This is a genomic window from Thalassotalea sp. PP2-459 (genome assembly GCF_001913705.1).
Lineage (GTDB): Bacteria > Pseudomonadota > Gammaproteobacteria > Enterobacterales > Alteromonadaceae > Thalassotalea_C > Thalassotalea_C hakodatensis.
On record NZ_MKQD01000011.1, the window covers coordinates 1 to 57,671 of the forward strand.

General features: G+C 38.5%; 51 protein-coding genes (1 of these 51 running past the window's edge). 36 read left to right on the plus strand and 15 right to left on the minus strand.

Features of this window, described 5'->3' with window-relative positions; all coding sequences use genetic code 11:
• The coding region (locus tag BI291_RS00635; RefSeq protein WP_139302521.1) for a response regulator at nt 1-1,670 on the plus strand (1,670 nt) is incomplete at its 5' end.
• Between the two features lie 52 nt (nt 1,671-1,722).
• Here the strand turns inward: BI291_RS00635 and BI291_RS00640 are convergent.
• The 5 genes from BI291_RS00640 to BI291_RS00660 all read right to left on the minus strand — a co-directional run bounded on the left by BI291_RS00640 (nt 1,723) and on the right by BI291_RS00660 (nt 8,514).
• Entirely contained in the window at nt 1,723-2,451 is a 729-nt protein-coding gene (locus BI291_RS00640) for a FadR/GntR family transcriptional regulator (protein ID WP_074495415.1), read from the minus strand.
• Between the two features lie 412 nt (nt 2,452-2,863).
• The gene (locus tag BI291_RS00645) at nt 2,864-3,907 is read right to left on the minus strand and encodes a polysaccharide lyase family 7 protein (protein ID WP_074495416.1); all 1,044 of its coding nucleotides are present in this window, start codon (nt 3,905-3,907) and stop codon (nt 2,864-2,866) included.
• Nucleotides 3,908-4,118: 211 nt separating this feature from the next.
• Nucleotides 4,119-6,368, minus strand: coding sequence for a VCBS domain-containing protein (locus BI291_RS00650; protein ID WP_074495417.1), 2,250 nt, complete (start codon nt 6,366-6,368; stop codon nt 4,119-4,121).
• A 204-nt stretch (nt 6,369-6,572) separates the two neighbouring features.
• Complete coding sequence (locus BI291_RS00655; RefSeq protein ID WP_074495419.1) at nt 6,573-7,103, minus strand: hypothetical protein; 531 nt, start codon at nt 7,101-7,103, stop codon at nt 6,573-6,575.
• Between the two features lie 16 nt (nt 7,104-7,119).
• On the minus strand, nt 7,120-8,514 hold the full coding sequence (locus BI291_RS00660) for a polysaccharide lyase family 7 protein (RefSeq protein WP_074495421.1): 1,395 nt from the start codon (nt 8,512-8,514) through the stop codon (nt 7,120-7,122).
• A gap of 446 nt (nt 8,515-8,960) precedes the next feature.
• Here BI291_RS00660 and BI291_RS00665 point away from each other — a divergent pair, with 446 nt between their 5' ends.
• The 10 genes from BI291_RS00665 to BI291_RS00710 all read left to right on the plus strand — a co-directional run bounded on the left by BI291_RS00665 (nt 8,961) and on the right by BI291_RS00710 (nt 22,933).
• The gene (locus BI291_RS00665) at nt 8,961-12,059 is read left to right on the plus strand and encodes a TonB-dependent receptor (protein WP_074495423.1); all 3,099 of its coding nucleotides are present in this window, start codon (nt 8,961-8,963) and stop codon (nt 12,057-12,059) included.
• Between the two features lie 187 nt (nt 12,060-12,246).
• Nucleotides 12,247-13,125 carry an NAD(P)-dependent oxidoreductase gene (locus BI291_RS00670; RefSeq protein WP_074495425.1) on the plus strand — a complete coding sequence of 293 codons (879 nt, stop codon included), beginning with the start codon at nt 12,247-12,249 and terminating at the stop codon, nt 13,123-13,125.
• A 162-nt stretch (nt 13,126-13,287) separates the two neighbouring features.
• A complete protein-coding gene (locus tag BI291_RS00675; protein ID WP_074495426.1) occupies nt 13,288-15,510 on the plus strand; it encodes a polysaccharide lyase 6 family protein in 2,223 nt (740 codons plus the stop codon).
• Between the two features lie 10 nt (nt 15,511-15,520).
• The gene (locus BI291_RS00680) at nt 15,521-17,722 is read left to right on the plus strand and encodes a heparinase II/III family protein (protein ID WP_074495427.1); all 2,202 of its coding nucleotides are present in this window, start codon (nt 15,521-15,523) and stop codon (nt 17,720-17,722) included.
• Between the two features lie 10 nt (nt 17,723-17,732).
• Nucleotides 17,733-18,080 (plus strand): cupin domain-containing protein, encoded by a 348-nt coding sequence (locus BI291_RS00685; RefSeq protein ID WP_139302523.1) that lies wholly within the window; start codon nt 17,733-17,735, stop codon nt 18,078-18,080.
• On the plus strand, nt 18,080-19,387 hold the full coding sequence (locus BI291_RS00690; protein WP_074495429.1) for an MFS transporter: 1,308 nt from the start codon (nt 18,080-18,082) through the stop codon (nt 19,385-19,387). The genes BI291_RS00685 and BI291_RS00690 overlap by 1 nt, the downstream gene beginning before the upstream one ends.
• A 3-nt stretch (nt 19,388-19,390) precedes the next feature.
• Complete coding sequence (locus BI291_RS00695; RefSeq protein WP_074495431.1) at nt 19,391-20,320, plus strand: sugar kinase; 930 nt, start codon at nt 19,391-19,393, stop codon at nt 20,318-20,320.
• Between the two features lie 10 nt (nt 20,321-20,330).
• Nucleotides 20,331-20,948, plus strand: a complete 618-nt coding sequence (gene eda, locus BI291_RS00700) for a bifunctional 4-hydroxy-2-oxoglutarate aldolase/2-dehydro-3-deoxy-phosphogluconate aldolase (protein WP_074495433.1) — start codon at nt 20,331-20,333, stop codon at nt 20,946-20,948.
• Nucleotides 20,949-20,951: 3 nt separating this feature from the next.
• A complete protein-coding gene (fbaA, locus tag BI291_RS00705) occupies nt 20,952-22,022 on the plus strand; it encodes a class II fructose-bisphosphate aldolase (RefSeq protein ID WP_074495436.1) in 1,071 nt (356 codons plus the stop codon).
• An 80-nt stretch (nt 22,023-22,102) separates the two neighbouring features.
• Entirely contained in the window at nt 22,103-22,933 is an 831-nt protein-coding gene (locus tag BI291_RS00710; protein ID WP_074495439.1) for a hypothetical protein, read from the plus strand.
• Between the two features lie 43 nt (nt 22,934-22,976).
• On the opposite strand, the gene BI291_RS00715 is transcribed toward BI291_RS00710, so the two are convergent.
• The 5 genes from BI291_RS00715 to BI291_RS00735 form a co-directional block, all read right to left on the minus strand.
• Nucleotides 22,977-23,723, minus strand: a complete 747-nt coding sequence (locus tag BI291_RS00715) for an SDR family NAD(P)-dependent oxidoreductase (RefSeq protein WP_074495442.1) — start codon at nt 23,721-23,723, stop codon at nt 22,977-22,979.
• Nucleotides 23,724-24,092: 369 nt separating this feature from the next.
• Entirely contained in the window at nt 24,093-27,002 is a 2,910-nt protein-coding gene (locus tag BI291_RS00720) for a TonB-dependent receptor (RefSeq protein ID WP_254849496.1), read from the minus strand.
• A gap of 523 nt (nt 27,003-27,525) precedes the next feature.
• On the minus strand, nt 27,526-27,936 hold the full coding sequence (locus BI291_RS00725) for a phosphate ABC transporter substrate-binding protein (protein WP_074495447.1): 411 nt from the start codon (nt 27,934-27,936) through the stop codon (nt 27,526-27,528).
• Nucleotides 27,937-27,946: 10 nt separating this feature from the next.
• Nucleotides 27,947-29,086, minus strand: a complete 1,140-nt coding sequence (locus BI291_RS00730) for a porin (protein ID WP_074495449.1) — start codon at nt 29,084-29,086, stop codon at nt 27,947-27,949.
• Nucleotides 29,087-29,110: 24 nt separating this feature from the next.
• Nucleotides 29,111-30,730, minus strand: coding sequence for a methyl-accepting chemotaxis protein (locus BI291_RS00735; RefSeq protein ID WP_074495451.1), 1,620 nt, complete (start codon nt 30,728-30,730; stop codon nt 29,111-29,113).
• Between the two features lie 135 nt (nt 30,731-30,865).
• Here BI291_RS00735 and BI291_RS00740 point away from each other — a divergent pair, with 135 nt between their 5' ends.
• The 8 genes from BI291_RS00740 to BI291_RS00775 all read left to right on the plus strand — a co-directional run bounded on the left by BI291_RS00740 (nt 30,866) and on the right by BI291_RS00775 (nt 36,839).
• Nucleotides 30,866-31,117 carry a hypothetical protein gene (locus BI291_RS00740; RefSeq protein ID WP_074495453.1) on the plus strand — a complete coding sequence of 84 codons (252 nt, stop codon included), beginning with the start codon at nt 30,866-30,868 and terminating at the stop codon, nt 31,115-31,117.
• Between the two features lie 109 nt (nt 31,118-31,226).
• A complete protein-coding gene (locus BI291_RS00745; RefSeq protein ID WP_074495455.1) occupies nt 31,227-31,973 on the plus strand; it encodes a dienelactone hydrolase family protein in 747 nt (248 codons plus the stop codon).
• A 74-nt stretch (nt 31,974-32,047) separates the two neighbouring features.
• Nucleotides 32,048-33,274, plus strand: coding sequence for a lipoprotein-releasing ABC transporter permease subunit (locus BI291_RS00750; protein WP_074495457.1), 1,227 nt, complete (start codon nt 32,048-32,050; stop codon nt 33,272-33,274).
• On the plus strand, nt 33,267-33,962 hold the full coding sequence (lolD, locus tag BI291_RS00755) for a lipoprotein-releasing ABC transporter ATP-binding protein LolD (protein ID WP_074495459.1): 696 nt from the start codon (nt 33,267-33,269) through the stop codon (nt 33,960-33,962). Before BI291_RS00750 ends, lolD begins: the two co-directional genes overlap by 8 nt.
• The gene (gene lolE / locus BI291_RS00760; RefSeq protein ID WP_074495461.1) at nt 33,955-35,211 is read left to right on the plus strand and encodes a lipoprotein-releasing ABC transporter permease subunit LolE; all 1,257 of its coding nucleotides are present in this window, start codon (nt 33,955-33,957) and stop codon (nt 35,209-35,211) included. Before lolD ends, lolE begins: the two co-directional genes overlap by 8 nt.
• An 84-nt stretch (nt 35,212-35,295) precedes the next feature.
• A complete protein-coding gene (locus BI291_RS00765) occupies nt 35,296-35,793 on the plus strand; it encodes a DUF2878 domain-containing protein (protein ID WP_074495462.1) in 498 nt (165 codons plus the stop codon).
• Complete coding sequence (locus BI291_RS00770) at nt 35,783-36,304, plus strand: chalcone isomerase family protein (RefSeq protein ID WP_083601798.1); 522 nt, start codon at nt 35,783-35,785, stop codon at nt 36,302-36,304. The genes BI291_RS00765 and BI291_RS00770 overlap by 11 nt, the downstream gene beginning before the upstream one ends.
• Nucleotides 36,297-36,839: a DUF3833 domain-containing protein gene (locus tag BI291_RS00775; protein ID WP_074495466.1), complete on the plus strand. Its 543-nt coding sequence runs from the start codon at nt 36,297-36,299 to the stop codon at nt 36,837-36,839. Before BI291_RS00770 ends, BI291_RS00775 begins: the two co-directional genes overlap by 8 nt.
• Here BI291_RS00775 and BI291_RS00780 read toward each other — a convergent pair.
• Nucleotides 36,829-37,731: a TIGR01777 family oxidoreductase gene (locus tag BI291_RS00780; RefSeq protein ID WP_074495467.1), complete on the minus strand. Its 903-nt coding sequence runs from the start codon at nt 37,729-37,731 to the stop codon at nt 36,829-36,831. The genes BI291_RS00775 and BI291_RS00780 overlap by 11 nt on opposite strands.
• Nucleotides 37,732-38,015: 284 nt before the next feature.
• On the opposite strand from BI291_RS00780, the gene BI291_RS00785 reads away from it, so the two are divergent.
• From BI291_RS00785 to BI291_RS00830, 10 genes are all read left to right on the plus strand, one after another.
• Entirely contained in the window at nt 38,016-38,576 is a 561-nt protein-coding gene (locus tag BI291_RS00785; RefSeq protein ID WP_074495468.1) for an LON peptidase substrate-binding domain-containing protein, read from the plus strand.
• A 72-nt stretch (nt 38,577-38,648) separates the two neighbouring features.
• Nucleotides 38,649-39,275 (plus strand): sigma-70 family RNA polymerase sigma factor, encoded by a 627-nt coding sequence (locus tag BI291_RS00790; protein WP_074495470.1) that lies wholly within the window; start codon nt 38,649-38,651, stop codon nt 39,273-39,275.
• Entirely contained in the window at nt 39,268-39,948 is a 681-nt protein-coding gene (locus BI291_RS00795) for a ChrR family anti-sigma-E factor (protein WP_074495472.1), read from the plus strand. The genes BI291_RS00790 and BI291_RS00795 overlap by 8 nt, the downstream gene beginning before the upstream one ends.
• Nucleotides 39,949-39,959: 11 nt before the next feature.
• On the plus strand, nt 39,960-40,919 hold the full coding sequence (locus BI291_RS00800; protein WP_074495475.1) for a DUF523 and DUF1722 domain-containing protein: 960 nt from the start codon (nt 39,960-39,962) through the stop codon (nt 40,917-40,919).
• Between the two features lie 83 nt (nt 40,920-41,002).
• On the plus strand, nt 41,003-42,403 hold the full coding sequence (gene phrB / locus BI291_RS00805; protein WP_074495478.1) for a deoxyribodipyrimidine photo-lyase: 1,401 nt from the start codon (nt 41,003-41,005) through the stop codon (nt 42,401-42,403).
• Between the two features lie 34 nt (nt 42,404-42,437).
• Nucleotides 42,438-42,914, plus strand: a complete 477-nt coding sequence (locus BI291_RS00810) for a nuclear transport factor 2 family protein (RefSeq protein WP_254849495.1) — start codon at nt 42,438-42,440, stop codon at nt 42,912-42,914.
• A complete protein-coding gene (locus BI291_RS00815) occupies nt 42,911-43,627 on the plus strand; it encodes an SDR family NAD(P)-dependent oxidoreductase (protein WP_074495480.1) in 717 nt (238 codons plus the stop codon). Before BI291_RS00810 ends, BI291_RS00815 begins: the two co-directional genes overlap by 4 nt.
• Before the next feature lie 14 nt (nt 43,628-43,641).
• Nucleotides 43,642-44,910: an NAD(P)/FAD-dependent oxidoreductase gene (locus BI291_RS00820; RefSeq protein WP_074495482.1), complete on the plus strand. Its 1,269-nt coding sequence runs from the start codon at nt 43,642-43,644 to the stop codon at nt 44,908-44,910.
• The gene (locus BI291_RS00825) at nt 44,907-45,683 is read left to right on the plus strand and encodes a DUF1365 domain-containing protein (protein WP_074495485.1); all 777 of its coding nucleotides are present in this window, start codon (nt 44,907-44,909) and stop codon (nt 45,681-45,683) included. Before BI291_RS00820 ends, BI291_RS00825 begins: the two co-directional genes overlap by 4 nt.
• A 15-nt stretch (nt 45,684-45,698) precedes the next feature.
• Nucleotides 45,699-46,931: a cyclopropane-fatty-acyl-phospholipid synthase family protein gene (locus tag BI291_RS00830; protein ID WP_074495488.1), complete on the plus strand. Its 1,233-nt coding sequence runs from the start codon at nt 45,699-45,701 to the stop codon at nt 46,929-46,931.
• Nucleotides 46,932-46,972: 41 nt separating this feature from the next.
• Here the strand turns inward: BI291_RS00830 and BI291_RS00835 are convergent, their stop codons facing one another.
• Complete coding sequence (locus BI291_RS00835; protein WP_074495489.1) at nt 46,973-47,482, minus strand: DUF2062 domain-containing protein; 510 nt, start codon at nt 47,480-47,482, stop codon at nt 46,973-46,975.
• Between the two features lie 37 nt (nt 47,483-47,519).
• Here BI291_RS00835 and BI291_RS00840 point away from each other — a divergent pair, with 37 nt between their 5' ends.
• The 5 genes from BI291_RS00840 to kdsB all read left to right on the plus strand — a co-directional run bounded on the left by BI291_RS00840 (nt 47,520) and on the right by kdsB (nt 53,776).
• Nucleotides 47,520-49,856, plus strand: coding sequence for a DNA internalization-related competence protein ComEC/Rec2 (locus BI291_RS00840; protein ID WP_074495490.1), 2,337 nt, complete (start codon nt 47,520-47,522; stop codon nt 49,854-49,856).
• Nucleotides 49,857-50,057: 201 nt separating this feature from the next.
• Entirely contained in the window at nt 50,058-51,752 is a 1,695-nt protein-coding gene (msbA, locus tag BI291_RS00845; RefSeq protein ID WP_074495601.1) for a lipid A export permease/ATP-binding protein MsbA, read from the plus strand.
• Between the two features lie 9 nt (nt 51,753-51,761).
• Nucleotides 51,762-52,802: a tetraacyldisaccharide 4'-kinase gene (gene lpxK / locus BI291_RS00850; protein ID WP_074495491.1), complete on the plus strand. Its 1,041-nt coding sequence runs from the start codon at nt 51,762-51,764 to the stop codon at nt 52,800-52,802.
• A gap of 4 nt (nt 52,803-52,806) precedes the next feature.
• A complete protein-coding gene (locus BI291_RS00855; protein ID WP_074495494.1) occupies nt 52,807-52,992 on the plus strand; it encodes a Trm112 family protein in 186 nt (61 codons plus the stop codon).
• Nucleotides 52,993-53,005: 13 nt separating this feature from the next.
• Entirely contained in the window at nt 53,006-53,776 is a 771-nt protein-coding gene (gene kdsB, locus BI291_RS00860; protein ID WP_074495506.1) for a 3-deoxy-manno-octulosonate cytidylyltransferase, read from the plus strand.
• Between the two features lie 28 nt (nt 53,777-53,804).
• Here kdsB and BI291_RS00865 read toward each other — a convergent pair whose 3' ends face one another.
• Nucleotides 53,805-54,575, minus strand: coding sequence for a ribonuclease H family protein (locus BI291_RS00865; protein ID WP_074495508.1), 771 nt, complete (start codon nt 54,573-54,575; stop codon nt 53,805-53,807).
• A gap of 5 nt (nt 54,576-54,580) precedes the next feature.
• A complete protein-coding gene (gene lgt, locus BI291_RS00870) occupies nt 54,581-55,375 on the minus strand; it encodes a prolipoprotein diacylglyceryl transferase (RefSeq protein ID WP_074495509.1) in 795 nt (264 codons plus the stop codon).
• Between the two features lie 165 nt (nt 55,376-55,540).
• Between lgt and BI291_RS00875 the strand changes: the two genes are divergently transcribed.
• Nucleotides 55,541-56,455: an aldo/keto reductase family oxidoreductase gene (locus BI291_RS00875; RefSeq protein WP_074495513.1), complete on the plus strand. Its 915-nt coding sequence runs from the start codon at nt 55,541-55,543 to the stop codon at nt 56,453-56,455.
• 9 nt (nt 56,456-56,464) lie between these two features.
• The gene (locus BI291_RS00880) at nt 56,465-57,046 is read left to right on the plus strand and encodes a MarR family winged helix-turn-helix transcriptional regulator (protein WP_074495514.1); all 582 of its coding nucleotides are present in this window, start codon (nt 56,465-56,467) and stop codon (nt 57,044-57,046) included.
• A gap of 32 nt (nt 57,047-57,078) precedes the next feature.
• On the opposite strand, the gene BI291_RS00885 is transcribed toward BI291_RS00880, so the two are convergent.
• Nucleotides 57,079-57,671 carry the 3' portion of a LysR family transcriptional regulator gene (locus BI291_RS00885; RefSeq protein ID WP_074495515.1) on the minus strand. Its footprint extends 283 nt past the window's final position, so only the last 593 of its 876 coding nucleotides appear in the window; its start codon lies off the right edge, out of view — the gene reads right to left on this strand; the stop codon is at nt 57,079-57,081.

Genomic DNA, 57,671 nt, shown 5'->3' on the forward strand with positions numbered 1-57,671 from the left:
TAGTCCCTAACTTCGATAGCAATAAAGAAGTCAAAGGCTTTACGTCCATCCGTACGGACATCACACAACAAAAAGAAAATATAGATAATCTTGCCACAGCCAAGGAACAAGCGGAGGCAGCGACAGAGGCTAAAACGCAGTTTTTGGCGACTATGAGCCATGAAATTCGAACACCAATTAATGGCGTAATAGGCATGACGAACCTGCTACTTGATACATCGTTAAATAAAGAGCAGTACAGTTTTGCCAAATCTGTTAAATATAGTGCGGAATCCTTGTTGACCATCATAAATGATATTCTTGATTTTTCTAAAGTTGAAGCAGGAAAGTTAGAGCTTGAGCTTCTTGAATTTGATCTAGAGTTATTTTTACATGACATTGGTAGCAGCATTGCTTTTCAAGCCAATAATAAAAACCTTGAATTGATATGTCCTGCTAATCTTATTCTGAATCAGTCATTTATTGCTGATTCAGGACGTCTTCGGCAAATACTCAATAACTTAATTGGTAATGCAATTAAGTTCACCGAAAAAGGAGAGGTATCAGTATATTGCAATACACAAGAGCTTACAGAGCAATATACAAAACTTCTGTTCGAAATTAAAGATACTGGAATTGGCATCTCATCTGAGCAACAAAACAAACTTTTTGAACGTTTTAGTCAAGCTGATGGCTCTACTACCCGTAAGTACGGAGGCACTGGGTTAGGACTTTCTATCTGCAAACAGTTAGTTGGATTGATGAATGGTGAAATTGGCATGAGCAGTGTTGAAGGTAAAGGATCAATATTTTGGTTTACAGTAATCGTGACTAATAGTAATTCTTTGACAGCTAATAAAACGTTTGATGGCTTAAAAAACCAAAAAATACTTGTCGTAGATGATAATGTTACTAACAGAGAGTTGTTAGGGGAGATATTAACCCGGTGGCAAGTTGAGCATACTTTAGTCGATAGTGGGCAAAAAGCGCTAGAAAAGTTAACCGAAGAATACTCAAAAGGGGAACCATACAACATTGCTATTCTAGATATGCACATGCCTCAAATCGATGGTTTTACTTTAGGTACTAAAATAAAAAACGATTGTAAACTTTCTAAAGATACCCGTGTAATGATGTTAACCTCTCAAGGGAAAATAGGAGATGAAGATAGGTTAAAGGCCGCTGCATTTGACGGTTATCTGAATAAACCTATAGATCAAACTAATCTTTACAATACATTAATCAAAATATCAGGAGTTAATTCTCCAGACAAAAAATTGGTAACGTCAAATAGCTCTAGAGAATATCCACAATTTGCTGCAAGAGTACTGGTTGTCGAGGATAATGCAATTAATCAAAAAGTAGCTCAAGGCTTATTGATAAAGTTTGGTTTGCAAGTTGATATAGCTGTCAATGGAGAAGAAGCATTAAAATCTTTGGAAAACCTACAATTTGATTTAGTTTTTATGGATTGTCAAATGCCAGTAATGGATGGTTATGAAGCTACTCAAAAAGTTAGGAGTTCAGAATTAAAACTACGTAAACGAAAGATTCCAATAATCGCTATGACTGCAAATTCAATGGCAGGAGATAGAGAGAAATGTCTAGCGGCTGGTATGGACGACTTTATTTCTAAGCCTATTAATCCTAATACGGTGCAAGAAGTATTAAAACAGTGGCTACCAAAGTAAAATTTCAAGGCATAGCAGAAAATTTTTATTAATTGAAAAGTTTGTTTCGTATTTAAGCTTGTCGTTTTATCGAGTACATGTCTCGTTTTTCGCTGCTCTCTCTTTTTATTTTTTCTAATGCTCTGGTTTCTTCAGCGTCAAATAATGTATTGATTAAACGATGAAAATGTTCATGCATGGCAGTACGAGATTTATCAGCATTTGCTGATTTTAAGGCATTATAGATGGCTCTATGTTCAGCGATTGTTTTAGCGCTGTCTTTGCTACAGACACTATCATAATCTTCGATAATTTCTTTGGAAGAAGCTCTTAAATTCCATAGGCTCTCTACTAGGCTTTTCATTGCTTCATTACGAGTAGCGTTGGCGATAATTTTATGGAAAGCTCTGTCTGCGGCTTCCATATCTTTCCCTTTTTCCATGTCGATAAGTGTTTGATTTAATTCTTCAAGCTCTTGTTCGTTTATAGACGCTGCTGCAAGTGCGGCTACTTCGCCTTCAACAAGTGCTCTTGCTTGTGTAACTTCAAAAGCGTTGATATTTTTTAGTAAATTTGCTGATTGCTGAGATGCTAATACATAAACACCAGAGCTAGTTTTTACTTCAACCCTTCCTCTTACTTCAAGGGCAATGATTGCTTCACGAATAGTTGGACGGCTCACATTGAAACGTTGGGCTAACTCTCTTTCAGGTGGCAATCGGCTGCCAACTGGAAAATTTCCAGAATTAATGGAAGCTTCAATTAATTCAACAATGCTCCAAAATAACCTTTTTGCCGCCATAGTTACTTTACCCCGAAAAGCGTTAAACGATAATTACCAAACTGATCTGTTCTTTATATCAAAATCAGTGACATAAGTTAAATCATTACATAACAGATCTTATTATTCAAGTGATTATCATACCAATATCATGATAATTTCGCTTTTATTGGTAATAACCTTCTTAAGTGTGGAATAAAGTAGAATATTTAAATTATTAAGCTAGCCTCATTGTATTGTTTGTTTTATGCGGATTTTGTTTTTTATTCTTATTAATTAATATGCTTAGCTGTTTATCTTTTTTGGTAATACCAAATCATATGCTTTTAACTAGTTTTTATTGATAGGCTCAAACTAAATTAATGATGTTTATCGCTGACAAGTGGGAAAGCAGGTAAAACAGGATATTGCTAATATACCCTGTTTGTGGAGTTTAAGGTTGGGTAGCTTGGCTTAACGTTAAATGCGTAAAAGTAACGCGAGTATAATCACCGTTTGCTTTATCTGTTTGCCAATCTCCGGTGCCAGAGCAGCCAGCATACCAAATACCATCGGCATCTTTTGTTGAACATTGATTATAAGCACCAGCTTTAAAGTAATGCCAATCACCTGTATAGCCATTAGGGTTGTCTTTGTTATCGATGTTGCCATAGGCGTCAATATTATTGGAAAGATCAATTTGATAAGTAACGGCTTTTTTATTTTTTTGGGTAAACGTTAAGTGCATTACACTGTTAAATACATTAATTTCGTAACTAAACTCTTCATTTAACTTAATACCTTTAGCTTTTGGGTCTTCGGCATTTTCCCAAGTATTTCCCCACACAGGATAGGCGATATCGGTTCTATCGGGGTTGTCTTTGGCTAAATTTCTTTCATAGGTCCAAAATACTGATCCCGATTGATGATTTGGCCACTTTTTATAATATATTTTTATCGGCTCATTTCCCCAACCAAAGCCATTGCCTTCGGCGATTAGCGCTTTATCTTTACCAGCATGAATTTGACCAACAACAACTGAATAAGCTGGTTTTTTAGGGTGTTTAGCATTTTTAGCGACATGGTTTACTTTTAAACTCGCTGATAATTTACCGCCGAGTTGATCAAAGTATTTCGCATCAGGGTGTGCAGATAAGGCGAAATTATTGCCATATGATTTTGTATCAATTGAGGTATCCAACCCTCTGATCATTTGCCTTAATTCACTGCGGGTATTAGATGACGTTTGAGTAGTCACTGCTTTATTCGGCGAGGTAAACACTAAATGGCCAAATTGGTCCAAATAAAAATAGTCAGGGTGTTGATAGTGTTGTAGCGCCCTAGTGTCAATGGTATCTGCTTTACCATCGTTATCTTGATCGAGTGGAATGGTAATTTTCCAATGGGATAAATCAAATTTATTGGCAGGATTATTTGATGTGCTAGCACATCCTGCAAATAACAATATGAGTGAAATTTTCGTTACTGCTTTAATCATTTAAGCACTCCTATTTTAACGTGCGCGTTTTGTTGTTGAGTATCGCTAATTGCGACATCACAACAACGAATAGCGACTTAAATTGTTGACACGACGTTGTACTTATTTTAAATCTGTTATTGATGCTGAACAAAGTAAAAGCTGCCGTATAGTGTTATAAAAAAATAGCGCTATGTAATAGCGCTATTTCAAGCTAGAGAGATAAATTAGCTTACTTTGCTTTTTTAGCGACTACTACTTCAGCAGAGCTAGAGTTATAAGGTGATGAGGTATTATCATCATCTAATGAACTTCCTTCAGAATAACTTTCAAAATTATCTTCGAACTGTATCACTGTTCCTTCAAGATCAGAGTAGAGTTTAACTTCATCAATAAAATAAGCAGCGTCACCTAATGTTGAACTATTATCACCTAATTTAAAGATTACTGTTTGCACACCTGCAATAACATCGCTTAAAGATTGAGAGACTGATGCAAAGGGTTCGGTCGTTACGCTGGTACCATCTATCGTTAAAGTTAGTAGAGGAGCAACGGTATCAGAAGCATTACTTGCATCCCATGTGATATCAACGTTGGTCCATTTATCGGCAGTAAATGGAATGGTCACGTCAACGCCTTCGTTATTTCGAATAACATAACCTGTACTTTGGATTCGTAAGTCTATAATGGCGTTACTTGTACTCGTAGATGAACCATACAAACCAATGTAGGCATCTTTTTCTATACCAGCTTCTTTTAAGAAGGCTACGCTTAACTTACCCGCAGGAATAATATCGCTTGAAGATAGTTTATAACGTAACTCACCAGCATCATCTGTCATGTTATCAGTAATTTTTGCTGTTAAGTTATCTGGATTTTCTGCACCACCTTCGGAACCAATTTGTGCAACAACGGTTTCAGCAGTACTAGAGTTGTATGGTGATGCTGAATTATCATCATCTAATGAATCACCTTCCATATAACTTTCGAAGTCATCTTCAAATTGAACGGTCGTACCTGCAAGATCTGAATACAATTTGAAGTTATCAATGTAGTAGGCGGCTTCACCTGTTGTTGAACTGTTGTCACCTAACTTGAATATAATTGTTTGCACGCCGGCCACAACATCACTTAATGATTGTGATACAGAAGCAAAAGGTTCGGTGGTTACACTTGTGCCGTTAATGGTTAACGTTAATAGTGGTGCAACGGTATCCGAAGCATTGCTTGCATCCCAGGTCATTTCAACATCAGTCCACTTATTCGCTGAAAAAGGAATAGTGATATCAACCCCTTCATTATTACGAATAACATAACCGCTACTTTGGATACGCAAATCAATTAACGCATTGCTAGTACTGGTTGAGGAACCGTATAAACCAATGTAGGCATCTTTTTCAATACCATCTTCTTTAAGGAAGGAAACGGTAAGTTTACCTGCAGGAATAATATCACTTGATGAAAGTTTATATCTAAGTTCACCCGCATCATCAGTCATGTTATCAGTAATTTTAGCCACTTTAGTTGGAGCAAATGAAGCTACGCCCGAAATAGTGATGTTTAATTCTGCTAACGTACCGTCCGCTGAGGAAATTGAAATGGTATCGTTAATGGTGTCATTTTCATCAAGTAACGATGTGACTGTTGGGTTTGTTGTATCTAGCGTATATGTCCATTGACCATCCGTTTGAATAGAAAAAGTACCAAACGTAGTCATTGTATCTGTTTGAGCAAGCGCTGAACTTTCGCCAACATCAGCGTCAGTGATAACAACAGTACCGGTAACGCTATCTGTTTCATCATTGATAACGGCCGCTGTTAAGCCTTCAAACGTCGCTGCTGTATTTCCGGAAGCGGGAGCTACCGATTCAGAAGCTGTAGAACTGACTTCTTCACTGTAATCATCATCATCAGTGTATGTGGCCGTGACCACAATGGTTTTACCAATTTCATCATCAGTTAACGCAAGAGTGGATTCTGCTGCACCTTCTATTGCGATACCGTCTGCTAGCCACGTATAGGTCACGTTTTGTGCATCAACGCCATTGTCGTCTGTAAGTGTTGCAGTTAGAAGCTTTCCTGATTCAAAAATACCTGATACTTCAATCATACCATCGGCATTCATGATGATGGTGTTTGTTGCACTAGATCTTAATTTTTCTTGGTAGTTATCATTGTCGGTATATGATGCGATAACTGAAACTTGTGTGTTAACTTGCTCTGACGTTACGGTAAATGAGCTAGTTGAAGCACCTGAAATTTCAACGTCGTTTGCTAACCAACTATAGGTAATTGTTGATGTGTCTACACCATTACCGTCGGTAACCGATACTGTTAATGTTTCCCCTACTTTTGCTGCACCAGACAATGAGATTTGACCAAATGCATTACCCGTCTCTTTAGGTAATTCATCTGTATTACACCCCGTAACAGCCAAAGCAATCGCAGATGCCGCAATCGATTTGTTTATTAAATTTTTCATTATTATGATCCTGTTGTTTTTTTTGGTAAAACAATCTTGTTAATGATTTGTTTGTTTTTATATTAATTTGTAAAACCATTTTGTCAACCATGAACTGGTGACAATTTTAATTAATCACAATTTTAGTCATGTGTATTGGCTAGGTAAGTGCTTTGTTTGCACATGATTTAAAGTACATATCTATTTAATTAGTGTGGTTATTGTTTATGTTTTCTTTAACTGTAAAGAGTCCAAACTTTCCCTTGCGAGATTCAACCATTTCTTTTTATATTTTTTATCAGTGGTAATAAATGAAATAAAAGTGAGTTTGCCGTTAACAGGCAAAGCATAAGTTAGATTATATTGATACTTACCAATCCCTTGAGTTTCATATTCATAGACAGCAATTTTAGTGTCTAGTCGAGTATATACTTTGTCTTTTTTCCAGTTCGCGCCTTCGCTCGATTTACGTAACATATTCGAAATATATTTATGGATCTTATTCATCGATTGCTTATTTGCCGGCGTGGGATATTGAGTAAACGTAAAGCTTACTGTTTGATTTTTGTTATCAAACCCATAGCTTGGTGGTGTTTTTTGATTGCCATAACGCTTCTCTAACGTTGTTGAAGACATTGCGTTTAATTCTGTTGAAAGTTTAATTAATAATGTTTCATCGAAGAACTTATGCGTGTTTGTTTCTGCAGCTTGAAGATAAAAACTGAGTATCAATAACAATGGGGATAGTTTTTTCATGTTGTTTACTCCTGGTTTAATAAGTGTTGTGGTGGTTATCGATTTGGTAAAAAGTTGCTTGCACGTAGTCATGTGGATCGCCGGAATTATTTTGGTTATACACGCCAGCTTTGAAATACATATATTGGTTACCTACATCGTAGCCACTTTGTGACATATCTACGTGCTGGTGAAATTCAGTGCCATCAGATTTGATCACAATTACGTTAAGGTTATTACCTTGCACTTCAATGGTGTAACTAAACTTCTCATTTAGTGCGATACCGTTTGATGGGTTACTCGCGTTATTTCCTCTGCTGCCTATTAATTCGTAGTAGTAGTCATCTCCACCAAGCTTTTCATGTGCAAGGTAAATAGCGCCGTTTTGGTTCTCTGGTAATTTACGATAGTACAGCCTGACAGGCTCATCATCATTGGCATGAATCTGACCAATAATAACCCGACCTATTTGATAATTTTCGCCTGTTGTCGTAACGTGATTAACTGCTAGTTGAGCGCTTGAAGTACCATCAATGCCACCAGATTTGCTGAGATCTGAATCAGGTGCAGTTGAAAACACCCAGTTATTTTTGTTAACCCCTTGAGTATTTATACTCGTATCACCTCTACGAAGCATTTCACGCAACTCTGCCCGTACATAGCTAGTGTTGTTAGAGGTTTTATACCCTGAAACTGAAGTGGAAAATCGTAAGCCACTATCGTGTGTTAAGGTAAAAAATCTTGGGTCATAATAGCCAGCCGCTAAATCTTGTTCTTTAATACTGTCAGATTTGCCATTGTTATCATCGTCGGTTGGAACACTCAAATACCAATCAATTAATTCAATAGAATGCGCAGTAGTTTCTCGACATCCATAAACTTCAATTTCAAGGAGTGTGCTTGCTTGCGATACTTGATTACCTGATAGTGCTAAGTTGATGTAAAGTGCGGTTTGCTGTTCATGTGGGCTCTGTGCTAAGTCAACAACATCTGGAATAATTGTTTGTGTTTCGCTTTCAGTAACAGTGTTTAACAATTGCCAGTTTTCATTATCTTTTGAGCTTGATATTGAAAAGAGGTTTGCATATTCGGTATTGGCCCAAGTGATGACTAACTGCTTTAATAACGCTGGTTCAGCCAAGGTTATTAAGACGTTGGTATCTAATGTATTAGGTTGCCAACTTGAGTCATTTATTTTAGAACCATCATGTAATGAAGCAATGCTTTGGGCTCCTCCTTCATAACTGATACTAGCGATATCTAGTGGGTATGATACATCACAAGTTATATCATCTATGACCGTTGGCGTTGTCGTTTGGTCTTCTTCAGGTGTTTTTGGTATTGCTTGGGTATTTTTAGCTGTAGAACTTCCTCCGCAGCTAAATAAAAAAGCTGAAGTGAATAACGTTAACAATATTTTTTGTTTTTTCATGGGGGTCCAAGTTATCTTCAAGTTATCTCATTTTGTCATTATTACACCGCGTAATATTTAAAATGTACTGCACTGGAATATGTCATTGTCAGTAAATTTATCGAGCGTGTATTGATTATTACATTATTTAATACCAAATGGTCAACCAAAAAATAAACATGGTCATCAAGTGTTCCAAGTGAATGTTTATTTTTCTGTTCAAAGTCGTAATGTTCTTCAATTATATTCACAGGCTAAAAGTAGGCTAATAAACCTAAGGTAACGTGTGTAGACCTTTATTGGTATGTTGGTAAAACTATTTTAGTATAAGGTTCGTTTTGTTTCTTATTAATTGGTTAGTTTTTATTTTTTAATTGTTTTACCAAAATGGTTGACAATTGTTTTTTATGTTGCTTGAATAATGCAATATTGAAAATTCAAAAAACTATAATTAATCGGATATATCAATGGCAACTACAAATCAGTTAAATAAAATCAGCTGTGCATTACGCAATTGGGGCAGCTATCGCAAACAGTTACTGTGTGCATCAACGTTACTTTCACTTGTGACTGTTCCTGTAAATGCTCAGGAAGAAACTGAGAAAAAAGTAGACTCTGAGGTTGAAGTCATCGAAGTTAAAGGACTTCGAGGTACGATGACACGCTCATTAAATGAGAAAAAAAATAATACTGCGATTGTTGATGCTGTGGCAGCAGCTGATTTTGGGGAATTACCAGGTTTGTCATTGTCTGATGTTATTGAAAATATTTCTGGCGCCTCTGGTCATCGATTAAAAGGCAGCCAAAACGAAATATCTATTCGAGGTTTAGGATCTTACTGGGGCTATTCTACATTTAATGGCCGCACAATCACGAATGCAGGACCAGGTCGCGCAGTAAATTTCAAAAAATTTCCGTCTGAGCTTGTGGATAAAGTTGTCATCTATAAATCACAGCAAGCTGATTTAGTTGAAGGGGGTACGTCAGGTACGATTGATGTGAACTCTTTACGTGCAGTTGATTATGGTCAAAGTCAAACAACTGTTCAAGCAACGGGCGTTTACAATTCGTATTACCAAGATGTAGAGGGTGATGTTTCTCCGTGGGGAAGTAAGCTAGTTGTATCAACTGTACAGCAATGGGAAACTGAAAATCTAGGTGATATGGGTTTTACCTTAGGGGTTAATCATACAAATTCCGCCAACCCAGAAGAAAATTACGGTGGTAGTTCACAGATGGGGGTTTGTGCTCTTCGAGCAGCTGACGGCTCTAGTTTAATCGGTGGTAGTAACTGTGCAACAGGTCAACAGGGTGTAAGTTCTGGCCGTGTTGGTCGCGAACCTGAATTAGGTATTGATACTGACTTAGCCGATTTTGATCAAAGCAGTATTTTTTATGTCCCGAATGATGCCTACTGGCGTACGGGTGAAGACGAAGATATCAGAACAGGAGCTGTATTTACCTTTCAATGGGTGCCAAACGATAAACTGAATATTAACGTAGATTATGAATATTCAGATCTTGAATATACGGAAAAACGTATGGAGTTGGCTCTTGATACGCGCCTTGATGATCTTGCGGATCATATTGTTTCAGAAGATCACACCTTACTTTACGCGACAGGCGAGGCACGTCCAACGTTACAAGGTGAAAATCGTAATCAAGTAGATGAATATCATGGTGGCGGTATCGAAGTTGAATATACCCCAACAGATGCGTTATCACTTGCGTTAGATGTTTCTTATTCTGAGTCTTATCGTTATCGTTTACGTCAACGCACAAAGTTTCGTTCAACTGAACGCTATAATTATGCCTTAGATTTCCGTGGCCGTAATGTGCCAACTCTGACTTGGTTAGATAGTAATCGCTTGGGCCCTGATGATGCCGGCTTTGCTTCTTGGGAAGCTTTTGATGCAAGCCACATGGGTAATTTTGTTCACGACGACCATGCGTATGTTGAGTATCGTCGTGCTCATGAACATCGTAATGATGATATTCTTGCGGTTAAATTTGATGGTCAATATCAATTAGACAATCAATACTTTTCAAGTATTAAAGCAGGTATTCGTTACTCAGAAGAACATTTAGTCGATTACGTTACAAATGATGTTTCTCTAGTCATCGCTGATGGCTCTCAAAACTATGGTGCAAGTGATAACGAAGATAATAGTTGGGATGAATTAAACCCTGAAGCGAACTCTGCACTTATTAATGGCATTATCGATAATTGCCAAAACGATCATTCAAATAATATTCAGTTTACTGAGGAAGAAGGTGCTGGCGGCGATGCTACTCGTTATGCCACTTATGATCATAAATGTTTTATTGGTCAAATACTTGGTCAATTACCAGGAGCGTCAGGAACTGATTTTTATGACATAGGCGAACGAGCAGATGGCCGTGATGGTGCTGATAGAGATGTAACCGAAACCATTACTGCTGCTTATGTGATGGCGAATATTGATACAGAAATAGCAGGTACTCCGGTATACGGTAATGTAGGGGTTCGGGTTGTAAAAACCGAAACGCATTCAAAAGGCTGGGGTGATAAAGTTTACATCACGTCTACCGAAGGCAACGAAGGTGATATCACCTGGAGTTCAGAGATTAACCCGACGGGTGAGATCGAAGTCGTTAATTTAGATTCGGAATATACTGAGGTATTACCTAGCGTAAATTTAACCTTTATGGTTAATGATGCTTTTTATGTACGTACTGCAGCGTATCGTTCAATGTCACGTTTTCAAATGAACGCAATGTCAGCAGGTGTGAGTTACGAAACCTGTGAAGATGAAGACGATACCGTCTGTGATCCAGCGACTAACACTGATTTTTCACAAGTTATTCGTAGTGGTGACGCTAGTGGTAACCACTTAGACCCATACACTGCAATGAATTACGATGTGTCATTTGAATATTATCCATCGCAAGATGCAGCCTTTACCGCCGCTTTTTACTATAAATCATTCACCGGTGGCTATGATGTTAAAACTGAATACCGCGATATTACGGTTAATTTAGATGGCGTAGATACCATTTACCCTGATGTAGCACATCTTGTGAAACAAACATCTGAAGACGAATCTGTTATTAAGGGTGTTGAATTTACCGGTCAAAAACATTTTGTTGAATTACCTGAACCATTCAATGGTTTAGGGGCAAAGTTTGCTTGGAACTATGCAGAGTCTGACTTTGTTACCGCAGAGCCAGCTAGTGCGGGTATTGTTCCAGATGCGAACTTATTTGGCTTCTCTAAGAATGTTGCATCGGCGTCTGTTTATTGGGAAGGCGATGACACAACGGTACGTTTATTATGGAAATATCGTTCTAAGTACCTGCAGCCGAACAGTCTACCATTCCCAGACCGCTCACACCGTTATGTACAAGATGCTTTGTATTTCAATATGTCGGCAAAATACAAAATCAATTCAAATGTAAGTCTTTTCTTAAAAGGACTTAACTTAACCAATGAACCACAAGTGATGACGCGAGGTAACGATACCACCATTGCGGATTACTCACGCTCAGGCACTAAGTGGGAATTTGGCGTGAAAGCGAAGTTTTAAAGAATTCTACTTAAGGTACTAAATTTGAGCAGTAGCTTAACTACTGACAACTAAAAGCTGTGAGTCTCACGCAGTTAATACTCACTGAGACTCTGTTTATTAATCGAAGTAAATCGCTGTGTTCCCAATGAAGAGGTAGCTCGTTATACCTCAGAAAAGTAATAGCGTAACTATTTAGGAGTTTATTATGTCAAAACCAACAATTGGTTTTATCGGACTTGGCCTTATGGGCGGAAACATGGTTGAAAACTTGCAAAAAAGAGGATACCAGTTAACCGTAATGGACCTTAACAAAGATGCGGTTGCAGCGTGTGTTTCTCGTGGTGCCAATGCTGCATCATCGGCAAAAGAGTTAGCAGAATCTAGTGATATTATCATGCTGTGCTTAACTACATCGGCTATCGTTGAAAAAGTTATCTATGCAGAAGACGGTATTCTTGCTGGTGTTAAAGAAGGTGCTGTGTTGGTTGATTTTGGTACTTCTATTCCGGCATCAACGCGTAAAATTGGCACTGACTTAGCTGCTAAAGGTGTAGGTATGGTTGATGCGCCACTTGGTCGTACACCTGCTCATGCTAAAGACGGTTTACTAAATATCATGGCGGCTGGTGATATTGATACCTTTAACAAGGTTAAGCCAGTATTAGAAGAGCAAGGTGAAAATGTTTTCCATTTAGGTGCGTTAGGCGCAGGACACACAACAAAATTAATTAATAACTTCATGGGGATGACTACCGTTTGTGCAATGTCACAAGCGTTTGCTGTAGCTGATCTTGCTGGCGTAGATCGTCAACAATTGTTTGATATTATGTCAACGGGTCCTTCAAATTCTCCGTTCATGCAGTTTTGTAAAAACTATGCCGTTGACGGTGTCAGTGACTTAGGCTTCTCAATCGCCAATGCTAATAAAGACTTAGGTTACTTCTTACAAATGGTAGATGACTTAGGCACTGAATCTAAAATTGCTCAGGGTTCATCACAGAACTTACAAGCTGCATTTGATGCAGGTTTAGGGCAGGGCAATGTGCCAGAAATCTTTGATTACTTTCTTAAACTTGAAAAATAATGTTGTCGTACTAACACATTAGTTAGTATTAACAAAAAATAGTAAGCTATTGATTTTAGAGGTTTTCCTTACACGATGCTCTCTTTTAAGGCTTTCTCTTACAAGGAGTTGTGAAAGCCTTAGTTTTAGCCAGCAATAATAACAAAGGGTTACGGTATACAAATGAAAACACTTACAGTTACATTTCTCTCTTTTATGATCTCTTTGGGCGTAAATGCCAAAGAATATTTAGTTGATTCGCCTAAAGCATTTAAGAAAACCGTAAAACAACTTGTTGCTGGTGATACGATCAGACTAGCCAACGGTACTTGGCAAGACTTTGAAATTCTATTTACCGGCAGTGGCACAAAAGATAAACCAATCACGTTAATGGCACAAACCAAAGGTAAAGTGATTTTATCGGGTCAATCTAATTTGCGCCTAGCTGGAGAGCATCTTGTTGTTTCTGGCTTAGTGTTTAAAAATGGCTACACACCAAGCAGTGAAGTGATCGCATTTCGTCGAAACAAAGAAAACCTTGCCTTTCATTCACGTGTTACTGAAACGGTCATTGAAGATTATTCCAACCCTGACAAACAAGAGTCAGATTATTGGGTAGGTTTATATGGTCAACATAACCGTTTCGATCATAACTATCTAGCAGGTAAAACCAATAAGGGTGTGACGTTAGCCGTTCGTTTGAATAGTGAAGACAGCCAACAAAATCATCATAGAATTGATCACAATTATTTTGGCCCTCGTCAAATATTAGGTTCAAATGGTGGTGAAACATTACGCATTGGTACGAGTCATTATTCATTAGCAGATTCATTTACCGTTGTCGAAAATAACTACTTTGATCAGTGTAATGGTGAAGTGGAAATTATCTCGGTGAAATCAGGTAAAAACTTATTAAAAAGTAATGTTTTTTATGAATCTAGAGGAACCTTAACATTACGCCATGGTAACGGTAACGTTATTGAAAATAATGTGTTTTTCGGTAATGGCGTTGATCATACTGGCGGCATACGTGTGATCAATAAAGATCAAATTGTCCGTAATAATTATCTAGAAGGTTTAACAGGGTATCGTTTTGGTAGTGGCTTTACCATTATGAATGGCGTACCAAACTCTCCTATTAATCGTTATCACCAAGTCGAAAATGCAAAAGTCAGCAATAACAGCTTTATCAATGTAGATCATATCCAGTTAGCCGCAGGCAGTGATGCTGAACGCTCTGCTGTGCCCATTAACTCTCATGTTGACAATAACCTTATTTATAATGAAAAGCAGCAGCCTTTTACTCTATTTGATGACGTATCTGGCATTAAATTTTCTAATAATATTGCCAATAAAAAGCCTGTTGAAGCACTCGCTTACGGCATTGAAAAACAAGCCATTACCCTTGAACGTGCTGCAAATGGCTTATTGTATCCACAAGGGTTATCAATCGGGGTAGATAAATCATTAACGCCAATCAGCAAGTCTCAAACTGGGCCAAGCTGGTATCCGAAAACACAAGGTATTACCGCATTTAATAGTGGTAAAGAAATTAACGTATCTCCTGCAGAAGATGCGCTTTATAACGCGATAGAGAATGCTCAAGACGGTGATGTTCTGCTTTTAGGTCAAGGCACTTATGATGCCCGTAAAATAGCAACTATTGATAAAACGCTGACTATCAAAGCAAAAAAAACTGGTAAAGCTATTATTACCTTTGAGCGTGGCACTTTATTTGAACTTGTAGATGGTGGTAGCTTAGCGCTAAACGGTGTGAAAATTAGTGGTAAAAATAGTCCTGACTCTTCAGGTAATGTGATGATCCGCAGTAAAAAGTGGGGCATGACAAAAAATTATCGTTTAGTGATAGAAAATTCAATCATAGAGCAGTTAGATATTAACCACTCATTTCATGTGTTTGAGTCAGGAAAAGGTGCTTTTGCTGATGAAATTGTATTAAGAAACAATACCTTTACTAATATAACTGGCGATGTTTTACGTTTAGACAAAGAACATGAAGACTTAGGCGTCTACAATGCTGAATATGTCACGATTAAGCAGAATACCTTTAACAATGTGAAAGGTGCGCTGGTGAAACTATACCGAGGTGGTACAGATGAAAGTACCTTTGGTCCGCATTTTACCTTAGCCAATAATGAGTTGACTTCAGTGGGTGCTGGAAAACGTAATAAAAAAGCGTCAAGCGTGTTTTTGCATGGTGTGCAGGTAACTAATATTGATACAAATGTTTTTCAAAAAAGTGCGCCAATTACCATAGAGCATACTGTTGGCGAGCCAAAAACAATGTTGCTTAATAATACCTTAAATGAAAAACCGAGCATTGTTGAATTACGCGTTGCAGGCGAACATACCGCTGAACTTCAAAATAATAAAATCGTTAAGTAGGAAAAGAAAAATGTTTTTTACCTCAACACTTAATAATGCGCTTTTAGCGGTTTTTATCTTAATATTTACTTCTACTGCACATGCAAAAAAACATCCTAATTTAGTGGTGTCATATCAAGAGACGAAAGCGATGCGCATGGCATTAAAAGAGGATAACAGCTTTTCAGATACCTTCGCAAAAACTAAAGCGAAGGTAGACTTACAAATTAGCAAAACGATTAATGTTCCTACTCCGAAAGATTCTGGTGGTGGTTTTACACATGAACGCCATAAGAAAAATTATCAATTAATGTATGACGCGGGGGTTGTTTTTCAATTAACCCAACAGAAACAATATGCTGAATATGTGCGTGACATGTTGTTTGCTTATGCTGATATGTACCCCAATTTACCGTTACATCCTGCACGTCGTCAGGATAAAAACAATCCAGGTAAATTATTCTGGCAAAGTTTGAACGAAGCGGTTTGGTTGGTCTACACCTCGCAAGCTTACGATATGATAATCAGTCAGTTAACTGAGCAAGAACAAACAAGAATTGAAACTGGAATTCTAAGACCTATTGTTAAATTCTTATCTGTCGATTCAGCTGCTACCTTTAATAAAGTTCATAATCACGGCACATGGTTAACGGCTGCTGTTGGTATGACAGGTTATGTTATCGGTGAACAAGAATGGGTCGAACAAGCGTTATATGGCTTAGATAAGTCAGGAAAAGGCGGCTTTATGCGCCAATTGGAAGCGCTTTTCTCTCCTCAAGGGTATTACAACGAAGGCCCATATTATCAGCGCTATGCTTTAATGCCTTTTGTTACATTTGCAAAAGCTATTGAAACAAATGAACCAGAAAGAAAAATATTCGAATATCGCGATGGTGTTTTACTGAAAGCAATAAATACCACGATAGATTTGAGCTATAACGGCTTATTTTTTCCTTTAAATGATGCGATCAAAAGTAAAGGAATTGACACTATAGAGCTTGTTCAAGCGGTAACTATTGCGTACGGGCTTACCAAAGATAGTGGATTACTTGATATAGCTAGCCAGCAACAACAAATCATTTTGACGGGTGATGGTCTACAGGTTGCTAAAGCCTTAGATGCTGGTTTAGCTACTCCCTATGCGTTTACTTCTAAAGCGTTTGGTGATGGCGCCGATGGTAAACAAGGTGCATTAGTTGTGATGCGTCAACACACTCAAGGCGAACAAGCGTTGGTATTTAAGCCAGCTGCACAAGGGTTAGGTCATGGTCATTTTGATAAGCTAGCTTGGTTATTTTATGACAAAGGCGAAGAAATTGTTGCAGATTACGGTGCTGCACGTTTTTTAAATGTAGAAGCAAAATATGGTGGTCAGTACTTACCAGAAAATGACAGTTACGCTAAACAAACCATTGCTCATAATACCTTGGTTGTTGATGAGAAAAGTCACTTTGATGGCGATGTTAGCGTGGGTAATAACAATCATCCAATAGTAGATTATTATGCAACCAATACCCATGGCACTCTGAGTAAAGCGTACATTAACACCGCATATTCAGGCGTTGAATTAACCCGCATGATGGCATTAATTACTTTACCAAAAACCGATATTTCATTAGCAGTTGATGTGTTCCATGTTGCTAGCGATAAAGCGCATCAATACGACTTACCCGTTCACTACCAAGGCCAATTAATCGATACGAATTTTGAGCGTCATGCCTATACTGAACAATTATCAGCTTTAGGTAATGCAAATGGTTATCAGCACTTGTGGTTAACAGCAACAGGCGTTGCCAATGAAGGAATTGCAAAGGTAACTTGGCTTAATGATAATGGCCGATTTTATACGCAATCAGCGATTGTTGATGGTGATACTGAAACATTATTTACGCGTACCGGCGCAAATGACCCGCTGTTTAACCTAAGAAATGAAGCCGCGTTTATTTATCGAAAAAAAGCGAGTAAACAACATACATTTGTCAGTGTTTTAGAGCCGCATGGCGAATATAACCCTTCGAAAGAGTTTACTTTAGAAGCACAGTCGAAAGTTATCGCACTAGATTTCCACCACGAAAATAATATCTCGTTGCTAGAAATAACACTTGCTAACTCAAAACAGTATTTATTAGCGGTAAATGAAGTTGGTACAGATAAAACAGAATTTACATATAACAATAACGATTATCAACTTGATGGTCGATTTACACTTCTTAACATTACAAAGCAGCAGTAAGGCAGGAATTATTATGAGCGAAAGTGCCCACTTTTCATTTGGCAACGAAACCGAAATTGAAGATATCGGTGGTGGATTAAAACGTCAAATGCTTGGCTATAACCACGAGTTAATGGCTGTTAAAATTTGGTTTGAAAAAGGGGCGATTGGCTATAATCATGCTCACCGTCATTCTCAAGTTACCTATGTTGTAGAAGGTGAATTTCATTTTAATATTGCGGGTGTAACGAAAGTTTTAAAGGCGGGCGACAGTTGTTATATCCCTCCTCATGCTGATCACGGCGCTACTTGTCCTACAGGTGGTATTTTAATCGACACGTTTAGCCCTGCGCGTGAAGATTTTGTGGAGGATTTATAATGAAAATTAAAGGATTACGCTGGTGGGTAATCGCGTTAATCGCGCTTGCGACTATCATTAATTACATTGATCGTCAGGCACTAAGTGTTTTATGGCCAGACATCGTGGAAGATCTTTTTCCAGAAAAATCATCGTTGGAACGCAAGCAAATATACGCGAATATTTCTATTGTCTTTGTGTTTGCTTATGCCTTTGGTCAAGCAATATTCGGCAAAATATTTGATTGGATTGGTACGCGCATCGGTTTTGTATTGTCGATAGGTGTTTGGTCATTAGCGACAATTGCTCATGCATTTGCTCAAGGTGTGCTGTCTTTTAGTATTTTTCGAGCCATCTTAGGTGTGGCAGAGGCTGGTAATTGGCCCGGTGCTACCAAAGGTAATGCTGAATGGTTTCCAACGAAAGAACGTGCTTTAGCGCAAGGAATTTTTAATTCTGGTGCTGCTATTGGCGGTATTATTGCAATTCCATTGATTGCCTTTTTAACGGTATATTTTAGTTGGCAAATGGTGTTTGTTATTGTTGGTGCTGTAGGCCTGTTATGGTTAGTACCTTGGTTAGTACTTGTGAAATCGCCACCGGGTTCTCATCCTTGGATTTCGGAAGAAGAAAAAGCATATATTTTAACGGGTCAACGTCGTTCCGACATAAGCGAAGGAAGCGAAGAGGAAGAAGAGTATAACCCGTCAACGGGGGAGCTACTTTCAAGAAAACAAAGTTGGGGCGTTATTATTGCGTCTGCTGCGATTGACCCTATTTGGTGGTTATTCGTTTTTTGGATCCCTATTTACTTGAACGAAGTTTATGCCATGGATGTTAAATCGATTGGTATTTATGGTTGGGTGCCTTATGTAGGCGCAATGTTTGGTGCTTGGTTTGGTGGCCTATTAGCGCAAAACAGATTAAAAGCGGGTTGGAACACAGACAAAACGCGTAAATTAACCATCACTTTAGGTTGCTTAATTATGTTGCCTTCGTTGTTAGCAATGGCGGATCCGGGTGAACCGGTAACAGCGGTACTTATAATGGCAGTGATTCTCTTTGGCTTTCAAACTGCCATTGGTAATGTACAAACGCTACCGAGTGATTTATTAGGGAAAAAGGCTGTTGGGACGTTAGCGGGTTTTTCTGGAATGGCGGCGAAATTAGGTGCTGTTGGTTTAACCTCTCTTGTTCCTTATTTAACTGCAGACGGTAATTATACACCAGCTTTTGTCATTGGAGCTTCGTTAGCTGTTATTGCAATGGCAGCCATTTGGATCCTGATCCCTAAAGTCGAACCATTGAAAAAAATAACCAAGGCATAACCAATGAAAAACATTTTTTTATTCGGCGAATGTATGATTGAGTTGATGCATACCTCATCAATGACCATGAAGCAGTCGTTCGCCGGAGATGTTTTTAATACCGCAGTGTATTTAAAAAGATTGTTTCCTAACACTAATGTCAACTTAGTGACTGCCGTTGGCCAAGACCATTTTAGTGAAAACATGGTGAAGTACTTTCAAGATGAATACCTAAGTACTGATTATGTCTTTCGCTCTGAAACAAAAATTCCTGGTTTATACGCGATTCAACTTGATCAATACGGTGAACGTAGCTTCACGTATTGGCGGGACAATTCGGCAGCTAGAACTGTGATGGACTTCATCAATGAAGACATAACGAAACAACTAAGCAAAGGGGACATCTTCTTTTTTAGTGGTATTTCATTAGGTGTCGTTCGCCCTGAGAGTCGCGATAAGTTTTGGCAATGTATTGCTGAACTTAAAGCGGCAGGTGTAAAAATTGCCTTTGACTTAAATTATCGCCCCAAGTTGTGGGCGACGAAAGCAGAGGCACAAGCCCAATTTTTACTTGCTTTTGAAGCCTCGGATATTTTACTACCTGGCGTTGATGACTTTGCAGCAATATTTGACACTAACGATATTCACGGTGTGATCAGTTTTTTTGAGCAATATCATTATCAAGAGTTAGTGGTCAAAAATGGTGAAAAGAATGTGTATTGCTTGTCATCTACAGGCCAAGATATTGTTGATGTTACGCCGGTTAAGCAAGTGGTGGATACTACATCAGCAGGCGACTCTTTCAATGGTGGTTACCTTGGTGCTCGTATGGCAGGACACTCTATTACGAAATCTGTTGAATTAGCCAACCAGGTGGCTGGTTTTGTCATTCAACACCCTGGTGCGATTGTTGAGTCATCAGCTTTCTCATCACGCTTTAATTCATTTTTATAGGTTTATTACCATGACATCCTTTTCATCTTTGATGGGAACACAAACATTATTACCCATTATTCAAGCATCAACGCCAGAAGAAGGCGTGAGTATAGCTAAAGCTATGTCTGAAGCAGGCTTAACATTGGTAGAAGTTGTATTAAGAACGGAAGCATCTTTAGCAGCGTTAAGTGCCATTAAATCAGCATTGCCAGAGTTGATTGTTGGTGCTGGTACAGTAACGAATAAAGATATTTTGGAAAAAGCGATTGCGGCAGGTTCAGATTTTATTATCACGCCAGCTGTTTCAGATCGATTATTAAATGATTTAGCTGATTGTAACTTGCCGGTTTTACCTGGCGTGTCGAATACCGGTGAAATTTTACTGGCACGTGAATTCGGCTACACCGAAATGAAGCTTTTTCCAGCTGAATTATCAGGTGGCGCTAAATTTTTGTCTGCAATCTCATCGGTGTTTCCTGATATTAGTTTTTGCCCAACAGGGGGGGTAACTCTCGACAATAAACCTGATTACTTGTCACTTAACAATGTGTTTGCTGTTGGTAGTACTTGGGTTGCGAAGAAAGAGTGGGTTGAACAAGGGAATTGGCAAGCCATAACAGATGCGTGTAGTGAAGGAAATAAATAACTCATGACAATGAAAATTGCTCCTGGCGTGATCACCGGATCGCAAGTTCAACAAGTATTTGCTCAGGCAAAAGCAGAACAATATGCTTTACCGGCAGTAAATGTAGTAAGTACATCATCTATCAATGCGTGCTTAGAAGCTGCTGCCAAAGCTCAGTCACCGATTATTATTCAATTATCTCATGGTGGTGCAGGCTTTTTTGTTGGTAAAGGTATCAAGTTAGAAGGGCACCAAGCAGCCATTCAAGGTGCGATAGCAGCAGCTAAATATGTTCATCAAATGGCCGAGTTCTATGGCGTAGCCGTCATGCTACATACTGATCATGCAGCGCGTAATTTATTACCTTGGATAGACGGGTTACTTGACGCCTCTGTGTCGTTTTATGCACAAACAGGAAAGCCGCTGTTTAGCTCACACATGATTGATTTATCTGCGGAACTTTTAGAAGATAATATTGCTGTGTGCGCCGAATATTTGGTTCGTATGAAAGCGTTAGAAATGACCTTAGAAATCGAGTTAGGCTGTACAGGTGGTGAAGAAGATGGCGTAGATAATAGCCACCTTGATAATTCTGCGCTTTACACCCAACCAGAAGATGTTGCTTATGCTTTTGATAAATTAAGCCAAGTCAGTGAGCAATTTACCATTGCAGCTTCATTTGGCAATGTGCATGGTGTGTACAAACCGGGTAACGTGCAATTAACGCCGGTTATTTTAAAAAATTCACAAGCATATGTGGCTGAAAAATTTAATTTATCTACTAAGCCGTTAGATTTTGTTTTTCATGGTGGCTCTGGTTCAGAGCTAAAAGATATTCGTGAATCAATAAGCTACGGTGTCGTGAAAATGAATATTGATACAGATACGCAATGGGCGACTTGGGCAGGGGTAAAAAATTACTATGCAACGCATCGTGATTACTTAACGTCTCAAATAGGGAACCCTGAAGGTCAAGACAAACCCAATAAAAAATATTATGACCCTCGTGTTTGGCTACGCCAAGCTGAATTAAGCATGGTAGATCGACTAGAGCAAACGTTTTCTGATCTTAATTGTATCAATAGAAATATTTAGCGTGTGATTTAAGGTCAATTATGAGTGCCTGTATATGACAATTAAATTGACGGGCGCTCAACATCGATTAAGGTTATCCAATGAGAAAGTCTGCAATTATCTGTTGTTTTAGTGCTTTAAGTGCCTGTGCAACGCCGCAGCATAGTAAGTGGCTGTTAGTTGATGATTTTGAACAAGGCCTCATTAATTGGCATAAAGTTGATACACAAAACAATACAAAGCCATTTATAGAAAAACCACAAGTCACAGAAATTCGACGTGAGAAAGATAATCATTACTTAATTAAAAAGCCAGCAATAGAGGGGGTTATTGGTAACCGAAAGGCGTTGACGTTTAAAGCGTTACCCGTGCCTGTAAATGTAGGCGAAACCTTCACGTTTTATACTCGCATACAGGTGGAAGCTTTTCCAAATAATCACGCTTTTGGGTTGAGTAACTTAACGTCAGAAGAAATTATAAAAGCCGGATATAATGCTTTTGAACCAACATTAAGAGTTACTGATAAAGCAGAATCGAATGGACATAAAAATACTGGCGCATTAATGGTTAAGATATCCAGTAATGATAAGTATCGTCAATATGATAATATTCAACATTACGCGCAAAAGCGTGATGCTAAGCCATTAGTGGCGAAGCAATGGTATCAAATTTGGTATGTAGTCAATAATGCGTTAAAAAGACACGGTGGACAAACATATCGTGTTTATGTGCAAGGTGGTGAGTTTGTCAAACAAACCTTGGTGTATGAAAAAGCTGACTTTCGTATGCAACGAGAGCAACCGTTAATTAGCTTTTTGGCTAATTGTAATACTGGCCCACTTGAACAACCTTATGGAAATGGTGGGCTGGCATTCGATGATATTTTTATGGTTAAAGGTGTTAATTTATCAAATCCAACCAACATGCGTTAATTTGATAAAAACACCAGCTTTTTTGCTACCATTCTAACAAATGCTATGAGAATAAAATTCCACCATTAATATCAACACAGTTTCCAGTCATGTAACTAGCGTTTTGGCTTGAAAGGAACGTTACCAATTTAGCCACTTCATCTGCCTGTCCTTCTCGTTTAATGGCGGTAGCGTTGGCGACATTTTCACGTACATCGTCTTTAGTAAACGTATCATGAAACCCAGTACTTATCATGCCTGGGCAGACACAATTAACTCTAATATCTGGCCCTAATTCTTTCGCTAAACCTCGGGTAAATGACATCACAGCACCTTTTGATGTTGCATAGGCTACAGCACCAGGTCCACCAGCGTCTCGGCCTGCTTGAGAGGCAAAGGTGATAATAGAGCTACCAGCAGGCATATGTGGGATACATGCTTTTGCCATCATAAATAATGAGGTCAAATTCACTGACATAACGTTATTCCAGTGTTCAAGGGACATTTCACTGAATTTTACGCGATCTATTAGTCCGCCTGATACGTGCACTAATGTATCAATACGACCATAAGTGTCAACAGCCTGCTGAACAACGAGGTTGACTGCCTCAGGTTGTGTTAAATCCGCTTTTATCGCGATGGCTTCACTACCGAGCTGTGTGATTTCATCAACAACTTGCATTGCACTGTCTTTACTTGAATGATAGGTAAATAGAATTTTTGTCCCTTGTTTGGCAAAATCAATTGCACAGGCTTTACCAATATCTCTACCGCCGCCAGTAATGACGACCACCTTGCGACCATCAGACATAAATATTTCCTTAATTAGAGCGTGTTGATCTTTCAAGTTTGTTTTTGCAGCAATTTGTTTGGTATTTATACAAGGAAGAGCTTGTGCCGTGTAGTTATTCTACTCAAATCAAGCGATAACATAGTAGAAATGCCAAATAGGTGCTGCCCGAAGGGGTCAACTAAACGCCTCCTGCTCTTTGTTACTTGAATTAACCATAGAATGACTATGCAAGAATCCAAGTGCCGCGATCAGAAGGCGTTTACCTTGAACAAAACTCAAACAACAAAGATCAACACGCTCTAGTGAAGTAAAAAATAAATGATGTTAATAATTTGAGCACTGCTATAAAAAAGGCCTTCTTGTTGAAGGCCTTTACATTCGTTTTATTTAGAATTTATAACTTGCACCGAAAGTAATACGGCGGTCTGTTAAACCTTGGTAGCATAATAGTGCGCCTTCACTGACACATGATTGCTTAATGTCAGATTTAGTAAGGTTTACAGCTTCAATGCCAATATTTAATTGCTCATTAACATTGTAGTTTATGCTTGCATTAAGTTGTCCTCTGTCTTCTTGTACTACAGGAAAACCCCATGGGAAGCTACTTGTACTACCGAAATCTGTAGAACGATATGCTTCACGCCATGTGTAACGCATTCTGGCAGAAAGGTCATATTTTTCGTAATACAAAGTGAAGTTGTATGCGTTTTCAGATAAATCGATTAGCGATTGTTTTGCTGACACCTCAATATCACTGATACCTGTCGTTGCTGCAAATACTGCATTTGCTCTACTTGTAGCGCTATCTACAGATTCACCACCAGAGAACTTTTGAATGGTATAGTTAGCAAGGAAGCCAAAACCAGATGCCCAACCAAGTTCTTCTTCAAAGCTTGAAAGGTCATATTGAATGGCCATTTCAATACCTTCTTGTGTTGTTTCAGCAGTATCATTAATGGTTGTTGACCAAGGTACACAAACACCTACACCACCACTAGGGCCAAATACATTAACGTCAGCAATTGGGTTCCAAGTACCGCCTTGTTCACAATCTGGACCTGTTGTGTCGCGATAGCCGGTATTTGGATCTTCAAAAGGATCTTCTTGTTGACCAACATGTAAGTCTTTACGGGTTTTATGGAAATAACCAATACTAATCACACTAGATTCAGCAAAATACCAATCTGCTGAGAGATCAAAAGAAGTGACTTCTTCTGGCTCTAACCCTGGATTACCGACCGAAACAGCTGGATTTGGACTAGTGCTATAGGTTACAGATGTTGATAGGTCATTAAAGTTAGGACGACGAATGTCTTTACCCCATGAGGCGCGCATCATAACATCTTCGGTGAGATCTGCTACTAAGTTTACCCGTGGTAGCAAGAAGTCATAGTTACCTTTCTTGGTTTCTTGCGTAACAACACTATTGCCATTTGCATCTTCAGTAATTGAATTACCTAAAGATTCTATATCGGTTTCAATATAACGAAGACCAAAGTTACCGCGAATGTAGTCAGTTTCAAAATTTAACTGAGCGTAAAGAGCACTAGTGGTTTCTTCAATATCAAAAAATGCACTAACACCTGAGGTTGGTTCGTTTAATGGATTTGAACCGCCATGTGCTTGAATAGCTGAAGCTAATGTTTCAAAGACATAATCAGGATCAGAGGCCACTAACTCAGGATCTACAATTAAATAGTCTTTAACAAATAAATCGCGACCATCAGCATCACCAAAGTTACTTGGTCCTGCTGTTAAAATGTCAGCAAATAGAGATCCTCTCGGGCTGTCATCCATTGAGCGCAGGCCAAGATTTGACCGAACTTGATCTGTCATACTGCTTGCTTTGCTGTAACGAATACCAAAATCTATCGATGAGATAGCGTTCCAATATAGGTCATAAGTAAAGTCAGCACGAAATGCATCTTCTGTATTTTCAGTTTGATCATTCGCAATTTGTACGTCACGAAGCACCACATTTTCTGGATTAAGCATATCAGCAACGGTTGGTGCATGATCAGCGCCGTAAGCAATGCCGAAAGCCAATGAACCACCCGTTAAATCATATGCAAAAGGAACGCTGTTATCATTTGAACCACCGGCATCTAATGGTGCATTTGGATTGATAAAGTTTAATGTAGTATTGATCCGTGGGTTGGTCGAATCTGAACGTGATGTTGAAAGCTCAACTTTCGCAAATAAGCTTTCACCTTGCCATTCGCCACCAATACTGAAGATTTCACTTTTGGTAACACGTGAATTCGTATCACCTGAAAAACGTAAATTCGGATCATCATCGTCATCTGCTAAGTCTACAGGTATGATGCCTTTTACTGCGGCTTGAATACTGCCTAAATCAACGCCATCAAGGGTACCAAAATTAACCATCTCAAAATCACTTGGTATTGAGATGTTATTTAGACTACTAACACCTGAAGCTTGTACTCTGGTACTTTCTTCTTTTCTGTCTTGATCGTTAATAACGGCATCAAACCAAAACCGAGTGTTTGCAGTTGGTGCCCATTCTAAGGTACCCACTAGGTTGAGTGTTTCATATTCATAATTGTCTTGATCTTGGTTTAAAAATTGAATAGGTAAGAAATCAAAATCTTGTGCACTTGCTGCTCCACTGTCCGCAGCGATAATATTGTCACGATCGGCACGAGGACGAAATGCTGATACATCTTGCTCTGCGTAACTTGCACTGATAACAATTCCTACTTTACCGTTGTCAGTATCCCAGTTGTCGCCAAAAGTGCCCGAAAGTCTTGGTTGGACTCCGTCAGTTGAAAGGCTGCTGTCTTCACCTTGAACTCTAAATGCCGCTAATGTTTCATCAAGTTGAAGTGGACGAATTGTTCTTAAGTTGATTGTTCCACCAACTGAACCTTCAACGGTTTTTGCTTCTGGCGCTTTAATAATCTCAACACCTGCAATAATTGAAGCAGAAACATCTTCAAAGTTAATACCGCTTCGACCTGCACCAGAACCAACGGTAGAAACGCCATTAATTTCCGTGCGGTTTGCATTAGTACCGCGTATCTGCACACCCGTACCAACACCAGCCGAACGTGTAATTTGAATACCGGTAACATTCTCAAGCACTTCAGCTAAGTTTTGATCAGGTAACTTACCAATATCTTCAGCTTCAATTATTTCGACTAAACTGTCTGCTGAACGTTTTTGTGCTAATGCACTCGCTAATGAACTTCTAATACCTGTTACTTCAATAACTTCGACTTGATCAGCTTTCGATTGCTGTTCACTTTCTTCTGCTTGAACTGGTACTGTTAGCATTGCAGCTAAAGCTGCACCATAAAGAGGTAAGTTGCGTTTCTGGCGTATTACCGCACTTATACCGTTAAGTTTCATCATTGTCTCCCACAAATTCTTTATATTTATAATTTTTTTGGTATTACCAAAGAGGTGTTTGTTTTTAAATCCTCTGGCTATATTTTATAGTTCAAATAGTAACCAATAACAAGGGGTATTTTTTAGTTGTTTTTGTTATTGGTATTACAATGTGGCTATACATTATGGGTGGTAAGTCTTAGCTTAAAATCATTTTTTTTATTTATATGTGTTATTAGGTTTTGATTATAGTTAGCGAGGAAAGAGGTGTTAACAAAAGTGAGAAGTTGCAGTTGGTCTATCAATTATAGTAAGAAGGATTAGAGACTATATTGTTTAATGATAAGTTTTGGCATTACCATTTAGTCGTTTTACTGTTAATTATACTGATAAAGTGAGAACTAAAATGCCGTTCACTAATGAGAACGGCATGATGTTTTATTTTGTTAAAATGTACGTGAAAGGCTATTTATTGTACAACTTTAACCGAGTCGTTTACTTTTTCACTTGAGATATAACCGATAGCATTAGGGTTTGCAGCTACAAATGCGATTATTTCATCATCTGATGATAACTCTTTAGGTGGTTTTCCTTTGCCTGTAAAGATGAGTTTCGACCAATAGGCCTTCATTTGCGATTTATTTTTACCAATAAGCTTATCTTCAAACTCTTTACGAACACCATTACCATATTTGGTGTTAACAGGCTCAACAGAATTACCATTGGCGTAGGATTTATTTTTCCCTAAAAATATTCGACTGATATCGTTCTCGCTGATCTCACTCGTGTTATTCGGATTTACAATGACAGCAACATCGCCCAAGGAGGAAAAACTTAAGATTGATAAATAAACAACTATACTTGTTTTTAATAATTTCATTGTTGTCTCCTTAAAAAACCGTTACTAATGCCATACGGAATAATCCTGCATCATAACTACTATCAGTTTCATTTTCAAAATCGGTATATTCAAATTTTACGGCGGCAGAATCATGGAAGTCATAACGTACGCCAAACGTTAAATAATTTTCTTTTGATATTTGATTGGTTATTATTTCTTCTGTAGTCCCTTTGAGAAAATCAAGCGTAGGGGCAATACCATAAGGTACACCTGAAGTGTAGTTGGGCATTGCGTTGTCATCTTTACCGTAGGTTAAGTGTAATAAAACACGATCAAACTGGTATCCCGTCATTACATAATATGACTCTTCTTCTACAAGCGGTGAGTTGTCAATGTCTAAGTTGGTATATTCGCCAACAATTTGAAGATTATCAAAATGCATTTGAAAGCCGAATTCCAGAAATGAAGCATCATCTTCCGCAATATTAGTTTGTTGAGCAATGTCATTAAACCCTGCTTGTTGCCACCCTGCTGATAAAGTTTGTAAGTCTGTTAAGGGTATAGACACGTCTGCAACAAAATAACTGGCTCTAAGGGTTAACCAATCGTATACGAAAGTAGATGACAGGCCTGTAAGGCCGGTAATATCTGGTTTAACCTGCTGACCAAATGCTTCAATGTCATCGGTATTTCTGCCATAGATGCCATGAAATGTAGCGTCTACGTTACCAAAAGATGTTGTGTAAATACCACCAAGCCCATCGAAAGTATCAAAAATTAAATCGTACACACCTTTCGGAGGAGAAATCCACGGGTAAGCATATGATACATCTAAATAATCAGAATACATGTAAAAGGGGGCGCGTTGTCTACCCGCAAGAATCCGAAACTCGTCTGAAGCATCATAACTCACATAAGCCCATTTAAATTCTGGATCCCAATCATCAGCGCCTTTTGCTGTTAATTGAAGTGTTACACCTAAGCCGTTGTCTAAATCACTTGATGCTTGTAAGGCAAATAATGAGCCTTGTTTAAAATCAAGGTTATCATCAAAGTTATAAAGTTGATCTTTACTCGATGTAGTCATGCCGCCTACAACAGAAGCAAATCCATTAAAGGTAATATCTGCATGTGCTGCTGACGAAGTTAAGGCACTTAACGTAGCCAAACATATGAATGTTTTTTTCATAATGATTTCCTATGGTATTGCGCACTACACTTTAAATTGTAGTGCTATTTCTTCAAGTTTTGACGCAAGGTTGGTTAACTCATCACTGACAGAGGCAATTTCAGTGGTTGCATTAGAGGCATCTTGTGCACATTGTTGAATATCATCAACGTGTTCAACCATTACGGTTGAAATGGAAGTTTGCTGTTGGGTTGAATTGGCAATTTGATCATTCATTTGCGAAATAATATTTATTGCTTCTGTTATTTCTAATAGACTATTTCCTGCTTGATTGGCACTGTTAACACTACTTTCCACACCGGTAATTGATGTTTCCATGGTATTCACCGCATTGCGTGCTGCGCTTTGTAGCTGCTCAATCATTTGGTTAATTTGTTCAGTCGATTCTTGCGTACGTGAAGCTAACCCTCTCACTTCGTCAGCAACTACAGCAAACCCTCGGCCTTGTTCACCAGCCCTTGCCGCTTCAATAGCGGCGTTTAGCGCTAAAAGATTCGTTTGTTCAGCAATGCCCTTAATTACATCAAGCACTACATTGACTTTATTGGTATCTTCATTGAGTTGATTAATAATTTCAGAAGATTCTTTTATCACGTCAGACAACTGCCTTATTTCTATCACTGTTTGATCGACAACATTTTTGCCGTTTTCTGCCTCCGAATTGGCATTTTGTGCAGATGTTACAGCATCAGCAGCATTTGATGTGATGGTATTAACACTATGACTCATTTCTTCTACGGATGATTTCGACGCAGAAATACTGTCGTTTTGTCGATTAAAAGAATTAATGGTTTCATTAGATAGTCGCTGAATATTATTGGCGGTATTTGCAAGAGGTACCGCAGTGTCTACTACGCGTTTTATTACTCCCTGTAATTTTTCAATAAAATTATTAAACCAAAAAACCAAGTCACCAATTTCATCTTGGCTGTTAGTTTTTAAGCGAACGGTTAAGTCACCGTTATCTTGAGCAATATTTTTTAGTGAGGCGATCACATTTTTCAAGCTGTTACTGATAGATGAAGTAATTGGAATTGCAACGCTAAATAATACAAGTATAGTGATTATTCCAATGGTAATCCCAATAGTGACAGTAGAAGAAACCTTGCTATTGACGGATTCGAAGGCCTCGTTAAATGCTTTATTTTTACTGCTTTTGAATGCTTGTAATTTAGTTTGTAAGGTATTTAATTTATCTGCCATTGCTGATGAGCGTGCGCCTAACGTTTCAAAGTCCATACTGCCATCAACCATTTCACTTGATAAGGTAAATGCCTGTTGGTAATAATCTTCGAAATCGCTAATCAGTTGCTTGATGGTTGATGAATGAGCTGGATCAAGGCTAGCTGTTTGTTTAACGTTTTGTCGAAAGTCATCAGCATAGCCGTTGGCGGTTTCCAGCATTTCTTGCTCACCCATAGTAACGGCATTGCCTAATGTTTCTTTTATTTTATCTAGGTGGTTTAAAGCATACTTAGAAGACTCTAAATATTTATATTCAATGGCATAAGCGCGTTCAAGTTGATTCACAATTTGCGACATCGCCGTCATACTGGTGATTAAATAAATTAAAAAACCTATCGTGCCTACAATTGGAATCGTGAGAATTTTGAATCGAATCGATAGTTTATTTAGTACAAACATTAAATTTATTTTCCATAGTTAATAGCGAATATATCGCCTTATATAGTTGATTGTAGTAGCCATTTTAAAAAATGCGAATGATGCGCACTTTTTTTAATACAATTATAATATCTTTTAAAAGAAGAGCTTCAATACATGGCAAAACCTAATACGAAAGGACCGAGCAGAACAGTTGATATTTCTTGTGCTGCTTGTCAGTGCAAATTATTTAAATACAGAAAAGGCGGAAAAGGAGCACTAATAAAGTGTTTTACGGAACGAATCGCTCAAGATCATACCGAAAAGTTAGGTGAATGCCCTCAATGCCATCAAACGTTTGCAAGAGAAGCGTTAATTCGAGGAGTACCCGCACTTAAAATGATTGGCAATAAGGTTCGTTTCAAATAGCGGTTGATATGTTTATTGAAATGGTTGATGAATTATTTAATGATTACCATCATGTGAGAATATCGCTACACTAACTTAATGAACATTAACCATTTAAAAGCGCAAACCGATGATCATTCAAAAAAATGTTATTGATATAAATACGGCTACAGGGCCTATGCGAACTTATATTTATCGCCCACAAGCTGGCGGCAAGTATCCTAGCATTATTTTTTATTCTGAAATTTTTCAACAAACAGCGCCGATTGCCAGAACGGCAGCGATTATGGCCGGTCATGGCTTTGTTGTTTTAGTACCGGAAGTCTTTCACGAATTAAACCCGCTAGGAACAGTGCTCGGTTATGACGATGAAGGCAAGGATAAGGGAAATAATGATAAATGGGCAAAGCCGTTAGAAAGCCATGACACAGATACCAAGGCGTTGGTGGAATTTATAAATCAGCAAACCTATTGTACCGGGGCTATAGGTACAATGGGCGTGTGTATTGGTGGTCATTTAGCTTACCGTGCGGCATTAAATAGTAAGGTATTCTCTGCGGTGTGTTTATATGCAACCGATATTCATTCAAATACGCTTCCTTGCGAAGAGCATAATGATTCATTAACGCGTACGCCTGATATAAAAGGTGAGTTAATGATGATTTGGGGTAAACAAGACCCACATGTACCTGACGAAGGTAGAATGAAGATACACAAAAAGTTACTTAATTCAGCCAATACGTTCACCTGGCATGAATTTAATGCACAACACGCGTTTATGCGTGATGAAGGCGACAGATACGATCCTGCGTTAGCATTACGTGTTAATGGAATGTCAGTAGAGTTTTTTAATCGAACACTAACAAAAACAGCATAATAGGCGTTATTAACTCAGCGTTTGTTATGTTATGCTTGGCTGATTCAAATAGCTTAATTTAGCATAGAAAAATAATGTTTCAGCCGGTTAGTTTCTTTATCGGACTTCGTTATAGCAGAAGTCGCCAGCGTTCAGGCTTTGTTTCCTTTATTACTTTTTTCTCTATTGTGGGTATTTTACTGGGCGTCAGCGCGCTCATTACGGTAGTTTCTGTAATGAATGGTTTTGAAGGGGAATTAAAAAAACGTATTTTAGGTATTGTGCCGCATGTGTTGGTCAGTGAAAATAATCAGCCGATGAATCATTGGCGCGATTTACACACGAAACTTTCCACACTTGAACACGTCACTCATGTCACTCCAATTATTGAAACAGAAGCGTTAGTGTTATCCAATAAAACGCTGCGTGGCGTGCTGTTACAAGGTATTGAACCTAATGAAGAAAGAAATAATATTGTTTTCAATCATATGGTTGCAGGGCAGTTAAGTTATCTAACCAATCAAAAGTACTCCGTTATTCTTGGCCAATCATTAGCACAAAAGTTATCTGTTTCAATGGGGGATACCATTCGTGTTGTGGTACCCGAAAAAACCTTATTCACCCCCATGGGACGCATTCCAGTACAACGCACGTTTACCATTAGTGGTATTTTTAATATGCGCTCACAAGTAGATGATTGGGTTATTTATATTCATCGTCGAGATGCTAGTAAGTTACTGCGCTATCCTGCAGATTCCATTAGCCATTTACGTTTATACTTAGATGACGCTTTTGCTGCTGATTCTCTGGTTGAAGCTAACCAAAACGACTTTTCAAACTACCAATTTAGTACATGGCGTTCAACGCAGGGTACGTTATTTTCGGCTGTTAGTATGGAAAAAAACATGATGTGGCTAATGCTAAGTTTAATTATAGCTGTTGCTGCCTTCAATATTGTTTCTGCGTTAGTAATGGTTGTAATTGATAAACAAGGAGAAATCGCTATTTTACAAACCTTTGGTATGGATAGAAGCGGTATTATCAAGATTTTTATGGCGCAAGGGCTTATTAATGGTGTTTGGGGCGTTATGTTGGGTACCATTTTCGGGGTGATATTAACGTTAAATTTAAATAACCTGATAACGTATTTTAATATTAATATGTTTGGTAGTGGTTTCTCGCAGTCTCTACCTATTAACATGCAGTTGAGTGATATTTTTATGATTTCTTTCACGGCATTAGCGATGAGTTTCATTGCAACGCTATACCCTGCCTATCGTGCATCACTTACCCAGCCTGCGGAGGTACTTCGTAATGAGTAATGGTTTGATTTGTAAACAACTTACTAAAGTTTACCAACAAGGAACAATGGAAACTTCTGTATTACAGGGGGTTGATCTTACTGTTGCATCTGGTGAGTTATTAGCGATAGTAGGTAGCTCTGGCAGTGGCAAGAGTACGCTTTTGCATTTGGCCGGTGGGTTAGATAGCCCTAGTTCAGGACAAGTATTTATCAATGGCACTGACATTCATACATTAAGCGAGAAAAAGAAAGCAAAGTTTAGAAATCAACATATTGGTTTTATTTATCAGTTTCACCACCTAATGATGGAGTTTTCCGCGTTAGAAAATGTGGCAATGCCATTGTTGATCCGAGGCCTACAGGAAAATGAAGCTGAGAAGTTAGCCTCTGAAATGTTAGCGCAAGTAGGATTGTCTCATCGTTTAGCACATCGTCCTTCAGAATTATCGGGTGGAGAAAGACAACGGGTTGCGATTGCTCGGGCTTTAGTGACAAAGCCGGCATTAGTGTTGGCCGATGAACCAACGGGTAATTTAGACTTCGATACTGCTGAGCAAATTTATCAACTGTTGAAAACGCTCAATCGCACATTAAATACCAGCTTCATTATTGTTACACATGATTTAACCTTGGCAGCAAAAATGGATAGACAAATTAAATTAGATCATGGTGTGCTTGTTAATGTAGAAGAGCTAGTCGATGGCTAAATCACTCAGTTATTTTTTAGCAAGACGCTATATCAGCCAGAAAAAAAATAGTGGTTTTGCCTCTTTTATTTCTGCATCATCAACCATTGGAATAGCGCTTGGCGTTGCCATCTTAATTTTGGTGTTAAGTGCTATGAATGGGTTTGAAAGGGCATTAGCGCAACATTTATTATCTGTGGTTCCCCATGCAGAACTTGTTAGCGTCAATGAACCGATAAATCATTGGCAACAGCAAGTAAATAATGCCAATCAACAACCAAATGTTGTGGCTGCAGCTCCGTTAATAAAAGTACAAGGAATGTTGCAACATAAAGATAAGTTAAAGGGCGTAGAGTTAAGTGGCGTTGATGTACAACTGGAACAGCAAGTCTCGGCAATTTCACATCATATGGTCGATGGTGATTGGCAACATTTATTAAAAGAAAACAGCATTATTATTGGACAAGCCACTGCTGATAAATTAGGTGTGAAAGTCGGTGAGCAGTTACAAATTCTATTGCCGCCTATGCGTCAAGAAGTGCAAGTAAAACGTCAATTTAATGCGATGAGCAAACGCAATGCTACTGTCGTTGGAATATTTAAGTTTGGTGGTGAGATAGATGCACAACAAGCGTATATTTCGCTATCTCAAGGTCAGGATATTATGCACTATGAGTCTCATCAGGTGCAGAGTATTCGCTTAACGGTTGAGCAAGTATTCGATGCGGCGAAAGTTGCAAAGCAAGTTGCTTATAAAACAGATGCTTATGTGTATATTTATGATTGGACCTATTCTCAAGGGCATTTATATAACGATATTCAACTTGTCAGAATGGTGATGTTTATTGTCTTAGTGCTTGTGATTGCGGTAGCAAGTTTTAATATTGTTTCAACCTTGATTATGGCCGTAAACGATAAAAAAAGTGATATCGCAATTTTAAAAACCATGGGCGCGCGTTCTCAAACCATTATGATGACATTTATACTACAGGGGTTAAGGAATGGACTTGTTGGTACCTTCATTGGTGGTATTGTCGGCACAGTACTCGCGCTAAATTTAACTGACATTGCGCGAATTTTAGAATCTTTTTTTGGCGCTAAGTTATTATCAGGCGATGTATACTTTGTCGATTATTTACCGACAGAAGTGAATAGTGCTGACATCTATCTAACTGTTTGCACGGCGTTGTTGCTAACGTTAGTGGCTACTGTTTACCCCGCATGGCGAGCAACGAAAATTGATCCTGCCCAAGTGTTGGGCCAAGTATAAGTTCGTCAATGGATCTGCTTCTAAGGTGATCTTTATCCTTTATTAAGACGTAACGGTAATTAATATCACCAATTTTTTACCGTTATGTTGATCCACTTTATCTTGTTTAATTTACTATGGTTGGCGTTAGTCATTTACGGCAATGCTGCAATAATCTTAGCTTTACTTTGGTTGGGTGCTTTTGCATGGCACAAGAAACTGACGAGGCATGAATTTTATTTAGCTGCTGTTATCACCTTTCTCGGGATTAGTATAGATAACATTTTAACTGTCTTAGGCATCTTTAGATTCCCTAACGAAACATTTATTCCTTATTGGCTAATAGTACTTTGGGCATGCTTTAGTTGTCTTTTATTGCGAGCGCCACAACAACTCAAAACGACTCGTTGGTTACAGGTAACGCTACCCATGTTCTTTGCGCCCTTAAGCTATTTTGTCGGCTTTCAGTTATCAGCCGTCAAGTTTGCTTGGGGTGTACTACCGACGATGTTATTGCTGTCTGTTATTTGGCCATTATTTATCATGTTAGCGTTCTCGTTAGAAAACTATTTGCTTGACAAGGAGCGTCACCGTGTCAGCTAAATCTATCGTATTTCTATGCTTATTAATGATGAGTACGGCACAAGCTAATCTATTGGCTATCAACAAGATTAAATCAGAATTAACACAAGTTGGTAAGGCGACCTTCTCATTCATGTTTTGGGATATTTATGAAAGTAAACTTTATACACAAGACGGGAGTTACAGCACAACTTCAAACCAACCTTTATTGCTGGACATTCATTATTTGAAAGATATTACACGGGATGATTTACTCGAAAATACCGTAGAGCAATGGCAATACTTAGGTTTTACAAAGGAGCAGTATGGTAAGTATCTTGATACTTTGCGTGTTCTTTGGCCAAACATTGAGAAGGGTGATTCCTTAGCTTTGCTTTATGCCAATAATCAAAGTCATTTTTATTTTAATGGTGAATTACTTGGCACAATAGAAGATACAAAATTTGCAGAGGTATTTCTTGCAATATGGCTTTCTGAAAAAACAAGTCAGCCAGCACTTCGCAAACGTCTAATAGGAGAAATCAATGAATAATGTATTAACGTCTTTAGTCATTGCCACTTGTTTAATCGGTTGCAGCAGTGATGTGAGTGATTATCGAAATACCTCACCTAAATTAGACATTAAAAGCTATTTTTCGGGCAAGCTCGTGGGTTGGGGCATGGTTAATAAGTACAACAATAAAGTATCACGTCGATTCTGCGTTGAAATTATTGGCACTTGGCTGGGTAATAAAGGTGAACTTGATGAAACGTTTTATTTTTTAGATGGTGAAGTGTCTAAGCGTGTTTGGCAACTTAACCTTGAAGCTAATGGTAAATATAATGGTCAAGCCCATGATGTAATAGGCACTGCTAAAGGGCAACAAGTTGGTATGGCGTTTAATTGGCAATATGAGCTCGATATTCCGATTGATAACGATGTGATCCGGTTCTCAATGGATGACTGGATGTATCAATTAGATGACAATCGCGTGATGAATAAAACTGCCATGAATAAGTACGGAATAACGGTTGCACATATAACGTTATTTTTCGATAAGTCTGTTCAACAGTGCTCTAATCGCTAAGTAAATCCAGTAACGCGCTGTTTAGTTGCGAATACTCAAATTGAAACCCATTGGCCAATAATTTCTTGGGCACAACGTTTTGACCGTGGATAAATAAGTCTGACATTTCACCAAAAATAAGCTTCAACACAAAACTAGGAGTTGTAAATATGCATGGGCGAGATAGTTGTTTTGCTAGTGTTTCACTAAATACTTGATTAGTGACGGCATTCGGTGCTGTCATATTTACTGCACCGTTAATAGCTTTTTGCTCCATTAAATAGATAATTGCGTTAACCATATCGTCAATGTGTATCCAGCTCATGACTTGTTCGCCGCTGGCAAACTTTCCACCTAAACCAAGCTTAAATGGTAGTAACATTTTGTTAAGAGCACCCGCAGTTGTAGAAAGAACAATGCCTGTTCTTAACAGACATACACGCGTAGACGATGATTGTGCCTTTAACGCAATGTCTTCCCACTGTTTGCAGATCTCATGTGAAAACTCTGGATAGTATTGCGTAAAGGTTTCATCTATTTGATAATTTCCTTGCCTGCCATAAATGCCTACGGCACTGCCAGACAGTAATGTGTGAGGTGGTGTTTCACTTTGTTGGATGAGTTCAACAATTTTACCGGTCAAATCCCATCTGCTATGACAAATCTTTTGTTTTTGGCTCGTTGTCCATCGTTTATCAGCAATGGGTTCTCCTGCAAGGTTAATAACAATATCTGTTTGATCGATTAGCGTTTGATTAAGGCTAGTTATAAGATTAATTGCGCTACCTAAGCGAGCAGTGGCGTTATCAGGTGAGCGAGTTAACACTGAGATCTGATTGTCTTGATCAGATAATAATTGCTTTATCAGGACTTGTCCTATCAAGCCTGTTCCACCTGTCATTAATATTCGCACTGTTTATCACCCATGAACTAAATAACTTAATTAATACGTGTATTTTCTAAGTGTAGATCACTTAAAAACTTTTATATTTTTTAACGATAATAATTTGATCCAATTCAAAAACTTGCCGTAGTACTTTGCGACCTATGTGAGAGAAGGAATTGACAAGTGAATTATATTTTCACTGAGTATTTATAAAATATGCATGTTAATTTTTCTTTAATTTAGGTACTTTTTTGTGATCAAAACCTAAGGTAGTTACGTAATAACTACAAAGACATCAATAAAAGATATTAATGAAGTTACCAATATTTCCACTGCCTGTATTTCTGCTACCACAAGGAATTACACGGTTACGCATTTTTGAACAACGCTATTTAAAGATGGTGAAATTGGCAATCAAAGAGCATGGCTTTGCCATTTTGTCGACGGTTAGTGGCGAGCATAAAGGTGTGGAAAATTGGGCGAGCTGGGTTGATATTATTAATTTTGATCAAGATAAACATGGCGTGTTAACGATTGATGTTAAATGTAAGTCAATCGTTTCAGTCTCGGAACTTTCAGAAGATAAATACAAATTAAAGTACGCCGATATTGTTCCTCAAAATCATTGGCCTGAAGAACGTTATGATGACGTAACAAACAGGTTGTCACAATCATTGTTAAAAATATTTGAAGAAAATAACTTACTGAGTGATCTCTATCAATCTGGTTTTAATGACAATGCTAATTGGATAATGTCGCGTTGGGTAGAGTTGCTACCGATCACACTTGAGGAAAAAATGATATTTGCTCAACAAAACTCTTATCCAATGGCGAAGCAATTTATTGCAAATATTGTCTTAGTAGAAAAATAAATTAACGTTGAGTGATCCAGTCACTTAATTGCTGCGTATTGGCTATTATATATATTCTTGGAAGTATTAAAGATGGTTACAGGGCAAATAAGCTTGTCAGTTACAGCTTCAAGTGTTAAACCTAAAGCTATGATCGATTCAACTGAACATCAACAGTTAAGTCAATGGCTTATATCTGTTGCAAATCATCGAGACAAAGCGGCATTTAGCGAACTGTTTAAGTTTTTTGCCCCTAAAATTTTGCGTATCGCTAAAAACAAAATTGGTAGTGAAGCGCAAGCAAGTGAAATAGTGCAAGAGACCATGTCTAATATTTGGCGTAAAGCTCACTTATTTGACGCCCAAAAAGGAGCACCCACGACGTGGGTATATACGGTAATGCGAAATGTTACCTTTGACATGCTGAGAAAAGTTAAAAGTAACCGTGAAGATACCTTAAGCGATGACATTTGGCCATTAGCTGAACAGTCAGCATCAGAAGATGAACCGTTTGAAGATCATCTCGCACAAAATAACATATTGTCTGTTATAGAAACACTTCCTGAAAATCAGCAGCAAGTGATTAAAGGCTTTTACTTTATGGAGATGTCGCAAGAGCAACTTGCCAATCACCTTGGTTTACCTTTAGGCACAATAAAATCACGACTACGCCTAGCCTTAGCGAAACTAAAGGCGCAGTTAGGAGAACACCATGATTAAGCATCATCCTACCTTTGAAATGTTAACTGCCTATGTGGCAGGAGAGTTACTGGCATCACTGGCTGCTGGTATTAGCATTCACGCGGATAAATGCGAGAAATGTAAAAAACAGATTAGCCTATTAACTGAGCAATTGGCGGAAGTGAGTTTTGATCATGATCAGGATTTATTAAACATTGATCAATTAAGTAATCAAAACGCTATATCAGTTGATTTTGAGCAAATGATCAACAATATTTGTGAAGATGACAGTATAACAATAGCTAAACCCGTTGAAGCAAAAACGATAACGTTACGCGACACAACATATGAACTACCCAGAGCTATACAAAATATGGAAATAACCAATACCGCTAGTATTGGTAAGCTTTCACGGGCCAGAGTAATGTTGGATGAAGGTGAAATTCATACAAGCTTAGTGCACATTGAGCCAGGCGGTGGCGTGCCCATGCATACACATAATGGCTTTGAACTTACTGTATTGGTTGAAGGTAGCTTTACTGATGAAATGGGTGAGTATTTTCCAGGCGACTTTATTATGCTTGATGGTCAGCACGAACATAACCCAGTGTCGGCTCAAGGGTGTTTGTGTTATACGGTAGCCAATGCACCGCAAAAATTTACACAAGGGATTAATAAATTGCTTAACCCTATTGGTAACTTTATTTATTAACAGGTGAAATTATGCATAGTTCATTTGATAAAAAAGACATTACAGTTGGAATAAGCGCTTGTATTGCTGGTGAAAAAGTTCGTTTTGATGCGAGTAATAAACCTTCAAATTTCTGTATGAAAGAATTGGCGCAACACGTCACTTTTAAAACATTTTGCCCTGAAGTTGCTATTGGTTTACCTGTACCTAGGCCTACGATCAGGTTAATTGAAAAAGATAATGTTATCAAAGTGGCAAGACCTGATGGTAGTGGAGATGTGACAGAAGCATTATCAGCATATGGCAAAAAAATCGCTAAATTTGCGGATAGCTTTAGTGGCTTTATTTTTTGTGCCAAAAGCCCAAGTTGCGGTATGGAGCGTGTAAAAATTTACTCACCTGAAGGTAATCCACTTCCTGCTACTGGGGTGGGGGCTTTTGCCGAGCAGATTATGGCGGCAAATCCATTGTTACCGTGTGAAGAAAATGGTCGTTTAAACGATCCAATAATTAAAGAAAACTTTGTTGCTAGAGTTTTTGCTTATAAGCATTGGCAGTCATTGGTTGAATCAGGGTTAACAAAACACAAGCTAACAACATTTCATAGTGAATATAAATATACGGTGATGAGTCATGATCTTGTTGCCTATAAAAAGCTAGGGCAATTACTTGCTAGCAATGAACTGCCTATCGAAGAGCTTGCACAACAATATATTACGGGCTTAATGGCAGCCTTGAGAATCAAAGCAACGCGAAAAAACCATGCAAATACGTTGTCGCATATTCAAGGTTATTTTTCAAAGCACCTTTCGCCAGAGCAAAGGCAAGAACTTTGTCAGCAAATCGAAGCGTTTCGCACTGGTTTAGTGCCACTTTTCGTGCCTTTAACCTTGATAAAGCATTATTTATTGTCACACCCCAAGTCGTATCTGGCTAAGCAGACTTATTTAAACCCGTACCCAGAAAGTTTAAAGCTACGCTACGGCTATTAATTTAACCTATATCGATGAAGACTACATGGTCTTTGTCGATATTCATTTCTTTGATTAACATACATTTTGGCATATGAGACGTTATGCAAATACTTTGGTTTAGAAACGACTTACGCGTGCATGATAATCCAGCTTTGCACCATTTTTTAATGCATTATCAATCCGGCGATCGGGCTATTTATTTGTTAACGCCAGCTCAATGGCACCAACATCACTGGTCGCGTATTAAAATTGATTTGATTAAACGACACGTAGCGTTACTGAGCAAACAGTTAAATGAACTAGGTGTGCAATTAGAGGTTTATCACGTTGATGACTTTGAACAACAAGTTGAGTTTATTATCAATGAAAATGAACAAGGCTCTGCAATTCATTTTATTGCAAATGAAGAACTTGAGATTAACGAAAGACAGCGGGATGAAAAATTAAAAAGTAAGGGGGTAACATTAACGTTATTTGAAGCAGACGTTATTGTTAGTAAAGGGAAAGTACTTAATCAAACGGGTGAAATGTTTAAAGTGTTCACCCCTTTTAAGCGTGCTTGGTTACGTCATGTAAAAAATGATGGTGTTGAATATTTGGGCAAACCAGACAAGCGAACAACTGCCATTGAAATTAATGATGAACCAGTCAACCATGCAAATAACGACGTTTTACAGGGTGACAACTCGTCGTCGCAATGGCCATTAATTGATGAAGTTGAAGCGCATACTATTCCTGCCTTTTTTGCTAACAAACATGACCAATATCATGAATTTCGAGATATACCTTCCATCAAAGGCACATCAGGTCTATCACCCTATTTAGCTATCGGCGCGTTAAGCCCAAGGTATTTACTACAATTAATTTTGAACAAACATCCAGATTTATTAACTGCGCATGATAGTCCTGCGTTTTCATGGCTTAATGAACTCATTTGGCGCGACTTCTATCGTCATCTGTTGCATCATTTTCCTAAACTGTGTCGGCATAAAATGTTTAATGATAAATATGCAAACATTACTTGGCCGTATGATAAAGCGAAATTTGATGCGTGGTGTTTAGGACAAACGGGTTACCCCATTGTTGATGCTGCGATGCGTCAACTCAATCAAACTGGCTGGATGCATAATCGCTTGAGAATGGTCGTTGCGAGTTTTCTCACTAAACATTTATTAATTGATTGGCGACTAGGTGAACAATACTTTATGTCAAAATTAATTGATGGTGATCTTGCTGCAAATAATGGTGGCTGGCAATGGGCAGCGAGCACAGGGTGTGATGCGCAGCCGTACTTTAGAATTTTTAATCCGATCCGACAAGGGGAAAGATTTGATCCTAAAGGTGAGTTTGTACGTAAGTATTTACCAGAGCTTGATAAAGTGCCTGACAAGCATGTTCACTTTCCGCATAGTTATATGAAGTCTCATTCTGATATAGCTTATTGGCCGGCAATTGTTGATCATAAAGTGGCGAGAGAACAAGCGCTAGCATTTTATCGATAAACGAATTTTATAGAGCAGCATCTGGGGACTCATTTTGCGACGACATATTGAGCAAGTATCTGAACATGGTATAGAACAGAGACCAGCGTGGTTGGTAAACTTCTGTGATACCTATCAATCTCTTTCTGCGGATAGTTCTTTTGAAGAGCTCGCACTAATCTATCACCATGATGTTGCTTTTATTGACCCTATGCACGAAATAAATGGCTTGGTTAATTTGACAAAATACTTTAGCGAACTCTACGAAAACGTAGCATATTGCCAATTTAAGATTACCCAATCTTTCTATCAACATCAGCATGCCGCTGTGTACTGGTCGATGACTTATCAACATACAAAGCTAAATAGCGGCAAGCCGATTGTCGTTGAAGGGCATTCCTACTTAGAAGCAAAGGGAGGGAAAGTTATTTACCATCGAGATTATCTCGATTTAGGTCAAATGCTGTACCAACATGTTCCTATTCTAGGACGAATTATTTCTTGGCTAAAAGCGCGGATAAAAACAGTATGAACATTGACAAAAATGTACTAATTACCGGTGCTACTTCAGGTATCGGAGCAGCGCTATTTGCTCTTTTCAGTAAACACGGTCACACCCTGTATCCATGTGGCCGCAATGAAGAAAAGCTTCGAGAGCTTAAGGAACATTCTACTAGGTGTCAGCCTTTATCGTTTGACATTAATGAAATCGAGCAAGTGAACCTAGCGGCGAGTCAGGTAGATGCAATCGATATACTGATATTAAATGCGGGCGATTGTGCTTATATTGATGATGCTATGGCATTTGATGCCGCTAATTTTGCGCGCATTATCAATACCAATTTAACGTCATTAGGTAATGTGTTAGCTGCGTTTTTGCCAAAAATGAACAAGGGTGGACAAGTGGTATTTGTCAGTTCAGCGGCAACATTATTACCGTTTCCTAAAGCTGAAGCCTATGGCGCATCAAAAGCAGGAATAAATTATCTGGCAAACAGTTTGAGAATTGATCTTGAAAAATACCAAATCGGTGTAAGTTTAGTGCATCCAGGCTTTGTTGAAACCCCCTTAACCGATAGAAATACCTTTGACATGCCTTTTATACTTTCAGCTTCAGAAGCTGCTCAACGCATCTATAAAGGTGTTATGAAGAAAAAACAATACATACATTTTCCCAGAAGATTAACATGGCTATTAAAAGTACTTGCTTTTATGCCTCAATTTTTAAGACATCGTTTGATGTAAATAGGTAATGACTAATGAAGCGTATAGCAGTTATTGGCGCAGGCATATCAGGTTTAACCGCAGCACATTTATTGTCTAAAAAACACAATGTTAGTGTTTTTGAAAGCCAAACTAATATTGGTGGGCACACGGCGACTGTTGATGTAACCGTTGCGGGAAAATCATATGCAATCGATACCGGTTTTATTGTTTTTAATAATAAAACCTACCCAAATTTTTTAGCTTTACTCGCAAGCATTGGTGTTGATAAACAAGCCACTGAAATGAGCTTTTCAGTGCATAATTGTCATACAGGGCTAGAATACAATGGCCATACCTTAGCAACACTTTTTGCGCAGAAGCGAAATATATTGAACCCCAAGTTTTGGCGTTTAATATTCGATATATTGCGTTTTAATAAACTCTGTAAAGCTGTCTTTCAGCAACAAGATATCTCTGAACATGAAACCTTAGGCGGTTTCTTGCAACAAAATGACTTTAATCAATATTTTGCAGAGCATTATATTTTACCCATGGGGGCGGCGATTTGGTCGAGCTCATTGGAACAAATGGAACAGTTTCAACTGCGTTTCTTTATTCAATTTTTCTATAACCATGGTTTGTTAAATGTGACAGATAGGCCTCAGTGGTATGTAATTCCCAAAGGTTCTAGAAATTACCTCGCGCCTTTAATCGCACCCTTTAAAGATAGTATTACTGTAGATGCAGAAATATGTTCAGTGCAACGACATGACGATGGCGTAACCTTGGTTTTTGAAGATAAATCTGAACAGATATTTGACGACGTAGTGTTTGCTTGCCATTCAGATCAGGCTCTTGCGTTACTAGATGCACCAACACCGGCAGAAAGGGAAATACTTTCAGCGATGCCTTATGCGGCCAATTCAGTGGTGTTGCATACTGATGAAACATTGTTACCAGTGCGCAAGAAGGCTTGGGCAAGTTGGAATTATCAATTAAGTGATAACCGAACAAAACCTGCAAGCGTTACCTATAACATGAATATATTGCAGGGATTAGACACTGAACATACATTTTGCGTGACGCTTAATCAAAAAGCAGCAATCGCCCCAGAAAAAATACTCAGAGAATTTACGTATCATCACCCTGTATTTTCTGTGCAATCGTTGGAAGCACAGCAACGACGTAGCGAAGTATGTGGTGTTGGCAACACGCATTTTTGTGGAGCCTATTGGTATAATGGCTTTCATGAAGATGGCGTAAGAAGTGCGCTTGATGTTGCTGCTAGGTTTGATTGCTTTTTATCAGAAGACAGCGAATGAAAACGCACACGTTTACCCCGTTAAACTCCTATGTTTATGTTGGAAGTATTCAGCACAGAAGGTTTACGCCAAAGCGGCATCAATTTTCTTATCGCTTGTATATGCTTGCACTCAATGTCGATAAGCTTGAGCAAGCGTTTTCAGCCTCACGTTTACTCGGTAAAAAGTGGTGGCAGCCAATAAGATTTGTTGAAAAAGATTACCTAGCAGGTGAACCAGGATCTCTTAAGGTACGTATTATAGATAAAGTGAGGGCACTGGGTGGTACGTCTACTATCTCGCAAGTTGTGATGCTCGTTCAAGCAAGAAGCTTTGGCATTTACTTTAGTCCAGCAAATTTTTATTTTTGTTACGACGATTATGGGCAATGCCGCTATATGTTAGCGGAAGTGAGTAATACACCATGGAATGAACGCCATTATTACTTGGTTGACTTACAAGGTAAAAAGATCAACGAAAAAGCATTTCATGTCTCGCCCTTTATGGATTTAGACATGCACTATTTATGGCAAGTTAAGCCCCCAGAACATATGGACGATAATTTGTTGATCCATATAGAAAACAGAAAAATGAATCAAGGTGATAAGTTAAAAGTATTTGATGCCCATTTAAGGTTGAAGAAACAACCCTTAGCAGCAAAAACATTAATGAAAACCTGGTGTCAATTGCCAGCGATGTCTTTGTCAATTGTAACGGGCATTTATTGGCAAGCATTAAAGTTATTTTTAAAAAAAATACCGTTTGTTTCTTATCAGCAGAAAAAAAGATTATAGCAGTAGGAGCTTAGTGTGGAGCAACTTGTAGAAAGTAAGGTTAAAGAGCCAGCAGAAACTTGGATAAACAAACGTTGTCGTGATCTAGTGTTTTCAGTATTAGACAAAATTCAGTTCGGTTGTATTGAAATTATTCAAGGTTCTTCTACCTATAGGTTTCCAGAGAATCGAACCAACTCTGAAAGTATTACTGGCACCATTGTTGTTCATGATACATCGACTTATCGTGACTTCGTTCGTGGTGGTAGCATAGGTGCTGCAGAAGCTTTTATTGATGGAAAATGGAGCTCACCAAACCTCACAAAAGTAATACAAATTTTTGCTCGTGCACAGCAACTGACAGATGAACTTGAGAAAAATGCTTCTTGGCTTGGTAAGTTAAAAAATGCGATTTATCACCGTTTTAATCGAAACAGTCAACAAGGCTCAAAACGCAACATTCTTGCACACTACGATTTGGGTAACGAACTCTACTCACGCTTTTTAGATCCAGAAATGGTTTATTCCGCCGCTATTTATCCATCCGAAAAGGCAAGCTTAGCGGAAGCACAAAAACACAAATTAGATACTATTTGTCAACGACTGTCATTGCACGAAACTGACCACTTGTTAGAAATAGGTACAGGGTGGGGCGGATTAGCCGTTCATGCGGCAATGCATTATGGCTGTAAAGTCACCACAACAACTATCTCTGATGCACAGCACGCATACGCGACAGAAAAGATAAAGGCATTAGGTTTAGAAGATCGTATTACTTTATTGAAAGAAGATTACCGTATGCTAACCGGTGAATACGATAAACTCGTGTCGATAGAAATGATAGAAGCTGTTGGCTATGATTACCTACCGAGCTTCTTTCAACAGTGTCACGCTCGGTTGAAACCAGGCGGTAAATTGCTGATACAGTCGATAACTATTGCTGATCAGCGCTTTGATTATTATCGAAAGAATGTTGATTTTATTCAACGATACATTTTCCCAGGAGGTTTTTTACCTTCAATTAATGAGCTAACAAAGCAACTGACCAAGCATACGTCGTTGGTGATGGAAGAGTTGCATGATATAGGGCTACATTATGCAAAAACGTTAGCAGATTGGCGTAAAGCTTTTTTAAAGGCTTGGCCAGAACTATCCACCTTAGGTTATGACGAAGAATTCAAACGCTTATGGCTGTATTATTTTGCTTATTGTGAAGGCGCGTTTATTGAGCGCTCAACAAGTACCGTGCATTTGATTGCAAGAAAATAACTACGGCTCCCAAAAGCGGTTATTGTTAACCGCTTTATCAATCACCTTTTCATGCGTTTTTTCCACGCTTTATTCACGGAATAACGCCAAAGGCCGTGAATACCAAAATAGCCAATTAAAGAAAATAATATCGATAGTACTGCGCAGCCGAGTAAAAATGACGGGCCTATGGTTGAAACGCTGTCAACAACCCATTGCCAGCTTGGAACAAACGCAAAAGCTTGCTCTTGTTTGCCTAAAATCCACGTACCTACCACATAACAAAAATAAAAAATTGCCGGCATGGTGACAGGGTTGGTGATCCACACTAACGCGATAGATAGCGGTAAATTTGCATGTACTATAATAGCTAAGCCTGCTGCTAACACCATTTGAAAAGGAATAGGAATAAAAGCGCAAAATAGGCCTACAGCAAACGCTTTAGCGACAGAACGACGATTTAGATGCCATAGATTACCGTTGTGAAGTAAGTCGCCAAAGATCTGCAAATGCTTATTTGCTTTGATTTTTTGATGATCTGGCAGCAGCTTTTTAATCGTTTTCTTAGGCATGGACGTCTAATTTATCAAGTTAAGGATTTCAATCACGATGGATCGTTGGTTATCGTCATTTCTCATAGGGGCGCTATTGTCACTTTTTTTACCAATAGTGCCAAGTTTATTTTATGTGCTTTTGTTTACGCTTTTAAGTCTAATTGTTGGTATTTTTTTGACAAATAAAAGCCTAGCTTGCTTTTGTTTGGGAATTGCATGGTTACTTTATCATGGCGCCCAGTATGAAGACATATGGCAGAATAATAATATTTCAACTGAGTTATTACATAAAGCGTCTTATACAGTAATTGGTGAGGTGCTTAGTATTCCTCAAATCAAGAAAAAAACTCAACGCTTTAATTTTTCAATAACACAATTTTCTGGGCAAGTGCTTAATCAGCCGATTAATGTAAGGCTTAGTTGGAAAAGTCATAAAAATGGGTTGAAACAAGGGCAAAAGTGGCGATTAAAAATAAAAATAAAACCGGCGCATGGGTTTGCCAACGAAGGCGGTTTTCATTACCAAACGTGGTTAAGACAACATAATATTCATGCAACAGGGTATGTAATTAAAGGGGTAGAGTCGAGTACATCGAAAGTTAGTGTCAGACAACGTCTTTATGAACATTATCAAAGTTTGTTACCAACACATCAAAACAATGCTTTATTACTAGCGTTAACCTTTGGTTTAAAACATCAAATATCAGAGGCACAGTGGCAGGTGCTCAATGCAACAGCTGCACAGCATTTAATTGCGATTTCAGGGTTGCATTTAGGGGTTGTTGCCATGTTGAGTTACGGGTTTAGTAAGTTAATACTGCGTTTACTATCATTAATAGTTCTCAGTTCTTCGCGAATTTCGAAAACATTAACGGTTAGTTCACAAGTGCTGTTTATTACCTTATTGACTCTTATTTTTGTAACATCTTACGCCTACATAGCTGGTTTTTCACAACCCACAATTCGTGCGGCAATTATGCTGATTATTTTGTGGTGTGCAAAACTATTAGCGACAAAATTTACCGCGACAAGGTTAATTCTGTTAACGATGTTTATGGTCGTTTTGTTTTCTCCTTTTAGTCTTTTATCTGCGAGCTTTTGGTTATCCATTTCAGCAGTAAGCACCATTTTGTTATTTATTTGGCGTTATAAAAAGCATGTTAAATCTGATCATAATTCGATTTTTACTCGGTATTTTCACGTGGTACTGTATGCCTTGAGCTTTCAAGGCTTTTTAATTTTTACACTTTTGCCTTTAACGTCTTCTATGCAGTATCAAGTGTCGTTAGTTGCTATCTTTGCCAACATCATAGCGGTGCCATGGGTGAGTTTAGTGTGTGTACCGCTCACATTATTTTCTGTAATTGCCAGTGTTATCAATGAAACTAGCGCAACTGTATTAATCTCGTTAGCACAATTAAGTTTAACCGTGTTGTGGCAGTGGCTTGATGGCGTTGCAAAGCTGTCATGGGCAAGCGTATCAATAGATCATACAACATGGTTAACATTGTCAGTGTTGGTGGTTGTGAGCGTAATACTACTATTGGTTACTTTTCAAAAACGGATATTTATCTACTCGGTGTGTGGCGTTTCGTTGATGTTAACCGGTTTTGCATATGTAAATAATAAGCCAAGCAGAAACTCGGTTTGGCTTGTCGATATACTTGATGTTGGTCAGGGCTTATCTGTGGTAATTCGCACAAATGAGCAAACGATTGTTTATGATACTGGCGCAACTTATCCAAGTGGTTTTTCGATGGCTAAGTCAGTGATTAAGCCTTATTTAAATTATGAAGGGATTTCTATTATTGATTTGTTAATCATCAGTCATGATGATAATGATCATGCTAGCGGTCAAGCATTCCTTGAAACGCACCTTCAAGTAAACGAATTAATGTTTAATCATAAAAAGCAATATACCTCATGCTTAATAGGTGAAATTAAAAAAATTGGCCGGTTAACTTTTGAAGTATTACACCCTACAGAACGTCAAGCTGATCATAACGATGACTCCTGTGTTGTGAGAATCTCTGATGATAAGTTTAGTGTGTTATTGACAGGGGACATTTCAAAAAAAGTTGAGCAAGCATTAGTTGATAATTATAGAGAAAAATTAAACTCAGATGTATTAGTTGCACCACATCATGGGTCAAAAACGTCTTCTTCACAGTCTTTTATTCAAGCAGTGTCACCAAAGCAGGTTGTTTTTAGCGCTGGCTTTTTAAATCGCTGGAATATGCCTCATCAAGATGTTGTTCGTCGTTATCATCAATTTAACATTAAAACATATACTACTGCCACACACGGGAGGGTGAGAGTAATTGTTTCGCCTGAGGACTATCAAATGCAAACTTACCGAGAAGCACATTGGCCATTCTGGTTTGCTAATTAATATTCAGGCCTCCTTTGCAGATGAACTTTGTGATGTTAATGATTAAATCAAAGCTTGGTTGGTGTTCTATAACAAGCTAGAATAGTTAGGATTGAATTTAATTGATAAGAGTAGTAAATGTCGACGTCGACAGAAAGCGAGCCGTTACAAAACGCCCCGGAAGATAACCAAGATAAAACTTGGCAAAACTTTAAACGGTTAATGGGGCACACGAAACAGTATAAAACCGCAGGTATTTTTTCAATTATTTGCATGCTTGGCTATGCCAGTATAGATGTGTACTTTCTTTCAAAACTTCCGGCATTAATAGATGAAGGCCTATCGGGGAAGAACTCTGAGTTTATGAAGTGGGCACCTTTGTTTGTTATTGTGTGTTTTATTATTCGTGGTATTTGCCATTTTCTCAGTAACTACTGCTTAGCGTGGGTAGGTAATAATGTTGTCGCTGATTTACGTCAATCTATGTTTAGTCACATAATGGCGATGCCGGTAACCTTTCATGACAAAACCTCAACCGGCACCTTAATTTCCAAGCTGACATTCGATACTGAACAAGTGTTGCAGGCTACCAGTAAATCGTTATTAACGATTGTACAACAAGGTGGGCTTGTTATTGGTTTATTGGTGTTAATGTTTTGGCAAAGCTGGCAGTTGTCGGCAATATTTTTGGTGATCACACCAATCATCGCGTTTATTGTTACATACGTTTCAAAGCGTTTTCGCACGGTGAGTAAGAATATTCAAGATTCCATGGGTGAAGTTACGCGTACTGCTGAGCAAACCTTTAATGGCCATAAAGTAGTATTAACCTTCGATGGCAAACATCGAGAAGATGAACGTTTTGCAGAAATAAATAAAAATAACCGCCAACAACGTATGAAAATGGTAGCAACTAAATCAGCAAGTGTACCGTTTATTCAAATTATTGCTTCCTTTGCGTTAGCGTTTGTTCTATACGTTGCCACTCTAGATGGTGTGGTCGATAACATTTCTGCCGGTGTTTTCATGGGGGTGGTTACCTACATGACAATGTTACTTAGACCTTTAAAATTATTGACTAATGTAAATAGCGAATTTCAAAAGGGAATGGCAGCCAGTAACAGTATTTTTGGCTTATTAGATGAAGCACTTGAACAAGACACAGGAACAATCCCATTAAAACGTGCTACTGGAGAACTTCGTTTTGATCACGTAAATTTTTTATACCCAGGAGACGATAAGCTCGCGTTAACTGACGTTAACTTTCACGTTAATGCAGGAGAAACAGTAGCGCTTGTTGGTCGTTCTGGCAGCGGAAAATCAACAGCCAGTTCTTTGTTATTACGTTTTTATCAAGCTACACAAGGACAAGTGTTGCTAGATGGGCATAATGTGATTGATTATCAACTGAATGACCTTCGAAAACAATTTTCATATGTTTCACAGCAGGTGGTATTATTCAATGATAGCCTAGCCAATAATATTGCTTATGGTCGTCCAGAAGCGAGCGAAGCAGAAATTATTGAAGCTGCCCGTAAAGCACATGTTCTCGAGTTTGCTGAACAATTACCAGAAGGTTTACATACAAACATTGGTGATAACGGCGCACTTTTATCCGGTGGTCAACGCCAACGTGTCGCTATCGCGCGTGCATTACTCTGTGATTCACCCATTTTAGTGCTTGATGAAGCAACCAGTGCGCTCGACACTGAATCGGAGCGCCATATTCAAGATGCGTTAAATGCGTTACAAGAAAATCGAACGTCTATCGTTATTGCTCATCGTTTATCTACCATTGAAAATGCTGATAAAATTATTGTTATGGAACAAGGTAAGATTGTCGAGCAAGGTGACCATAAAACATTACTTGCCGCCGATGGTGCTTATGCACAGTTACATAAGTTTCAATTTGGATAACCGTTAATCATGCGATTAATTGAAAAGGTATGGTTTCATCAACATCCAGCACGTTATTTATTGGTACCGATATTACTACCGATTTCAGCGTTATTTTGGTTGATTAGCAGTGTTAGGCGGTTAAGCTTTCGTTATGGTTTGTTAACGCAAACTAAGCCGAGTTTACCTGTGGTGGTCGTGGGTAATATTGGTGTAGGAGGCAATGGTAAAACTCCTGTGGTGCTATGGCTTGTTGAATGTTTGAAAGCACATAATATTAACGTAGGTGTTATTAGCCGCGGGTATGGCGCAAAGGCGCCTTATTATCCTTATGTTGTGAATGAACAAAGTGATGCGACTATGGTAGGCGATGAACCGATGATGATTTTTAATCGTCATCAAATACCTGTTGTCGTTGACAGTGATCGTAATGCAGCAATTGAACAGTTAAAAACGATGTCAGTAGAACTGGTGATTAGTGATGACGGTTTACAGCATTATAAAATGGCACGGGATCTTGAGCTTATCATTGTCGATGGCAAGCGGTTATTCGGTAATGGTTTATTATTACCTGCAGGGCCTTTACGAGAAACAACAAGACGCTTAAAAGCGGTTGATCATGTGATCGTTAATGGAAATTCAACACCATTAAGTTGCGAAGATACGCCACAACATGTGATGACATTAAAAGCAAAACACCTGATAAATGTTGCGACGAATGAAAAAGTCACGCTTGCTGATTTTCTTTTAGGATCAGCTCAAGTAAACGCTTGTGCAGGCATTGGCTCGCCAGAGCGTTTTTTTACCCTGTTATCTACATTAGGTTTCTCGGTTATAAAACAAAAGTCTTTTAATGATCATCATGACTTTCAACGAAGAGATTTCGGTGATTTTGAACAGAATATGCCTTTGTTAATGACTGAAAAAGATGCAGTTAAATGTCAATTATTTGCAGATAATAATTGGTGGTATTTACCGGTAGATGCGGAATTTAATGAGCTATCTGCTAAAACGTTAATAGAATCATTGCTCACTTTAGTCAGTAATGAACGAGAACAAAAAGAAGAGTAATAATATGGCTTTTGATATTAAATTGATGGAAATTCTTGCTTGTCCTGTTTGTAAAGGTAAGTTGCAGTATAAAAAAGATCAACAAGAGCTTTGGTGTAATTTTGACAAGCTTGCCTTCGGTATTGAAAAAGGCATACCTGTTCTGTTAGAAAGTGAAGCGCGCCGACTCAGTGAAGACGAACGTAATTAATACGGAGCTAAATATGTCATTTGTGGTAGTTATTCCAGCCCGTTTTGAATCTTCTCGTTTACCTGGCAAAGTATTAGCCGATATTCACGGTAAGCCAATGATTCAGTGGGTTGTTGAAAAAGCGGTAAAAAGTGGTGCAGAAAAAGTGATTGTCGCTACCGACAATCAGCAGGTTGCCAAGGTAGTTGAAGGCTTTGGTGGCGAAGTGTGCTTAACTCGAGCTGATCATCAATCAGGTACAGAAAGATTGGCTGAAGTAGTTGAGAAGTACCAATTTGAGCCAGAGCAAGTCGTTGTCAATGTGCAAGGAGATGAACCTTTCATCCCGCCAGAAAATATTGCACAAGTGGCAAGTAATCTTGCTAACCAACAAAAAGCAAAAATGGCGACACTGGCTGTACACATTACTGATGCTGAAGAAGCCTTTAATCCGAATGCAGTGAAAGTGCTAATGGATAAGCAAGGATATGCTTTATATTTTAGTCGAGCGACAATCCCATACGATAGAGAGCGCTTTTTAACCGCTAAAGATACAACAACTGTCGGAGATTATTATTTACGCCATATTGGTATTTACGCGTACCGAGCTAGTTTTATCAATGAATATATTCAATGGCCAGCAAGTGAACTAGAGCAAATTGAATCGTTAGAGCAATTACGCGTATTGTGGCAAGGTGAAAAAATTCATGTTGCTGTAGCACAAAGCCGCTTGCCAGTAGAAGGTGTTGATACCCCAGAAGACTTAGCTAAGGCAATTGCCTTTGCGGCACAGATAACAGTATAGTGTGTATGAGCCCGCAACGCGGGCTTTTTTAGCCAGAAGGCATTGCTAGAATGGAAGTGATGTTCAGTGCCTTTTCGTAGGTTACAAAGCTTTTTTGTTTTGTCATTCTTGCATAAACAGCCATGCGATCTGCTAATTCATTACCTTCAATATTTGCGTGACCTTTAACGTGGCTAACAATAACTTGTTGTTTGATTTGCTGATATAACTCAAAGCATGCTTTGATTATTTCTGGATTCTTGATTGGTTGACCATCTGCTTTTTTCCACCCCTTGCGTTGCCAGCCTGATGCCCACTTAGTAATACAATCTATTGAGTAGCGAGAATCACTTAATACCTCGATACGCATCTCGCTGTTTTTTTGTAAATACTGCTGCGCAAGTTTAAATGACTCAAGCAAACCTAGGAGCTCTGCAGTGTTATTTGTACCGTTAGCATCATATAAACCATACCAAAGCTGAGTTAGCTTGCTTTTTTGATAAACAGCTATGCCTGTACCAGCTTGGCCTGGGTTAGGTGAACAAGCACCGTCACTATAAATTTGAATGTCAGCGTTTACGCCATGAGCATTAGTGTTCAACGTGTTTTCTGGTTTAGTGCTCGGTTTTTTTTGTGTTAATGAGCGTTTAGTTAGCGCTTTTGTATAACTTTCTTTAAATGCTTTTTCTGCATCATCTTTCGTAGTGAACCCCATATATTGGGCATCTGCTCTGCCTGAGGTTAACTGCTGTACTTCTGGCCAATTATCAAAAACACCTGTTTTTGTACCTTTCCAAATGACGTAATATTTTTTTGCCATAAAATTTATTTTTTACCTGTAATGGCTGAAGTTTGCTTTGCACGTAGAAATAATAATACGCCAACGAAAAAGAACGGAATACTTAACATTTGTCCGGTATTTAACGCGGACTCTAGCGTATAAGAGGCTTGCTGTTGTTTAAAAAACTCAATAACAAAGCGAGCACTAAAAGTCAGTATTAAAAATAAACCGAGTAAAGCGCCAACACGCTCTTTAATAGCAGTACTTCGATAAAGTAATGTTAATACAACGGCAATTAACAAATAAGCGATCGCTTCATAAAGTTGTGCCGGATGACGTGCTAAGGTGTCAACTCGTTCGAAAATAATGGCCCAAGGCACATCACTTGGGTGGCCTAAAATTTCTGAATTTACAAAATTCGCTGAACGAACGAATATACCAAAAACAGCGGTTGCAATAGCTAACCTATCAAGTAGCCATAGCGTATTGATGTGATGGCGCTTGCAAAATAACCAGGTACCTATGATGGCACCGAGTCCACCACCATGACTGGCTAAGCCGCCTTCCCAAATCGCCAATATTTTTAATGGATTAGCAAAGTAAAAATTAGGATCATAGAAGAAACAATGACCGAGCCTTGCACCAATAATAATGCCTAGTACCACATACATTAATAAATTGTCTAAGGTATCTACATTTTTATTCTCTAGGGTGAATACCCATTTCATATAATACAAACCAGCAAAAATTGCGCTGGCAAATAATGCACCGTACCAATGTATAGTGACAGGGCCAAGTGAGAATAATATGGGATCGACGTTCCAAACAAAATGTGACACAGGTTAACCTTCTTGTGGAAAATTGCTGGCGCTAATATATCAGTCTATTGATAAATTGTGCAGGATAAATTGCCGTTTTATGTAAGAAAACCACAGTATACGTACTTATTTTGCGCTAACTTCATGTTATATTGAGGGCATGCAAGATTTAATATATATAAATTTATGAAAAACGTACACTTAGCGCAAACACCATACACCACTTCTCGGTTAATTTATGGTTGTATGCGCATATGCGGTGATAACTCACAGGAAGCACGTAACAAAGGGAAACGTGCTATACATGCAGCTATTGAATCAGGTTACAACCACTTTGACCATGCTGATATATACGGCGGTGGTGAAAGTGAACGTTTATTTGGCGAAGTGATAAAAGCGACACCTGCATTACGAGATGATTTAATTATTACGTCAAAAGCGGGTATTCGTCCGAAAAAAGAAAATGAATATGCACCAACGCGATATGATTTTAGTAAGCAGTATCTCTTAGATGCTGTTGAAGGTTCATTATCGCGTTTAAATGTTGATTATTTAGATCTTTTCTTATTGCATCGTCCGGATTTTTTAATGGATGTGCATGAAGTAGCAGAAACGTTTGCGTTACTGAAGGCTTCTGGCAAAGTAAAACACTTCGGTGTCAGTAACTTCTTACCGTCGCAAGTTGAAATGTTGCGTTCTGTGATGTCTATGCCGTTAGTGGCAAATCAAGTTGAAATCAATGTTCATAACATTGATACTTTGCTAAATGGCACCTTAGATCAATGTCAACAACATCAAATAGCACCTATTGCTTGGTGTCCTTTAGGTGGTGTGGCCTACCCAGCATGGGGAAATACCTTTACGACAAAGGATGAGCAACGTATTGAACACGAATTAAAGCAACAAGCTGAAAAATATCAATGTCACCCTTGGCAAGTGATCTTAGCTTGGTTAGTAAAACACCCAGCTCAAATATTGCCTATTATTGGTTCGACAACGCCTGAGCGAATTGAAGCTGCAAAGGTGTCGTTAATGCTCGATTATTGTCGTGAAGATTGGTATCGCTTGTTTGAAGCGAGAAATGGGCAGTCAGTACCTTAGGGGAGCCATATGATCAAATCATCGGCACGGCGTTTAGCGTTCCAACTTACCACTGAGCACAAGGAACCACTTGATCTTACTAATCATTTACCGTTTCAAATTGCGGTAGTGAGTAACCTGCTTGCGCTTAATAGAGACTGGAAAATTCGTAACTTATCTGATCTTGATCCGCGAGAAATGCGGGTATTACTTAATATTGGTTCTTACATGCCAATTAAGTCAGCCGATATTGCGTATCAATCTCGCCTTGACTCTTATACCGTTTCCCGAGCGGTAAAAAAATTACTTTCATTAGACTTGATAGAATCGCAGCCTGATCAACATAAAAAGAATGTGAAAAACCTTGTGTTGAATGAGCGAGGATTAACGATATACAAACATGTAACAGCGGCGATGGATGAACGTAGTAAGCAATTAGAAAGTGTATTAACGGAAGAAGAAAAAGCATCTTTTTATCAAATGTTAGCCAAAATTGAAGATAAAGCTGAACAGTTACTCGCAGAGCAAGCAAAAGAGTTGATTGCACAAGGAGAAGACGCACCAGCAGATCAAAAAGAGCTTATAAGGTGGCGTAAGAAAAGCAAAAGCTAAACGCTCTTTCTGTAGCAAACATTATTGTTGCGTTATTGAAAGCGTGAATACTCCCCAGAAAATACGCCTTTTTGTGCGGTTAATACTTCTTTGATATAACCTCGGCATTGATTAATCTTTGCCGAGGTTCTTAAATCTTGATGATGTAAAATCCACACGGCAAAATCTGAAAGTGGCACATCGACAGGCAGCCTCACTACCTTTTCATCTTGCACAATATCAGGTATGAAACATGGCATTCTAGCTATACCAAAACCAGCTCTAACAGCTTGATGCATCGCATATAAGTCATCTACGCGCATGATGACTTTGGGGTTTTTAAAATATTGTGTTGTCCAAGTAGGAAGGTTCGATTCACTGCCCCATATTATTACTGGCGTATAATCATGTTGAGCCAAGTCTTCACGTTGATAAAGGCCGTGTTGAATATGGGTGATTTTAGTACCAATAAGATAATCGGGGGGGGTTGCGGTGACACGTACTGCTAAATCAGCCTCTCTATTCGCCATATTTCGTAACCCTTTACTCACCAGTAGGTTAAAAGTAATTCCAGGGTGTTGGTCGGAAAATAATTTAAGAGGCTCAGCCATTAAAAACATAAACATGTCGTTTGGCATTGTTAAGT

What these genes read in the sequence shown, in the direction of transcription:
- phrB (WP_074495478.1), top strand. Translation starts at nt 41,003, where the DNA reads ATGCAAATACTTTGGTTTAGAAACGACTTACGCGTGCATGATAATCCA.
- BI291_RS00745 (WP_074495455.1), top strand. Translation starts at nt 31,227, where the DNA reads ATGATCATTCAAAAAAATGTTATTGATATAAATACGGCTACAGGGCCT.
- BI291_RS00725 (WP_074495447.1), bottom strand. Translation starts at nt 27,936, where the DNA reads ATGAAATTATTAAAAACAAGTATAGTTGTTTATTTATCAATCTTAAGT.
- BI291_RS00875 (WP_074495513.1), top strand. Translation starts at nt 55,541, where the DNA reads ATGAAAAACGTACACTTAGCGCAAACACCATACACCACTTCTCGGTTA.
- BI291_RS00820 (WP_074495482.1), top strand. Translation starts at nt 43,642, where the DNA reads ATGAAGCGTATAGCAGTTATTGGCGCAGGCATATCAGGTTTAACCGCA.
- BI291_RS00730 (WP_074495449.1), bottom strand. Translation starts at nt 29,086, where the DNA reads ATGAAAAAAACATTCATATGTTTGGCTACGTTAAGTGCCTTAACTTCG.
- BI291_RS00695 (WP_074495431.1), top strand. Translation starts at nt 19,391, where the DNA reads ATGAAAAACATTTTTTTATTCGGCGAATGTATGATTGAGTTGATGCAT.
- BI291_RS00655 (WP_074495419.1), bottom strand. Translation starts at nt 7,103, where the DNA reads ATGAAAAAACTATCCCCATTGTTATTGATACTCAGTTTTTATCTTCAA.
- BI291_RS00720 (WP_254849496.1), bottom strand. Translation starts at nt 27,002, where the DNA reads ATGCTAACAGTACCAGTTCAAGCAGAAGAAAGTGAACAGCAATCGAAA.
- BI291_RS00650 (WP_074495417.1), bottom strand. Translation starts at nt 6,368, where the DNA reads ATGAAAAATTTAATAAACAAATCGATTGCGGCATCTGCGATTGCTTTG.
- lolE (WP_074495461.1), top strand. Translation starts at nt 33,955, where the DNA reads ATGGCTAAATCACTCAGTTATTTTTTAGCAAGACGCTATATCAGCCAG.
- BI291_RS00825 (WP_074495485.1), top strand. Translation starts at nt 44,907, where the DNA reads ATGAAAACGCACACGTTTACCCCGTTAAACTCCTATGTTTATGTTGGA.
- BI291_RS00880 (WP_074495514.1), top strand. Translation starts at nt 56,465, where the DNA reads ATGATCAAATCATCGGCACGGCGTTTAGCGTTCCAACTTACCACTGAG.
- BI291_RS00715 (WP_074495442.1), bottom strand. Translation starts at nt 23,723, where the DNA reads ATGTCTGATGGTCGCAAGGTGGTCGTCATTACTGGCGGCGGTAGAGAT.
- BI291_RS00835 (WP_074495489.1), bottom strand. Translation starts at nt 47,482, where the DNA reads ATGCCTAAGAAAACGATTAAAAAGCTGCTGCCAGATCATCAAAAAATC.
- BI291_RS00795 (WP_074495472.1), top strand. Translation starts at nt 39,268, where the DNA reads ATGATTAAGCATCATCCTACCTTTGAAATGTTAACTGCCTATGTGGCA.
- BI291_RS00645 (WP_074495416.1), bottom strand. Translation starts at nt 3,907, where the DNA reads ATGATTAAAGCAGTAACGAAAATTTCACTCATATTGTTATTTGCAGGA.
- fbaA (WP_074495436.1), top strand. Translation starts at nt 20,952, where the DNA reads ATGACAATGAAAATTGCTCCTGGCGTGATCACCGGATCGCAAGTTCAA.
- BI291_RS00665 (WP_074495423.1), top strand. Translation starts at nt 8,961, where the DNA reads ATGGCAACTACAAATCAGTTAAATAAAATCAGCTGTGCATTACGCAAT.
- BI291_RS00660 (WP_074495421.1), bottom strand. Translation starts at nt 8,514, where the DNA reads ATGAAAAAACAAAAAATATTGTTAACGTTATTCACTTCAGCTTTTTTA.
- BI291_RS00800 (WP_074495475.1), top strand. Translation starts at nt 39,960, where the DNA reads ATGCATAGTTCATTTGATAAAAAAGACATTACAGTTGGAATAAGCGCT.
- BI291_RS00675 (WP_074495426.1), top strand. Translation starts at nt 13,288, where the DNA reads ATGAAAACACTTACAGTTACATTTCTCTCTTTTATGATCTCTTTGGGC.
- BI291_RS00790 (WP_074495470.1), top strand. Translation starts at nt 38,649, where the DNA reads ATGGTTACAGGGCAAATAAGCTTGTCAGTTACAGCTTCAAGTGTTAAA.
- msbA (WP_074495601.1), top strand. Translation starts at nt 50,058, where the DNA reads ATGGGGCACACGAAACAGTATAAAACCGCAGGTATTTTTTCAATTATT.
- eda (WP_074495433.1), top strand. Translation starts at nt 20,331, where the DNA reads ATGACATCCTTTTCATCTTTGATGGGAACACAAACATTATTACCCATT.
- BI291_RS00680 (WP_074495427.1), top strand. Translation starts at nt 15,521, where the DNA reads ATGTTTTTTACCTCAACACTTAATAATGCGCTTTTAGCGGTTTTTATC.
- BI291_RS00855 (WP_074495494.1), top strand. Translation starts at nt 52,807, where the DNA reads ATGGCTTTTGATATTAAATTGATGGAAATTCTTGCTTGTCCTGTTTGT.
- BI291_RS00690 (WP_074495429.1), top strand. Translation starts at nt 18,080, where the DNA reads ATGAAAATTAAAGGATTACGCTGGTGGGTAATCGCGTTAATCGCGCTT.
- BI291_RS00750 (WP_074495457.1), top strand. Translation starts at nt 32,048, where the DNA reads ATGTTTCAGCCGGTTAGTTTCTTTATCGGACTTCGTTATAGCAGAAGT.
- kdsB (WP_074495506.1), top strand. Translation starts at nt 53,006, where the DNA reads ATGTCATTTGTGGTAGTTATTCCAGCCCGTTTTGAATCTTCTCGTTTA.
- lolD (WP_074495459.1), top strand. Translation starts at nt 33,267, where the DNA reads ATGAGTAATGGTTTGATTTGTAAACAACTTACTAAAGTTTACCAACAA.
- BI291_RS00775 (WP_074495466.1), top strand. Translation starts at nt 36,297, where the DNA reads ATGAATAATGTATTAACGTCTTTAGTCATTGCCACTTGTTTAATCGGT.
- BI291_RS00840 (WP_074495490.1), top strand. Translation starts at nt 47,520, where the DNA reads ATGGATCGTTGGTTATCGTCATTTCTCATAGGGGCGCTATTGTCACTT.
- BI291_RS00785 (WP_074495468.1), top strand. Translation starts at nt 38,016, where the DNA reads ATGAAGTTACCAATATTTCCACTGCCTGTATTTCTGCTACCACAAGGA.
- BI291_RS00865 (WP_074495508.1), bottom strand. Translation starts at nt 54,575, where the DNA reads ATGGCAAAAAAATATTACGTCATTTGGAAAGGTACAAAAACAGGTGTT.
- BI291_RS00815 (WP_074495480.1), top strand. Translation starts at nt 42,911, where the DNA reads ATGAACATTGACAAAAATGTACTAATTACCGGTGCTACTTCAGGTATC.
- BI291_RS00710 (WP_074495439.1), top strand. Translation starts at nt 22,103, where the DNA reads ATGAGAAAGTCTGCAATTATCTGTTGTTTTAGTGCTTTAAGTGCCTGT.
- BI291_RS00735 (WP_074495451.1), bottom strand. Translation starts at nt 30,730, where the DNA reads ATGTTTGTACTAAATAAACTATCGATTCGATTCAAAATTCTCACGATT.
- lpxK (WP_074495491.1), top strand. Translation starts at nt 51,762, where the DNA reads ATGCGATTAATTGAAAAGGTATGGTTTCATCAACATCCAGCACGTTAT.
- BI291_RS00740 (WP_074495453.1), top strand. Translation starts at nt 30,866, where the DNA reads ATGGCAAAACCTAATACGAAAGGACCGAGCAGAACAGTTGATATTTCT.
- BI291_RS00640 (WP_074495415.1), bottom strand. Translation starts at nt 2,451, where the DNA reads ATGGCGGCAAAAAGGTTATTTTGGAGCATTGTTGAATTAATTGAAGCT.
- BI291_RS00765 (WP_074495462.1), top strand. Translation starts at nt 35,296, where the DNA reads ATGTTGATCCACTTTATCTTGTTTAATTTACTATGGTTGGCGTTAGTC.
- BI291_RS00670 (WP_074495425.1), top strand. Translation starts at nt 12,247, where the DNA reads ATGTCAAAACCAACAATTGGTTTTATCGGACTTGGCCTTATGGGCGGA.